This window comes from Aquisalimonas lutea (genome assembly GCF_030409225.1).
GTDB lineage: Bacteria > Pseudomonadota > Gammaproteobacteria > Nitrococcales > Aquisalimonadaceae > Aquisalimonas > Aquisalimonas lutea.
In genome coordinates this window covers 655,277-711,176 of record NZ_JAUFPK010000001.1, presented here as the reverse complement: position 1 = coordinate 711,176, position 55,900 = coordinate 655,277, and the positions used below count along the sequence as shown (strand labels likewise).

58 protein-coding genes (2 of these 58 cut by a window edge) are annotated in these 55,900 nt (G+C 68.6%); 37 read left to right on the top strand and 21 right to left on the bottom strand.

Going from position 1 to position 55,900, the window contains the following annotated elements; all coding sequences use genetic code 11:
• From QWY84_RS03445 to QWY84_RS03430, 4 genes are all read right to left on the bottom strand, one after another.
• Window positions 1-1,476, bottom strand: partial view of a TonB-dependent siderophore receptor gene (locus QWY84_RS03445; RefSeq protein ID WP_290201054.1) — the 5' portion only. The gene continues 945 nt to the left of window position 1, outside the view; only the first 1,476 of its 2,421 coding nucleotides appear in the window; it begins with the start codon at window positions 1,474-1,476; its stop codon lies off the left edge, out of view.
• Window positions 1,477-1,576: 100 nt separating this feature from the next.
• Entirely contained in the window at window positions 1,577-2,500 is a 924-nt protein-coding gene (locus tag QWY84_RS03440) for a FecR domain-containing protein (protein WP_290201053.1), read from the bottom strand.
• Between the two features lie 3 nt (window positions 2,501-2,503).
• Window positions 2,504-2,998 carry a sigma-70 family RNA polymerase sigma factor gene (locus QWY84_RS03435; protein ID WP_290201052.1) on the bottom strand — a complete coding sequence of 165 codons (495 nt, stop codon included), beginning with the start codon at window positions 2,996-2,998 and terminating at the stop codon, window positions 2,504-2,506.
• Between the two features lie 193 nt (window positions 2,999-3,191).
• The gene (locus QWY84_RS03430; RefSeq protein ID WP_290201051.1) at window positions 3,192-3,869 is read right to left on the bottom strand and encodes an alpha/beta hydrolase; all 678 of its coding nucleotides are present in this window, start codon (window positions 3,867-3,869) and stop codon (window positions 3,192-3,194) included.
• 115 nt (window positions 3,870-3,984) lie between these two features.
• On the opposite strand from QWY84_RS03430, the gene lptM reads away from it, so the two are divergent.
• The 12 genes from lptM to tesB all read left to right on the top strand — a co-directional run bounded on the left by lptM (window position 3,985) and on the right by tesB (window position 14,720).
• Window positions 3,985-4,134, top strand: a complete 150-nt coding sequence (gene lptM / locus QWY84_RS03425) for an LPS translocon maturation chaperone LptM (protein WP_290201050.1) — start codon at window positions 3,985-3,987, stop codon at window positions 4,132-4,134.
• Window positions 4,131-5,378 (top strand): diaminopimelate decarboxylase, encoded by a 1,248-nt coding sequence (gene lysA / locus QWY84_RS03420; protein WP_290201049.1) that lies wholly within the window; start codon window positions 4,131-4,133, stop codon window positions 5,376-5,378. Before lptM ends, lysA begins: the two co-directional genes overlap by 4 nt.
• Before the next feature lie 7 nt (window positions 5,379-5,385).
• Complete coding sequence (dapF, locus tag QWY84_RS03415) at window positions 5,386-6,249, top strand: diaminopimelate epimerase (protein ID WP_290201048.1); 864 nt, start codon at window positions 5,386-5,388, stop codon at window positions 6,247-6,249.
• 125 nt (window positions 6,250-6,374) lie between these two features.
• Window positions 6,375-7,073: a DUF484 family protein gene (locus QWY84_RS03410; RefSeq protein ID WP_290201047.1), complete on the top strand. Its 699-nt coding sequence runs from the start codon at window positions 6,375-6,377 to the stop codon at window positions 7,071-7,073.
• Window positions 7,073-7,987 (top strand): tyrosine recombinase XerC, encoded by a 915-nt coding sequence (xerC, locus tag QWY84_RS03405; protein ID WP_290201046.1) that lies wholly within the window; start codon window positions 7,073-7,075, stop codon window positions 7,985-7,987. The genes QWY84_RS03410 and xerC overlap by 1 nt, the downstream gene beginning before the upstream one ends.
• A 116-nt stretch (window positions 7,988-8,103) precedes the next feature.
• Entirely contained in the window at window positions 8,104-8,667 is a 564-nt protein-coding gene (gene hslV, locus QWY84_RS03400) for an ATP-dependent protease subunit HslV (RefSeq protein WP_290201045.1), read from the top strand.
• A 6-nt stretch (window positions 8,668-8,673) separates the two neighbouring features.
• A complete protein-coding gene (hslU, locus tag QWY84_RS03395; RefSeq protein ID WP_290201044.1) occupies window positions 8,674-10,002 on the top strand; it encodes an ATP-dependent protease ATPase subunit HslU in 1,329 nt (442 codons plus the stop codon).
• A 154-nt stretch (window positions 10,003-10,156) separates the two neighbouring features.
• Window positions 10,157-10,510, top strand: coding sequence for a gamma-butyrobetaine hydroxylase family protein (locus QWY84_RS03390; RefSeq protein ID WP_290201043.1), 354 nt, complete (start codon window positions 10,157-10,159; stop codon window positions 10,508-10,510).
• A 234-nt stretch (window positions 10,511-10,744) separates the two neighbouring features.
• A complete protein-coding gene (ubiE, locus tag QWY84_RS03385; RefSeq protein ID WP_290201042.1) occupies window positions 10,745-11,506 on the top strand; it encodes a bifunctional demethylmenaquinone methyltransferase/2-methoxy-6-polyprenyl-1,4-benzoquinol methylase UbiE in 762 nt (253 codons plus the stop codon).
• Window positions 11,507-11,510: 4 nt separating this feature from the next.
• Window positions 11,511-12,125, top strand: a complete 615-nt coding sequence (locus QWY84_RS03380; RefSeq protein ID WP_290201041.1) for a ubiquinone biosynthesis accessory factor UbiJ — start codon at window positions 11,511-11,513, stop codon at window positions 12,123-12,125.
• Entirely contained in the window at window positions 12,122-13,780 is a 1,659-nt protein-coding gene (ubiB, locus tag QWY84_RS03375) for a ubiquinone biosynthesis regulatory protein kinase UbiB (RefSeq protein ID WP_290201040.1), read from the top strand. The genes QWY84_RS03380 and ubiB overlap by 4 nt, the downstream gene beginning before the upstream one ends.
• 76 nt (window positions 13,781-13,856) lie before the next feature.
• On the top strand, window positions 13,857-14,720 hold the full coding sequence (tesB, locus tag QWY84_RS03370) for an acyl-CoA thioesterase II (RefSeq protein ID WP_290201039.1): 864 nt from the start codon (window positions 13,857-13,859) through the stop codon (window positions 14,718-14,720).
• Between the two features lie 24 nt (window positions 14,721-14,744).
• Here the strand turns inward: tesB and QWY84_RS03365 are convergent, their stop codons facing one another.
• The 6 genes from QWY84_RS03365 to QWY84_RS03340 all read right to left on the bottom strand — a co-directional run bounded on the left by QWY84_RS03365 (window position 14,745) and on the right by QWY84_RS03340 (window position 19,915).
• Complete coding sequence (locus QWY84_RS03365) at window positions 14,745-14,996, bottom strand: YcgL domain-containing protein (protein ID WP_290201038.1); 252 nt, start codon at window positions 14,994-14,996, stop codon at window positions 14,745-14,747.
• A gap of 112 nt (window positions 14,997-15,108) precedes the next feature.
• The gene (locus QWY84_RS03360) at window positions 15,109-15,840 is read right to left on the bottom strand and encodes an OmpA/MotB family protein (RefSeq protein WP_290201037.1); all 732 of its coding nucleotides are present in this window, start codon (window positions 15,838-15,840) and stop codon (window positions 15,109-15,111) included.
• The gene (locus QWY84_RS03355; RefSeq protein ID WP_290201036.1) at window positions 15,837-16,652 is read right to left on the bottom strand and encodes a motility protein A; all 816 of its coding nucleotides are present in this window, start codon (window positions 16,650-16,652) and stop codon (window positions 15,837-15,839) included. The genes QWY84_RS03360 and QWY84_RS03355 overlap by 4 nt, the downstream gene beginning before the upstream one ends.
• 63 nt (window positions 16,653-16,715) lie before the next feature.
• Window positions 16,716-17,462 (bottom strand): divergent polysaccharide deacetylase family protein, encoded by a 747-nt coding sequence (locus QWY84_RS03350; RefSeq protein ID WP_290201035.1) that lies wholly within the window; start codon window positions 17,460-17,462, stop codon window positions 16,716-16,718.
• A complete protein-coding gene (locus QWY84_RS03345) occupies window positions 17,462-18,736 on the bottom strand; it encodes a S41 family peptidase (RefSeq protein ID WP_290201034.1) in 1,275 nt (424 codons plus the stop codon). The genes QWY84_RS03350 and QWY84_RS03345 overlap by 1 nt, the downstream gene beginning before the upstream one ends.
• A gap of 33 nt (window positions 18,737-18,769) precedes the next feature.
• Window positions 18,770-19,915 carry a murein hydrolase activator EnvC family protein gene (locus QWY84_RS03340; protein WP_290201033.1) on the bottom strand — a complete coding sequence of 382 codons (1,146 nt, stop codon included), beginning with the start codon at window positions 19,913-19,915 and terminating at the stop codon, window positions 18,770-18,772.
• A 167-nt stretch (window positions 19,916-20,082) separates the two neighbouring features.
• Between QWY84_RS03340 and QWY84_RS03335 the strand changes: the two genes are divergently transcribed.
• From QWY84_RS03335 to QWY84_RS03325, 3 genes are read left to right on the top strand one after another with little or no spacing between them, the layout of a single operon-like run.
• Window positions 20,083-20,505 carry a rhodanese-like domain-containing protein gene (locus QWY84_RS03335; protein ID WP_290201032.1) on the top strand — a complete coding sequence of 141 codons (423 nt, stop codon included), beginning with the start codon at window positions 20,083-20,085 and terminating at the stop codon, window positions 20,503-20,505.
• A gap of 57 nt (window positions 20,506-20,562) precedes the next feature.
• Window positions 20,563-21,087 carry a protein-export chaperone SecB gene (secB, locus tag QWY84_RS03330; RefSeq protein WP_290201031.1) on the top strand — a complete coding sequence of 175 codons (525 nt, stop codon included), beginning with the start codon at window positions 20,563-20,565 and terminating at the stop codon, window positions 21,085-21,087.
• A 7-nt stretch (window positions 21,088-21,094) separates the two neighbouring features.
• Entirely contained in the window at window positions 21,095-22,096 is a 1,002-nt protein-coding gene (locus tag QWY84_RS03325; RefSeq protein WP_290201030.1) for an NAD(P)H-dependent glycerol-3-phosphate dehydrogenase, read from the top strand.
• 117 nt (window positions 22,097-22,213) lie between these two features.
• On the opposite strand, the gene QWY84_RS03320 is transcribed toward QWY84_RS03325, so the two are convergent.
• A complete protein-coding gene (locus QWY84_RS03320) occupies window positions 22,214-22,678 on the bottom strand; it encodes a tRNA (cytidine(34)-2'-O)-methyltransferase (protein WP_290201029.1) in 465 nt (154 codons plus the stop codon).
• A 197-nt stretch (window positions 22,679-22,875) separates the two neighbouring features.
• Here QWY84_RS03320 and fabG point away from each other — a divergent pair, with 197 nt between their 5' ends.
• Window positions 22,876-23,619 carry a 3-oxoacyl-[acyl-carrier-protein] reductase gene (gene fabG, locus QWY84_RS03315; RefSeq protein ID WP_290201028.1) on the top strand — a complete coding sequence of 248 codons (744 nt, stop codon included), beginning with the start codon at window positions 22,876-22,878 and terminating at the stop codon, window positions 23,617-23,619.
• A 30-nt stretch (window positions 23,620-23,649) separates the two neighbouring features.
• Here fabG and ntrC read toward each other — a convergent pair whose 3' ends face one another.
• From ntrC to QWY84_RS03285, 6 genes are all read right to left on the bottom strand, one after another.
• Window positions 23,650-25,050 (bottom strand): nitrogen regulation protein NR(I), encoded by a 1,401-nt coding sequence (gene ntrC / locus QWY84_RS03310; RefSeq protein WP_290201027.1) that lies wholly within the window; start codon window positions 25,048-25,050, stop codon window positions 23,650-23,652.
• Entirely contained in the window at window positions 25,034-26,113 is a 1,080-nt protein-coding gene (gene glnL / locus QWY84_RS03305; RefSeq protein WP_290201026.1) for a nitrogen regulation protein NR(II), read from the bottom strand. Before glnL ends, ntrC begins: the two co-directional genes overlap by 17 nt.
• 187 nt (window positions 26,114-26,300) lie before the next feature.
• Window positions 26,301-26,903, bottom strand: coding sequence for a DUF4124 domain-containing protein (locus QWY84_RS03300; RefSeq protein ID WP_290201025.1), 603 nt, complete (start codon window positions 26,901-26,903; stop codon window positions 26,301-26,303).
• Between the two features lie 89 nt (window positions 26,904-26,992).
• Window positions 26,993-28,408, bottom strand: a complete 1,416-nt coding sequence (gene glnA, locus QWY84_RS03295; protein WP_290201024.1) for a glutamate--ammonia ligase — start codon at window positions 28,406-28,408, stop codon at window positions 26,993-26,995.
• A gap of 206 nt (window positions 28,409-28,614) precedes the next feature.
• Complete coding sequence (locus QWY84_RS03290) at window positions 28,615-28,875, bottom strand: sulfurtransferase TusA family protein (RefSeq protein ID WP_290201023.1); 261 nt, start codon at window positions 28,873-28,875, stop codon at window positions 28,615-28,617.
• Window positions 28,865-29,911, bottom strand: a complete 1,047-nt coding sequence (locus QWY84_RS03285) for a tRNA (5-methylaminomethyl-2-thiouridylate)-methyltransferase (protein ID WP_290201022.1) — start codon at window positions 29,909-29,911, stop codon at window positions 28,865-28,867. Before QWY84_RS03285 ends, QWY84_RS03290 begins: the two co-directional genes overlap by 11 nt.
• Window positions 29,912-30,084: 173 nt before the next feature.
• Between QWY84_RS03285 and glyQ the strand changes: the two genes are divergently transcribed.
• The 4 genes from glyQ (at window position 30,085) to QWY84_RS03265 (ending at window position 34,778) form a co-directional block, all read left to right on the top strand.
• On the top strand, window positions 30,085-31,026 hold the full coding sequence (gene glyQ / locus QWY84_RS03280; protein WP_290201021.1) for a glycine--tRNA ligase subunit alpha: 942 nt from the start codon (window positions 30,085-30,087) through the stop codon (window positions 31,024-31,026).
• A complete protein-coding gene (glyS, locus tag QWY84_RS03275; RefSeq protein ID WP_290201020.1) occupies window positions 31,019-33,103 on the top strand; it encodes a glycine--tRNA ligase subunit beta in 2,085 nt (694 codons plus the stop codon). Before glyQ ends, glyS begins: the two co-directional genes overlap by 8 nt.
• On the top strand, window positions 33,100-33,648 hold the full coding sequence (gene gmhB, locus QWY84_RS03270) for a D-glycero-beta-D-manno-heptose 1,7-bisphosphate 7-phosphatase (RefSeq protein ID WP_290201019.1): 549 nt from the start codon (window positions 33,100-33,102) through the stop codon (window positions 33,646-33,648). The genes glyS and gmhB overlap by 4 nt, the downstream gene beginning before the upstream one ends.
• A 338-nt stretch (window positions 33,649-33,986) precedes the next feature.
• A complete protein-coding gene (locus QWY84_RS03265) occupies window positions 33,987-34,778 on the top strand; it encodes a lysophospholipid acyltransferase family protein (protein ID WP_290201018.1) in 792 nt (263 codons plus the stop codon).
• Between the two features lie 111 nt (window positions 34,779-34,889).
• Here the strand turns inward: QWY84_RS03265 and gyrB are convergent, their stop codons facing one another.
• The 4 genes from gyrB to dnaA form a co-directional block, all read right to left on the bottom strand.
• A complete protein-coding gene (gene gyrB, locus QWY84_RS03260) occupies window positions 34,890-37,307 on the bottom strand; it encodes a DNA topoisomerase (ATP-hydrolyzing) subunit B (protein WP_290201017.1) in 2,418 nt (805 codons plus the stop codon).
• A 28-nt stretch (window positions 37,308-37,335) separates the two neighbouring features.
• A complete protein-coding gene (recF, locus tag QWY84_RS03255; protein WP_290201016.1) occupies window positions 37,336-38,400 on the bottom strand; it encodes a DNA replication/repair protein RecF in 1,065 nt (354 codons plus the stop codon).
• A 56-nt stretch (window positions 38,401-38,456) separates the two neighbouring features.
• Window positions 38,457-39,557 carry a DNA polymerase III subunit beta gene (gene dnaN / locus QWY84_RS03250; protein WP_290201015.1) on the bottom strand — a complete coding sequence of 367 codons (1,101 nt, stop codon included), beginning with the start codon at window positions 39,555-39,557 and terminating at the stop codon, window positions 38,457-38,459.
• Between the two features lie 233 nt (window positions 39,558-39,790).
• Window positions 39,791-41,128: a chromosomal replication initiator protein DnaA gene (dnaA, locus tag QWY84_RS03245; RefSeq protein WP_290201014.1), complete on the bottom strand. Its 1,338-nt coding sequence runs from the start codon at window positions 41,126-41,128 to the stop codon at window positions 39,791-39,793.
• A gap of 354 nt (window positions 41,129-41,482) precedes the next feature.
• Between dnaA and rpmH the strand changes: the two genes are divergently transcribed.
• The 17 genes from rpmH to atpD form a co-directional block, all read left to right on the top strand.
• Window positions 41,483-41,617, top strand: coding sequence for a 50S ribosomal protein L34 (rpmH, locus tag QWY84_RS03240; protein WP_290201013.1), 135 nt, complete (start codon window positions 41,483-41,485; stop codon window positions 41,615-41,617).
• A 14-nt stretch (window positions 41,618-41,631) separates the two neighbouring features.
• The gene (gene rnpA / locus QWY84_RS03235) at window positions 41,632-42,009 is read left to right on the top strand and encodes a ribonuclease P protein component (protein ID WP_290201012.1); all 378 of its coding nucleotides are present in this window, start codon (window positions 41,632-41,634) and stop codon (window positions 42,007-42,009) included.
• The gene (yidD, locus tag QWY84_RS03230; protein ID WP_290201011.1) at window positions 41,982-42,209 is read left to right on the top strand and encodes a membrane protein insertion efficiency factor YidD; all 228 of its coding nucleotides are present in this window, start codon (window positions 41,982-41,984) and stop codon (window positions 42,207-42,209) included. Before rnpA ends, yidD begins: the two co-directional genes overlap by 28 nt.
• A gap of 6 nt (window positions 42,210-42,215) precedes the next feature.
• Window positions 42,216-43,904, top strand: a complete 1,689-nt coding sequence (gene yidC / locus QWY84_RS03225; protein ID WP_290201010.1) for a membrane protein insertase YidC — start codon at window positions 42,216-42,218, stop codon at window positions 43,902-43,904.
• A 19-nt stretch (window positions 43,905-43,923) separates the two neighbouring features.
• Complete coding sequence (gene mnmE / locus QWY84_RS03220; protein WP_290201009.1) at window positions 43,924-45,261, top strand: tRNA uridine-5-carboxymethylaminomethyl(34) synthesis GTPase MnmE; 1,338 nt, start codon at window positions 43,924-43,926, stop codon at window positions 45,259-45,261.
• A 117-nt stretch (window positions 45,262-45,378) separates the two neighbouring features.
• Window positions 45,379-47,274 (top strand): tRNA uridine-5-carboxymethylaminomethyl(34) synthesis enzyme MnmG, encoded by a 1,896-nt coding sequence (mnmG, locus tag QWY84_RS03215; protein ID WP_290201008.1) that lies wholly within the window; start codon window positions 45,379-45,381, stop codon window positions 47,272-47,274.
• Window positions 47,271-47,942 carry a 16S rRNA (guanine(527)-N(7))-methyltransferase RsmG gene (gene rsmG / locus QWY84_RS03210; RefSeq protein WP_290201007.1) on the top strand — a complete coding sequence of 224 codons (672 nt, stop codon included), beginning with the start codon at window positions 47,271-47,273 and terminating at the stop codon, window positions 47,940-47,942. The genes mnmG and rsmG overlap by 4 nt, the downstream gene beginning before the upstream one ends.
• Window positions 47,935-48,720, top strand: coding sequence for a ParA family protein (locus QWY84_RS03205; RefSeq protein ID WP_290201006.1), 786 nt, complete (start codon window positions 47,935-47,937; stop codon window positions 48,718-48,720). The genes rsmG and QWY84_RS03205 overlap by 8 nt, the downstream gene beginning before the upstream one ends.
• A gap of 14 nt (window positions 48,721-48,734) precedes the next feature.
• Window positions 48,735-49,592, top strand: a complete 858-nt coding sequence (locus QWY84_RS03200) for a ParB/RepB/Spo0J family partition protein (RefSeq protein WP_290201005.1) — start codon at window positions 48,735-48,737, stop codon at window positions 49,590-49,592.
• Between the two features lie 130 nt (window positions 49,593-49,722).
• Window positions 49,723-50,094, top strand: a complete 372-nt coding sequence (locus QWY84_RS03195; protein ID WP_290201004.1) for an ATP synthase subunit I — start codon at window positions 49,723-49,725, stop codon at window positions 50,092-50,094.
• Between the two features lie 7 nt (window positions 50,095-50,101).
• Window positions 50,102-50,923 carry a F0F1 ATP synthase subunit A gene (gene atpB, locus QWY84_RS03190; protein ID WP_290201003.1) on the top strand — a complete coding sequence of 274 codons (822 nt, stop codon included), beginning with the start codon at window positions 50,102-50,104 and terminating at the stop codon, window positions 50,921-50,923.
• Between the two features lie 43 nt (window positions 50,924-50,966).
• Complete coding sequence (gene atpE / locus QWY84_RS03185) at window positions 50,967-51,260, top strand: F0F1 ATP synthase subunit C (protein ID WP_290201002.1); 294 nt, start codon at window positions 50,967-50,969, stop codon at window positions 51,258-51,260.
• Between the two features lie 44 nt (window positions 51,261-51,304).
• A complete protein-coding gene (locus tag QWY84_RS03180) occupies window positions 51,305-51,775 on the top strand; it encodes a F0F1 ATP synthase subunit B (RefSeq protein ID WP_290201001.1) in 471 nt (156 codons plus the stop codon).
• Between the two features lie 7 nt (window positions 51,776-51,782).
• A complete protein-coding gene (locus QWY84_RS03175; protein ID WP_290201000.1) occupies window positions 51,783-52,322 on the top strand; it encodes a F0F1 ATP synthase subunit delta in 540 nt (179 codons plus the stop codon).
• A 13-nt stretch (window positions 52,323-52,335) separates the two neighbouring features.
• Window positions 52,336-53,877 (top strand): F0F1 ATP synthase subunit alpha, encoded by a 1,542-nt coding sequence (gene atpA / locus QWY84_RS03170; protein ID WP_290200999.1) that lies wholly within the window; start codon window positions 52,336-52,338, stop codon window positions 53,875-53,877.
• Window positions 53,878-53,898: 21 nt separating this feature from the next.
• Window positions 53,899-54,771, top strand: coding sequence for a F0F1 ATP synthase subunit gamma (gene atpG, locus QWY84_RS03165; protein WP_290200998.1), 873 nt, complete (start codon window positions 53,899-53,901; stop codon window positions 54,769-54,771).
• 74 nt (window positions 54,772-54,845) lie between these two features.
• Window positions 54,846-55,900, top strand: partial view of a F0F1 ATP synthase subunit beta gene (gene atpD / locus QWY84_RS03160; RefSeq protein WP_290200997.1) — the 5' portion only. It continues 322 nt past the right edge of the window; the window shows 1,055 of its 1,377 coding nt (coding positions 1-1,055); it begins with the start codon at window positions 54,846-54,848; the stop codon falls past the right edge of the window.

The window sequence follows — 55,900 nt, the reverse complement described above, 5'->3', positions numbered from 1 at the left end:
ATTGGGATCGTCACTGATGGCGACGGGGGAGAGGCTCTCCCGGAAGCGGTCGTTCTTCAACGACCGATCGAGGAACTCCGCGCCCACGAGCACCTCGTGATCCACCGCCCCCGTGTCGAAGCGGGCGATGAGATCCGTGACGAGCTGATACTCCTCGTCCTCGCGGTCCTGGTTCTGGTACCGCAGCGCGAGCTCCTCGGAACCGGGGGAGCCGGACACGCCGCGGTTCCGGATCCCTTCGCTGCGGGGCTCGGAGCGGTGGTACTGAAAGCGCGTGCGCGAGGTGAGCGCCGGGCTGAACTCGTGGGTCAGCTCGACGCCGGCGAACGTGTCCTCGAGCGTGCGGCCGTCCAGCGTCGGATCGCCGAAGAAGGTGTCGTCCTCGACCAGCGGCTCCCCGTCCGGATCGAGCGGGATGCCGCTGTCGTACGGCACCTCCTCGCGGCTGTAGGAGAAATCGAACAGGACATCCGTGTTCGCGCCCGGCGTCCACAGCACGGACGGGGCAACGGCGACGCGCTCGAGATCGACGTGGTCCCGGAACGAGCCGCTGTCCGTATAGGCCGCGTTGAAGCGGTAGGCCAGCTCGTCCCCGGCGATCGGCCCCGTGGTGTCGAGGGTGGTCCGGTAATGATCGTAGCTGCCCGCCTGCGCGGTGACCTCGTGGTGGCTGTCCATCAGGGGGCGCTTGGTCGTATAGCTGAGCACGCCGCCCGGGGCCAGTGCGCCGTGCAGGATCGAGGCCGGCCCCTTGAGTACTTCGATGCGCTCGACGTTGACCAGATCGGCGGAGCCCAGGGTCGTCGCCCGCATGCCGTTGCGAAGCGTCGTGGGCACCTCGAAGCCGCGGATGACCGGCAGCACCTCCGTCTGGGCGTTCAGCGTGTTGCCGGAGCCGTAGACGCCGCTGACGTTGCGGTAGACGTCCTCGAGTCGCCGCGCATCCTGGTCCTCGATGACATCGCGCGGGACCACCTGGACCGAGGCGGGCGTCTCGCTGACGGGCGTGTCGGTCCTGGTGGCGGTATAGGCGCGGCTCGCGGCATACCCCTCGGTGGGGCCGAACGCCGAGCCCGCCGCACCCGTGACGACCAGCGGCTGGAGCGCGGAGGTCGCGCCGTCGTCGGCCCGGGCGAGAATCACCGTGTCGCCCTCCAGCCGGTAGGTGGTGGACTCCGCATCGGCCAGCAGCCGGTCCAGTGCCTCCCGCACCGTGAACGTGCCCTGGAGGCCCGGGACCCGTTGCGTGCCGGCGAGCTCGGCCTCGCCGGAGAGAAGCAGCCCGGCCTCGCTGGCGAAGCGTGTGAGCACCTCGTCCAGGGGACCGGGCGGGATGTCGTACGCGCGTGCTTCGGCCTGCTGCGCGTGGGCGACCGACAGGCCGGCGCCCGCGCCGGTGACGGCGACGGGCGCGACGAGCGCCGTCGCCAGCGCAAGGGTACGGGCGGAACGGCGGTGGCTGTTGGGATCTCGCATGGCTTCCCCTCGTGTGAGTCATGTCGTGACGGCTTCACAGGGGAGGCCCGTCGAGCGAACGAAAGGGGAACCCCGAATCGAAAACCCGTCCACCGCGGTGTCAGTGCGGTTTCACCGTGACCCACCAACGGGTGCGCCGCTCCACCTCCACGGGCAGGGAACGCTCCAGCGCGTCCAGGACGCGCTCGGTCTCCGCCACCGGATAGGTACCGATGACGCGAATGTCGGCCACGGCGTCGGACCAGCCGAGATAGCCCGTGCGGTACCGCGCCAGCTCGGCGAGCACGTCACCGAGCGGGTCGCCATTGGCAATCAGCAGACCATCGGTCCACGCGCCCCGGCCGGACGGCAGCGGCTGCGCCGTACCCACGCCCCCGGAGTCGAGAGTGGCCATCCGCCCGGCGCCCAGCCTGGCTGCGCCGCCCCGCACCGGGTGCGCCTCGACGGCCCCGCGCTCCACGTAGGCAAGGGTGTGCCCGGATTGCAGGCGGGCGCCGAAGCGGGTACCCAGGGGACGCAGGTCACCATGGGTGGTGGCGAGGGTCAGGGGCCGCTCGTCGGGGGTGGTCTCCAGGACCACCTCGCCCCGATGCAGCTCCAGCCGTCGCGCCTCCCGGGTATACGTCACGTCCAGCGCGGTATCGGTGTTGAGCCACACCCGGGTACCGTCGGCGAGACGGACGTCCCGGATCTCGCCCACGGCGGTGCGATAGTCCGCCTGCCACGCGTCCCAGGGCAGGCGGCGGCCGGCGAGCCAGGCCACCGGGGCCGCCACCGCCAGCATGCCCAGTGTCTTGAGCGCCCGCCGGCGGCTGGCATCCGCCGCAGTGAAAGCGGCGCGGGCCGGCTTCCGGGGGAGTCCGCGAAGCTCACCCTCGACGGCCTCGACACGCGCCCATGCCTCGCGATGCGCGGCGTGGGCATCGAGCCACTCGCGCCACCGACGACGGTCCGCCTCGTCGGCGCTGTCGTCGCGCAACAGAGCGAACCACTCGGCGGCAACGCGCAGTGTGCGCCGATCCATGGCTCAGGCCGCCTGCAAAAGACACTCGTACATGGCGCGCGCCATGTACTTCTTCACCATGCGCTCGGAGACGCCGAGCTCCACCGCGATCTCGCGGTAGCGCAGGCCGTCGAGCTGGGCCAGCAGGAAGGCGCGGCGCGGCCGTTCGGGCAGGCACGCGAGGGTGGCATCGATGCGATGCAGGGCCTCGAGTGCGAGCTCGCGGTCCTCGGGCGAGGCCGCGCTGGGCTCGGGGAGACTCGCGAGGGCCTCAAGATAAGCCTGCTCCAGGGCCTGCCGGCGCCAGTGGTTGGCCAGCAGCCCGCGCGCGATGGTGCTCAGGTAGGCGCGCGGCTCGCGGACACGGTCAGCCTCATCGAAGCGCCGCACCACGCGCAGAAAGGTGTCGTGAACCAGGTCGGCGGCCGTGTCCGTACAGCCGAGCCGTCGACGTAGCCAGTTGTGCAGCCAGCCATGGTAGTCGACGTAGAGCCGCCCGGCGGCGGTTTCGTGGGACATGGCGACCTGCCGGGTTATGAACCTATTTGATAATCATTCGTATTCTATCACCCTGAATGGAGGTCGCAAGCAGCGCTCCTCTGAGACGGACTGCGTAGGGGCGACGACGGCTCGGGTCACCCGCTACCACGCCGATGTGCGCCGACGCCCAGTGCGGCAGCCGGACTGTGATGCCGACGAACCTGTTGGGAAGTCACGCCGGGGCCAGCACCTGCTGCAGCCAGGCGCCGATGGCCTGGATCTCCTCCAGGCACACGGCGTGCTGCATGGGGTAGTCGTGCCATTCCACGGCGTAGCCCAGCGCTTGCAGGTGCTCGTGGGAGCGCTGCCCGAGCTGGATGGGCAGCACGGGATCCTCGGTGCCGTGGGCCATGAACACGGGCGTCTGCGCGTTGGCGCCGCTGCGCTCCGCGGCCACCGAGTCCGCCAGGGGAAGATACGTGGACAGCCCCATGATCCCGGCCAGCTGCTCGGGGTAGCGAACCCCCGTGTGCAGTGCCACGGCGCCGCCCTGGGAGAAGCCGGCCAGCACGATCCGTCCGGTGGCGATGCCGCGCTCGTTCTCCCGGCGGATGAGCGCATGCACCTGGGCCTCGGACTGCCGGATGCCCTGCTCGTCCTGCTGTGCGTTGCCTCCCAGCGCGATGATGTCGTACCAGGCGCGCATGGCCATGCCGCCGTTGAGGGTCACCGGCCGCACCGGCGCATGCGGGAAAATGAAGCGCACGGGCAGCGACGCCGGCAGGCGCAGCTCCGGGACGATGGGCTCGAAATCGTGGCCGTCCGCGCCCAGGCCGTGCAGCCAGATGACGCTCGCCTTGGCTTCGCCGCCGGCGCCGGCTTCCACGCATTCCAGCAGTTCCTCGCTCATGCAGTCTCTCCCGTTGTTGCTCGATGATTGCCGTCTTCGCGCAGGCTACCCACGTATCCAGCGCTTTTCGATTATACTGGATGGTTTGGCTTACCGGTTCGAGGAGGCAGGGACCATGCGCCCGATCCACGCCGTTGTCGTCGTCGCCCTGCTGCTCGCGGCGTGCGGGCAGAAGGGCGAGCTCTACCTGCCCGACGAGGCGGACGGCGACCAGGCCGCGGTGACGCAGCCGCAGCCTCCGGCCGCGCGCACGGAGGCTGCATGACCCATTTCGCCTACCACGACGGGGTTCTCCACGCCGAAGGCGTCGCACTGCCGGAGATCGCCGCCGAGCACGGCACTCCCGCCTATGTCTATTCCCGGGCCGCGCTGGAGGAGGCCTGGCGCGCCTACGACGAGGCCTTCGCCGCCGTCGATCACCGCATCTGCTACGCCGTGAAGGCGAACGGCAACCTGGCCGTACTGGACACCCTGGCGCGGCTGGGCTCGGGCTTCGACATCGTCTCCGGCGGCGAGCTGGAGCGGGTGCTGCGCGCCGGCGCCGACCCGGCACGGGTGGTCTTCTCCGGCGTGGGCAAGAGCCGCTACGAGATGGCCCAGGCCCTGAACGCCGGGGTGGGCTGCTTCAACGTGGAATCCGAGGCGGAGCTGGCGCGGCTCAACCACGTGGCCGGCCGGCTGGGCGCGCAGGCACCGGTGTCGCTGCGCGTGAACCCGGATGTCGACGCCGAGACCCACCCGTACATCTCCACGGGGTTGCGGGAGAACAAGTTCGGCATCGCCATCGACGCCGCCGAGGCGCTCTACCGGGAGCACGCCGCCTGGCCGCACCTGCGCTTCGTCGGCGTGGACTTCCACATCGGCTCCCAGCTCACCGCGACGGCCCCGTTCGAGGCGGCGCTGGAACGAGTCCTGGCACTGGTGGACCGCCTCGACGACAGCGGCCTGGCCCTGGAGCACATCGACATCGGCGGCGGCCTGGGCGTGTGCTACGACGACGAGACGCCGCCCGCTCCGGCCGACTACGCCGGGGCGTTGCTGCCGCGGCTGCGGGAGCGCAACCTGACGGTGCTGGTGGAGCCCGGCCGCTCGGTGGCGGCCAACGCCGGCATCCTCGTCACCCGGGTGGAGTATCTCAAGCCCTCGCCGGCGCGCAACTTCGCGGTGGTCGACGCGGCCATGAACGATCTCCTGCGGCCCGCGCTGTACGGGGCCTGGCAGGCCATCGTGCCGGTACAGCTGCGGGACGACGCGCCGGTGCACACCTGGGACGTGGTGGGCCCGGTCTGCGAGACCGGCGATTTCCTGGGCAAGGACCGCGCCCTGGCCCTGGCGCCGGAGGATCTGCTGGTGGTGCAATCCGCCGGGGCCTACGGCTTCGTCATGAGCTCCAACTACAATACCCGCAACCGCCCGCCGGAACTCATGGTCGACGGCGACCGGGTCCACCTGGCACGGCGGCGGGAGACCCTGGACGACCAGCTCGCGCCGGAACGGCGCCTGCCCTGAGGCACGCATGGAACTCGAATTCACCAAGATGCACGGCCTGGGCAACGATTTCGTGGTCCTCGACGCCATTCGCCAGGCCGTGACCCTGGACCGCGACACCGTTCGGTTTCTCGCCGACCGCCGCTTCGGCGTGGGCTGCGACCAGGTGCTGCTGGCGGCCCCCGCCACCGAGCCCGGCATGGACTTCCGCTACCGCATCTACAACGCCGACGGCGACGAGGTGGAGCAATGCGGCAACGGCGTGCGCTGCCTCGCCCGTTTCCTCCTGGACCAGGGCCTCACCGGCAAGCGGCAGCTGCGCATCCAGACCCTTGCCGGCCCCACCGAGGTCTTCGTGGAAGACGACGGCCGGATCACCGTGGACATGGGCCCGCCCCGGCTGGAGCCGGCGGACATCCCGTTCCGCGCCGCGCAGCGGGCGACCGGCTATGCGCTGCAGGTCCAGGACCGTTCGCTGACCATCGACGCCATCTCCATGGGCAACCCCCACGCCGTGCTGCAGGTGGACGACGTCGACACCGCGCCGGTGGCGGAGCTCGGCCCGCTGATCGAGGGGCATCCGGACTTCCCGGCGCGGGCGAACGCCGGGTTCGTGCAGGTCCTCGGCCGCGACCACGTGCGCCTGCGCGTCTACGAGCGCGGTGCCGGCGAGACCCTGGCCTGCGGCACCGGCGCCTGCGCCGCTGTAGTGGCCGGCCGCATCCGGGGACTGCTGGACGAGCACGTTCGTGTCGACCTGCCCGGCGGCCGCCTGGCCGTCCACTGGGCCGGCGAGGGCAGCCCGGTGTGGATGACCGGCCCGGCGACCACAGTATTCCGGGGACGGGTGCGCGTGTCCCGAAACGATGACGCCCGCGCCCAGGTCCGCTAGACTGGTCTCGCTTCAGTGGGTCGTGGAGGCACACGACCCCCCATAACGACAAGCAATCCGTGGGACACGACACCAGCGTTGGCTCACTTCGGCCCGGGCACGGGCGCCTCACGGGAGGACGGCGAATGACCAGCCAGAACAGCGCGGGGATCGACGAGGGCCTCCCCGAGGAGGCCGTGGCGGCGTTCCTCGAACAACATCCCGACTTCTTCGTGCGCCACCCTTCCCTGACGACGCGGCTGCGGGTCCCGCACGAGTGCGGCGAGGCCACCTCGCTGATCACCTACCAGGTGGACCGGCTGCGCGAGGACAACCGCAAGCTCCGGCAGCGCCTGGAGGAGCTCCTGCAGGTGGCCCGGGACAATGATCGCCTGGCCGACCAGCTGCACCGGCTGACCCTGGAGCTCATGGACAGCCAGGACCTGGACAGCCTCCTGCAGACCCTCAAGGACGGCCTGCGCCACCAGTTCCAGTCGGACCTGGTGGCCATCGCCCTGCACCCCCTGGCCAGCGAGATCCCCGAGCAGGATGCCCTGACCCCGGGCGGGCGCGAGGCGTTCGCCGATCTGCTGGCCTCGGCGGAGCCGCGGCTGGGGCGGCTGACCCCGGAGCAGGCCGAATCCCTGTTCGGCGGTGCCGCGGAGCGGCTGGGCTCGGCGGCGGTGGTGCCCATCAGCGACAACCACCAGGTGGCCGGGCTCCTGGCCGTGGGCAGCTTCGAGGCCGAGCGCTTCCACCCGGGCCAGGGCACGATCTTCCTGCGACAGCTCGGGCAGCTGGCCGGGCGCGCCCTGCGGCCCTACCACGCGCTGCCGGCGCGCTGATGACCCCCGCGGCGCTGCAGTGGCTGGAGCGCTTCGACGGACACCTGGCCAGTGAGCGCCGCCTGGCGACACTGACCCGCCGCCACTACCGCCGCGACCTGGACGCCCTGGTCCAGTGGTGTGATCAGCAGGGGTTCGCGGCCTGGGACGAGCTCCACGGCAGCCATATCCGCCAGTTCGTCGCCGACGGCCACCGCCGGGGTCTGTCCGGCCGTTCCCTGCAGCGCCGCCTCGCCGCCCTGCGGACCTTTTTCGGCTACCTGGTCCGGGAGGGCGAGCTGCGCCAGGACCCGGCCGCCGCGATCCCGGCGCCGAAAGCCGGGCGCCGCCTGCCCCGCACCCTGGACGTGGACGCGGTGGCCCGCCTGCTGGACGGTCTGGATCCCGGCGACGACCCGTTGCTGCTGCGGGACCTGGCGCTGTTCGAGCTGCTGTACTCCTGCGGGCTGCGCCTGAGCGAGGCCGCCGCCCTGGACCGCGGCGGCCTGGACCTGGCCGAGGGCGTGGTGCGGGTCACCGGCAAGGGGGCCAAGACGCGCCTTCTGCCCGTGGGCCGCCGCGCCCGTGAACGGCTGGCGGAATGGCTCCGGGCCCGCGCCACTCTGGCAGGGGCGGAGGAGCCGGCGCTGTTTGTCAGCCGCCGCGGCGGCCGGCTGTCGGCGCGCAGCATCGAGGACCGCCTGGCCCGCCTGGCCGGCCAGCTGCTGGGCGAGCCCATCCACCCCCACATGCTGCGCCACTCCTTCGCCAGCCATCTACTGGAGTCCAGCGGCGACCTGCGGGCCGTGCAGGAGTTGCTGGGGCACGCCAACATCGGCACCACCCAGGTCTATACCCACCTGGACTTCCAGCACCTGGCCCGGGTCTACGACGCCGCGCACCCGCGGGCCAGAAAGCGCCGCGACCAGAGCTAGCGCCTGTTATCAGCCCCCTTTAAATCCGCCGGCGTGCCCCCCATACCGGACGGAGGCCGGGGGAGCTGTTAGACTCGTGCACCCCGGCACGCACCCACAGGCAGCGGAGTCACATCGTGGAACAGTTCCGAGGCACCACCATCCTCGCGGTGCGCCGCAACGGGCGTGTTGCGCTGGGCGGCGACGGCCAGGTCTCGCTGGGCAATACCGTCATGAAAGGCAACGCGCGCAAGGTCCGCCGTCTCTACCACGACGAGGTGCTTGCCGGGTTCGCCGGCGGTACCGCGGATGCATTCACGCTGTTCGAGCGCTTCGAGGGCCAGCTGGAGAAGCACCGGGGCAACCTCGCCCGGGCCGCGGTGGAGCTGGCCAAGGACTGGCGCTCGGACCGCGCCCTGCGGCGCCTGGAGGCGCTGCTGGTGGTCGCCGACCGGGAGCTCACGCTGATGATCTCCGGCAACGGCGACGTCATCGAGCCCGAGCGCGACCTCATCAGCATCGGCTCCGGCGGCCCCTATGCCCAGGCCGCCGCTACCGCCCTGCTGGACAACACCGAGCTGGACGCCCGGGCGATCACCGAGAACGCGCTCAACATCGCCGCCGACATCTGCGTGTTCACCAACCGCCACCTGACCATCGAGGAACTTCCCTCGGGCAGCAACGGCACCGTGGAGGCCTGAGCCATCATGTCCGCCGAGATGACACCCCGCGAGATCGTCCAGGAGCTCGACAGCCACATCATCGGCCAGGCCAACGCCAAGCGGGCGGTGGCCGTGGCCCTGCGCAACCGCTGGCGGCGCATGCAGCTGGACGAGACCCTGCGCGCCGAGGTCACGCCCAAGAACATCCTCATGATCGGCCCCACGGGCGTGGGCAAGACCGAGATCGCCCGCCGGCTGGCCAAGCTCGCCCGGGCGCCGTTCGTCAAGATCGAGGCCACCAAGTTCACCGAGGTGGGCTATGTCGGCCGGGATGTGGAGTCCATCATCCGGGATCTCGTGGACATCGCCATCAAGATGACCCGGGAAGAGGAGATGGAGAAGGTCCAGCACCGGGCCGAGGAGGCCGCCGAGGAGCGCCTGCTGGACATCCTCCTGCCCCGGGCCAGCACCTACGACGGCGATGACGGCCACGACGAGGCCACGCGCACGAAGATGCGCAACAAGCTGCGCTTCGGCGACCTGGACGAGCGCGAGGTGGAAGTCGAGGTCTCCGCCCAGTCCCAGGGCGTGGAGATCATGGCGCCGCCGGGCATGGAGGAGATGACCAGCCAGCTCCAGAGCATGTTCCAGAACCTGGGCGGGCAGCGTTCCCAGAAGCGCACCATGAAGATCCGCGACGCCCGCAAGGTGCTCCAGGAGGAAGAGGCGGCCAAGCTGGTCAACGAGGAGGAGATCAAGCTCAGTGCCGTGGATCGGGTCGAGCAGAACGGCATCGTCTTCCTCGACGAGCTGGACAAGGTCGCCAAGCGCGCCGAGAGCGGCCAGGGCGGCGACGTCTCCCGCGAGGGCGTGCAGCGCGACCTGCTGCCCCTGGTGGAGGGCAGCACCGTGTCCACCAAGCACGGCATGGTGCGCACGGACCACATCCTGTTCATCGCCTCCGGGGCGTTCCACCTCTCCAAGCCTTCGGACCTGATCCCCGAGCTGCAGGGACGGCTGCCCATCCGCGTGGAGCTGGACGCGCTCCAGGTGGAGGACTTCGTCCGCATCCTCACCGAGCCCAGCGCCTCGCTCACCGAGCAGTACTCCGCGCTCATGCAGACCGAGGGCTGCAACCTGGTCTTCACCGACGACGGCATCGACCGCATCGCCCGGGTCGCCTGGGAGGTCAACGAGCGCACCGAGAACATCGGCGCACGCCGGCTGCACACGGTGATGGAGCGCCTGCTGGAGGAGATCTCCTTCTATGCGCCGGACCGCAGCGATGCCACCATCACGGTGGACGCGGCCTACGTGGACGAGCACCTCCAGGAGCTGGCCAAGGACGAGGATCTGAGCCGGTATATCCTGTAGGCCCGGCAGGCGCTCGACGCCTGCCGGAGTTTGCGGTTTTCAGTTTGCAGTTGCCGGTGGAAGCGACGGCGGTGCAGGCGGAACGCGTCTCCGACGTGAACTCGGCACGCAATCGCAGTTGCCCGACAACACACGCAGTACCCGAGGTGCGTTCATGCCCAATCCCACTGAGCTCAACCTGCATCAGGCCTCCAGGGTGCTGGAGGTGACCTTCGACGACGGCAGCCGCTTCCGGCTGCCGTGCGAGTACCTGCGCGTCCATTCGCCGTCGGCCGAGGTCCAGGGTCACGGCCCCGGGCAGGGCGTTCTCCAGGTGAACAAGGAGGAGGTCAACATCACCCGCATCGAGCCGGTGGGCAACTACGCCGTGCGGCTGTACTTCGACGACGGCCACCACACGGGCCTGTATACCTGGGATTACCTCTACGAGCTGGGCGCCAACAAGGACGACTACTGGCAGAAGTACCTGGACCGGCTGGCGGCGGCGGGGTACCAGCGACGGGCTTAACAATTCGTGCGTGCGTCTGCGCGCCCGGGGTCGGGTGCACCGGTCACGGACCGTCTGCGGCCAGGGATGGCCGCAGTCGAGCCTACAGGGACGTACTTGCGGCGTGTCCGTGACCGGTGCACCCGACCCCGGCGCCCCCGATCACTGGGACAGCGCCTCACACAGTTCTCCGCACCTCGCCGTAGTGGTACCGTTGGCGACGATCGACACCAGCCAGCGAACAGGAACGCAGCCGTGACCACCGAGACCCCGGACGACGACACCACCGACTTCGGCTATCAGCGCGTGCCGCGGGACGAGAAGGCCCGGCGGGTGGGCCGGGTCTTCAGCTCCGTGGCCGGGCGCTACGACCTCATGAACGACCTCATGTCCGCGGGCCTGCACCGCCTGTGGAAGCGGCAGACCGTGGCCATGGCGCGGCTGCGGCCGGGGCAGCAGGTACTCGACCTGGCGGCGGGCACTGGCGATCTCGCCGAGCTCATGGCCCCGCGGGTCGGGACCTCGGGCCGGATCGTCATGACCGACATCAACGAGGCCATGCTCAGCGAGGGGCGGGCCCGGCTCATCGATGCCGGCTGGCTCCGGCCCATCGACTACGCCCTGGCCGACGCCGAGGCGCTGCCGTTCGCCAGCAGATCCTTCGACCGCGTGACCATGGCGTTCGGCCTGCGCAACGTCACCGACAAGTCGCGGGCGCTGACGGAGATGCACCGCGTCCTGCGGCCGGGCGGCTTTGCCCTGGTGCTGGAGTTCTCGCAGCTCTACATCCGGCCGCTGCAGCCGCTGTACGACGCCTACTCGTTCCAGGTGCTGCCGCGCATGGGCCGCCTGGTCGCCGGCGACGCCGAGAGCTACCGGTACCTGGCGGAATCCATCCGCATGCACCCGGACCAGGAAACCCTCCGGACCATGATGACCGACGCCGGCCTGGAGGACTGCGACTACACCAATCTCAGCGCCGGCGTGGTGGCCGTCCACCGCGGGTATCGGTACTAGCCCCATGAGCGCCCACTCGTTCATCGCCGGCCCCGTTGGCGGCACGCTCAATCGCCTGATCGCCCTGGACCCCGATGCCGGCCAGCGCCTGGCGCCGCTGAGCGGCTGCCGTCTGCGCGTACGCCTGACCGCCCCGGAGCTGACGGTGGATGCCCGCTTCACGCCGGAGCGCCTGGCCCTGTCGGCGCCGGACGACGACAACGGTGAACCCGATGTCACGGTCACCGGGCGGCTGGACGACCTGCTCGCCATGCTGCGGGACCCGGAGCACGCCGCCGGGCGGCTGCGCTTCGACGGCGACCCCGCCATCGCCCAGCGGATCCAGCGGTTCTTCCGCGAGCTGGACGTGGACTGGGAGGAGGGCCTGGCCCGCTTCCTGGGCGACATTCCCGCCCACCAGGTGGGCCGCGTCATCCGCGGTATCGGCGACTGGCTCCGCCACAGCGGCGACGCCGCGCGCAGCAGCCTGGTGGAGTATCTCACCGAGGAGCGCCGGGATCTGCCCACCCGCCCGGAGCTGGAGGCCTTTCTCGACGACGTCGACGGCCTGCGGGCCGATACCGACCGGCTGGCGGCCCGGGTGGCCCGCCTGGAGCAGCAGCGGGGCGGCGGGCGATGATCGGCCGCGGCCTGCGACTGATCCGCATCAACTGGGTCCTGGTCAAGTACGGGCTCGACGACGTCATCCTGGCCACCCGGCTGTTCCGCCCCCTGCGGTGGACCCGCTACTTCATGCCCTGGAACTGGGTGCGGCGCCAGCGCGGCACGCGGGGGGAGCGCATCCGCCAGGCCCTGGAGGAGCTCGGCCCGATCTTCGTCAAGTTCGGCCAGATCCTGTCCACGCGCAGCGACCTGCTGCCGCCGGACGTGGCCATGGAGCTGGCGCGCCTGCAGGACCGGGTGCCGCCGTTCCCGGCCACCGCCGCCCGGGCCATCATCGAGCAGTCCTATGAGCGCCCGCTGTCGGAGGCGTTCGCGCGCTTCGACGACACCCCCATCGCCTCGGCGTCCATCGCCCAGGTGCACGGGGCCCGGCTGTGGGACGGCGAGGAGGTGGTGGTCAAGGTCGTACGTCCCGACATCCAGCCCGTGATCCGGCGCGACCTGGACCTGCTCTACACCTTCGCCGCGCTCACCCAGCGCTACTGGCCGCCGGGCCGGCGCCTGCGCCCGCGGGAGGTGGTCGCCGAGTTCGAGAAGACCCTCATCGACGAGCTGGACCTGATGCGCGAGGCCGCCAATGCCTCCCAGCTGCGCCGTAACTTCGAGGACTCGCGTCTGCTCTACATTCCGGCGGTCCACTTCCACCTGACCACCGACCGCGTCATGGTCATGGAGCGCATCAGCGGCGTGCCCGTGAACCACATGGAGCGCCTGCGCGCCGAGGGCGTGGACATGCGCCGGCTGGCGGAGAAGGGCGTGGAGATCTTCTTCACCCAGGTGTTCCGGGACAGCTTCTTCCATGCCGACATGCACCCCGGCAATATCTTCGTGGACACCACCCAGCCCGAGGATCCGCAGTACGTGGCCGTGGATTTCGGCATCGTCGGCAGCCTCGGCCCGGTGGACCACCGCTATCTGGCGGAGAACTTCCTGGCGTTCTTCAACCGCGACTACCGCCGGGTCGCCGAGCTTCACGTGGAGTCCGGCTGGGTCCCGGCGGGGACCCGGGTGGAGGAGTTCGAGGCCGCCATGCGCACCGTGTGCGAGCCCATCTTCGAGCGCCCCCTGCGGGAGATCTCCTTCGGCGCGCTGCTCATGCGGCTGTTCCAGACAGGGCGGCGGTTCGACATGGAGATCCAGCCCCAGCTGGTACTGCTGCAGAAGACCCTGCTCAATATCGAGGGCCTGGGCCGGCAGCTCTACCCGGAGCTCGACCTGTGGCGCACCGCCAAGCCGTACATGGAGCGCTGGATGCGCAGCGAGCTAGGCGTCGGCGCCGTCATCCGCAACGTGCGCCGGGAGCTGCCGCACTGGGGCGAGGAGCTGCCGCGCATGCCCCAGCGGCTGCTGGAAGCCCTGGAGGCCCTGCACGACACGCGCCGCCAGATGGACGAGCAGCGCCGGGAGCTCCAGGCCCTGCGCCATGCCGTGCACCGCAACGGCCGGCGGCGCGAGGGCACCACCGTGGGCGTGCTGCTGGTGGCCGGCGGCGTGCTGCTGCACACGCTGGCCACGCCCCTGGGACCGGTGCTGGCCGGGATCGCCGCCGAGGCCTGGGCCGTCGGCACGGCCGGGCTCGTGGTCCTGGCCGTCGCCTGGCTGCGGCGCTGACGGCTCCGCAAATCTGCTATCCTGCCGCACTGCACAAGATCGACCCCCGGGACGGGGCGCACCAATGGGGACACACATGACACAACTGGACAAGCTGGTCCGGCTGCTGGACCTGGAGCAACTGGAAACCAACCTGTTCCGGGGCGAGAGCCGGAACATCGTCGGCGACCGGGTGTTCGGCGGCCAGGTCCTGGGCCAGGCGCTGGTGGCCGCCGGACGGACCGTGGAGGCGGAACGCACCGCCCACTCCCTGCATGCCTACTTCCTGCGGGCCGGCGACGCCGGCGCCCCCATCGTCTACGACGTGGAGCGGGCGCGGGACGGCGGCAGCTTCAGCACGCGCCGCATCGTTGCCATCCAGCACGGCCGCCCCATCTTCAACATGTCGGTCTCCTTCCAGATCCGCGAGGACGGCTACGACCACCAGCTGAACATGCCCGAGGACGTGCCGCCGCCGGAAGACGTGGACAGCGAGGTGGCCCTCATGGAGCGCCACAAGGACCGCCTCCCGGAGCGCTTCCACGACGCCTTCCTGCACCAGCGGCCCATGGAGATCCGGCCCATCGAGCCCGAGGACCCCATGGCCCCGGAAGCCGCCGCTCCGGTGCGCAACTCCTGGATCCGGGCCGTGGGCGAGCTACCCAGCGACGACGGCACCATCCACCGGGCGCTGCTGGCCTACGTCTCCGACTTCCGGCTGCTGGGCACCGCGCTGCTGCCCCATGGCCGCACCATCTTCCAGGAAACCACGCAGATGGCGAGCCTGGACCATGCCATGTGGTTCCACCGGCCGTTCCGCATGGACGACTGGCTGCTCTATCACATGGACAGCCCCAGCGCCTCGAACGCCCGCGGATTCACGCGCGGGCACATCTTCAGCCGCGATGGGGCGCTGGTGGCCTCGGTGGTGCAGGAAGGGCTGATCCGGCCGCTGGACTGATGCGCCCGCGGGCGCCGCGCTCTGTCAGAGCGGGGGCAGGTCATCGTCCTCCGGCGGCAGCTGGATGTAGCAGCCGTCCCGCAGCAGGCGCCGCATCAGTTCCACGGCCTCGATGCGCGCCAGCCGCCGCTGCGGCGTCAGCACCAGGTCCATGACATGCTCCAGCGGCCCGAAGCGCTCGCGCACGGCGACCGGCACGTCGTCCAGGGCCGCCTCGCCGGGCACGAACAGGTAGGTATCCGGGGCCTTCGGCCCCTTGAACACGGCACAGAACATCGCTCCCGGCCTCCCAGAATCTGGCAACACTTCCCGCGACACGTCCGGGCCGGGAGTATCCACATTCGCCCCGCCCCGGGCAAGGGCAACGCGGGACCATACGCGTGCGCCGTCAGGGATCGGACTCCCGGTGCAGGATCAGATCCACCCGGCGATTGGCCGCCCGACCCGGGGCGTTGGTGTTGGGCGCCACGGGATCGGTATCGGCGCGGCCCACGGCACGCATGCGTTCCGCCGGGACACCGGCAGCGTCCAGGTAGCGCACCACCTCCGTGGCCCGGGCCGTGGACAGCTCCCAGTTGGACGGAAAGGCATCGGTGGCGATGGGCCGGTTGTCGGTGTGGCCCTCCACGGAGATGGCGCCGTCGTGCGCCCTGAGTACCGGTACCAGCTCGTCCAGCAGCCCCAGCCCTTCGCCGGTGAGGGACGCTGCCCCGGACTCGAACAGGAGGCTGTCCTGGATCCGCAGGCTGACCCGGTCGCTCTCGCGGATCACGGTGACCCGGTCCGAGGCAATGTCGGGGGCTTCCATGGCGCGCCCGTCGTCGCTCGCCTCCGCCGCCCCGACCGACGGAGCCGTCGCGGACGGCTCCACGCCCGGAACGGCGAGCGGAGCCGGCAGGAGGACGCTGGGCAGGCGCTGGGGCGGGCGAGGATCCGGATCGGGATCGGCGAACGACAGCAGCACGATGAACAGCACCAGCAGCAGCGTCATAACGTCCAGGTAGACCAGCAACCACCCGGAATCGCCCTCGATATCGCTGCCCTGGGGCGCCAGGAGATCGGCCCGGAACTGCCCTCCCGCGCCCTCCTCGTGGCGCCGCTGGGCGAGCAGGTCGCTCACGACCGCCTGGCCTCCCGCCGCCGCTGGCTGCGCACGGCCGGCGACTCGCGGATCTCGTCGCGGTACTCCGCCATGAACGACCGCAGGGTCTCGCGCACGAACGCGGGGTTGCGCTTCTGGCAGATCAGCGCCACGCCCTCCAGCACCATGTTCATGGCGATGAGCCGCTCCTCGGTGCGCCGTTCCAGCTTGACGGCCACCGGCTTGAACACCAGGTTCGCCAGCAGGATGCCGTAGAACGTGGTCAGCAGGGCGACCCCCATGTGCTGGCCGATCACGGTGATGTCGCCGGTCTCCAGGACGAAGAGCATGTTGATCAGCCCCACCAGGGTGCCGATCATGCCGAACGCCGGGGCAAAGCTGGCCATGGAGCGGAACATCTGGGCCTCGGCGTGCTCCCGGGTACGCAGCCGGGCGATGCGCCAGCGCAGCAGGTCCAGAATGTCCTGCTCCGGGGTGCCGTCGATGACCAGCTGGACGCCGGTGCGCAGGAACGGGTTGCGGACCTGGTCCAGCGCCCGCTCCACGGCGCGCAGATCGTCCCGGAACCACAGGCGGGCGATATCCGCCAGCTCGTTCATGTCGTCGCGGGTATAGAGCTGCTCGTTGCGGAAGACGATGCCGAGCAGCCCGAGCACGCGCACCACCTCGCGCAGGGGGTAGCTGATGAACGTCGCCGCCAGCGTCCCGCCCACGACGATGCCGAGCCCCGGCAGGTTGAGGTAGTGCGCCGGATTCTCCGCCGCGAACAGCAGCACCGCCGCCAGCAGGAGCAGTCCCGCGACCATGCCGATGAGGGTGGACGGATTCATGCGTGCCCCGCGATCATTGCGCTGGAGCCCCGGCGACGGCGGGTATCCGGGTGCCGGCCATGGCTACCTCCCGTTGCGGCGACGATGGAGTTCGGCCAACCCTACCAGCTCGACGCGATACGCTTCTGCGAACTCGTGCAGATGTTGCTCCAGCACGTCCAGGGTCTCGGGATACGGATGCCCGATGCCGATGGCCGTGCCGTCGCGCCGGGCGGTCTCGAACAGCGTCCGCAGCTGGCGCTCGATGGCCGCGGGATCGCGCTCGTTGTCCAGGAACACGTCCCGCTCCAGCACCGGCACGCCGGCCTCGTCGGCCATCTGGGGCGCGACGGTCCGGGCGGACGTGCGGCTGTCCAGGAACAGCAGGTTACCGGCATCCGCCAGCACCTCCATGAGCCAGCGCATGTGCCCGGGATGCCGCGTCAGCATGCTGCCCATGTGGTTGTTCACGGCGCGCACGTGGGGAATGGCCGCGAGGTTGTCCCGCACCACCGCGCGGAACTCCTGCGGCGTCATGTCCAGGGTGACGCCGCCCGGGCCGAGCGGAGCATCACGCACCGGCTGCATGGGCAGGTGCAGCATGACGTCCTTGCCCGCGGCATGGCAGCGTTCGGCGGCCCGCTCCGCATGCGGCGTGTGCGGCAGCAGCGCGCAGACCAGCGGGGCCTGCATGGCGACGACACGGTCGCCTTCCACGGCGCGGTCGCCCATGTCGTCGATGACCACGGTCACCGCGGCGCCGTCGTCGGGGGACGCGCAGGCCACCGCGGGCAGGAGCAGCCCCAGCGCGAGCAGCACGCACAGGCGCATCAACCCGTATCGCCCTCGCGCCGGAGGATGGTCAGGCCCTTGAGCAGGTTCAGCGCCTCGCGCACGGCGTAGTCCTCCTCGTCGGCGGTCTCGCCCTGCTGGCGCGTCTCGCCGGGCGCCGGCCCGCCCGGCTCGCCGGCAGCGCCGTCGCGCCCGCCCCGGGGACGGCCTTCCAGCAGGACATCGGGCTCGATGCCCTCTTCCTGGATCGCCCGGCCCGAGGGCGTGAAGTACTTGGCGGTGGTCAGCTTGACGGCCGCCCCGCCTTCCAGCGGCAGGATGCTCTGCACCGACCCCTTGCCGAAGGTGTTGGTGCCCATGAGCACGGCGCGCCGGTGATCCTGCAGGGCGCCGGCGACGATCTCCGAGGCCGACGCCGAGCCGCCGTTGACCAGCACCACCACCGGGGCGCCGTTGATGGTATCGCCGGGCGTGGCATCGAACTCCATGCGGGTGCGGTCCCGGCGGCCCTCGGTGTAGACAATGCGGCCTTCCCGGAGGAAGGCGTCGGAGACGGCCACGGCGGCCTGCAGCACGCCCCCCGGGTTGTTGCGCAGATCCAGCACCAGGCCGCGCAGCGGGCCGTTCTCCGAGCCGTTCATCGCCTCCAGCGCATCCAGCAGCTGGGGGCCGGTACGGGACTGGAACTGGCTGATGCGGATGTAGCCGAAGCCGTCCTCGAGCACGCGGGAGCGCACGCTGGTCACGCGAATGATGTCCCGCTCGATGGTCACGGTGAACGGCGCGTCCTCGCCCTCGCGCACCACGGTGAGCTCGATCTCGGTGCCGGGCTCGCCGCGCATCCGCCGCACCGCCTCGCTGAGCCCCATGCCCTTGGTGGAGTCGCCGTCGATGCGGATGATCAGGTCGCCGGCCTCGATGCCGGCCTTCTGCGCCGGCGTGTCATCGATGGGCGCGATCACCTTGACGAAGCCGTCCTCGCGCCCGACCTCCAGGCCCAGGCCGCCGAACTCGCCACGGGTACCGGACTGGAGCTCCTGGTACTCCTGCGGGTCCAGGTACGTCGAATGCGGGTCGAGACCGCCCAGCATGCCGCGAATGGCATCCTCGACCAGCTGTCCCGAGTCGATGTCGTCGACGTAGTCGCTCTTGACGCGGTTGAACACCTCGCTGAAGGTGCGCAGCTGCTCCAGCGGCAGATCCACGCTCGCGCCGCTTCGATCCGCCAGCACGCCGGTGGTCACCGCCCCGCTGACGCCGAGGATGATGCCCACCAGCAGCGGCAGGAGATTGTTCCGCGTCCATCGTCTCATTAGCCCACCTTCCCGGGGCGCCGTCGCACCCGATCATTCCAGCCAGCGCAGGGGATCCCGCGGCTGGCCGTCCACTCGCAGCTCGAAGTAGAGACCGGCACGCTCCCGACCCCCGCTGTCGCCGACACGGGCGATCACGTCGCCGGCTTCCACCCAGTCGCCCACATCCCGGTACAGGCTCTGGTTGTAGCCGTAGAGCGTCATGTAGCCGTCGCCGTGGTCGATGATCAACAATAAGCCCAGTCCGCGCAACCAGTCGGCGAAGACCACCCGCCCGTGGGAAACGGCCTCCACCGGCGTACCCATCTCCGTTCGCAGCAGCACGCCGCGCCAGTCCGCGCCGCCGTCGCGGGTATCGCCGAAACGCGCATCGAGCTCACCGCGCACCGGCCAGGGCAGGGCGCCTCGCTGCTCGTCGATGGACGGCTGGTCCAGGTCCCGCTCGGGCACGTCCGCCAGTGCCTGGCGCAGCTCCTCGACGACATTCTCGAGCTCCTGCTCGTCCCGCTCCAGGCGGTCCAGGCGCTGCTCGCCCTCGCCGATGGCGGCTTCGACCCGCTCCAGGACCGCCTGCCGCTGCTGCCGCCGCTCGCTGAGCCGCTCCTGCTCGCGCTGCTGCTCCGCCCGCAGGCTCTCCAGGCGCTGCATCTCCCGATCCAGGGCATCCCTGGCGTCGCGGTAGCGCTGCAGCGCCTGCAGTGCCTGCTCGACGCGATGGCTGCGGGCCTCGCCGATGTACTCGTAGTACAGCAGCAGCCGGTCCAGGGCCGCCGGGTCTTCCTGGTTGAGAAGAAGCTTCAGGAAGGGCTCGCGAGCGCTCATGTACGCCTCCCGGACGGCCTCGCGCAGGACTTCGCGGTGCTCGGCGGCGGCCTCCTTCTCGGCCGCCACGGCCTCGCGCAGCTCCCCGGCACGCGCCTCGGCCTCGGCCAGCTGCTCGTCGAGGGCGCTCAACCGGCGGGTGGTCGCGCCGATGGCCTGCTCCAGCTCGCGCAGCTCGGCGACGACCTGATCCCGCCGGTCCTGGCGCTGCTCCAGGTCGCTTTCGATGGCGGCGATACGCTCCCGGAGCGCCTCCAGCTCCGCCGCCGACTGCTCGTAGTCGCGCTCCGCCGGGGCGGCGAGCGGCACGAGCAAGCAGACAACCAGCAGGATCCGGGCGGGGAGGGGAATCGGCAACGGGCCACCTGATGAGCTGTATTCCTGCGCCGGCCATGGCCAGGCTCGCTGGATGGTTAGTATACTACGTCGCTTTGCGGTCGGGCTGCCAGGGATCCTGCCCCCGGGCGGGATGGACAACCACCCGCAGCCGGTCCCGCCCGACGCCGTTGTAAGGAAAAGATTCTATGGACCGCCTGCTCGAGTTCGCCGTCAATAACTGGGTGCTGTTCCTGGCCCTGGCCATGGTCATCGTGTGGATCGCGATCAGCGAGTCCACGCGCTTCGCGCGGGGGGTGGCCGCGCTGGACACCAACGAGGCCACGCGGTTGTACAACCGCGAGAACGCCCTGTTCGTGGACATCCGCAGCGAGGCGGATTTCGCCCGCGGCCACCTGCCGGACGCGATCAACGTCCCCAACGGCAACTTCGACCAGCGTCACAAGAAGCTGGACAAGCGCAAGAACAAGCCCGTGATCGTGTACTGTTCCCAGGGGATGCAGGCCGGCCGGTTCGGCAAGCAGCTCAAGCAGGAAGGTTTCGAGCGCGTCCACCAGCTCAAGGGTGGTTTCAACGCCTGGCAGGAGGCGGGTCTGCCGGTCCATACCTGACGGCCGCCCGCCGGCGCGGGACGCAGTTCATCGACAGCTCATCAGGGAGTCGCCACCATGGCAGAAGAAGACGCCGCCTCCGGACAGGGGCAGCCCCAGGAGAACAAGCAGCAGTTCGCCATCCGCAAGATCTACCTGCGGGATCTGTCCTTCGAGGCACCCAACGCGCCGGCGGTGTTCTCCGGCGAGTGGAAGCCGGAGGTCAGCGTGGATCTGGACACGCGCACCTCGCGCATCGCCGAGAACACCTACGAGAATGTCGTACGGGTCACCGTCACCGCGAAGCAGCAGGACAAGACGGCGTACCTCTGCGAGGTCGAGCAGGCGGGCATCTTCGTTCTCTCGGGCTTCGACGATAAGACGCTGGATGCCCTGCTGGGCAGCTACTGCCCGGCCCAGCTGTTCCCGTACGCCCGCGAGGCCATCTCGGACGTGATCACCAAGGGCGGCTTCCCGCAGATGGTCCTCGCCCCGGTGAACTTCGAGGCGCTGTACATGCAGCGCCGGCGCAAGCAGCAGGAGCAGCAACAGGGCGGTGACGCTGCTTCCGGTGACGGCCAGGACGGCCCGGCGCAGCACTGAGGTCGCCATGGCCGCGCATCCGCCCATGGCGGTCCTCGGCGCCGGCTCCTGGGGAACGGCGCTGGCACTGGTGCTGGCCGGCAACGGCATCGCCGTGCGCCTGTGGGGTCACGATCCGGCGCACGTCGAGGCACTGCGCCGGGACGGCTGCAATGCCCGCTACCTGCCGGATGCCGCGTTCCCGGACAATCTCACGCCCACGGACTCCCTGGCCGGGGCGCTGGCCGGCGTCCGCGACGTGCTCATCTGCGTACCCAGCCATGCCTTCGCTGCACTGATCGAGGAGCTCGCCCCGGAGCTGGACGCCGGGGCGCGCATCGCCTGGGCGACCAAGGGCCTGGAGGCACGCTCCGGCGGCCTGCTGCACCAGGTGGTACAGAGCCGGCTGCCGGGCCGCGCCACCGCGGTGCTCTCCGGCCCCAGCTTCGCGCGGGAGGTGGCCGCCGGCCTGCCCACGGCGGTGACCATCGCCTCAGGGGACCGGGCATTCGCGGCGGACCTGGCCGCGGCGTTCCACGGCGGCGCCTTCCGGCCCTATACCAGTACCGACATCGTCGGCGTGGAGCTCGGTGGTGCGGTCAAGAACGTCCTGGCCGTGGCCACCGGCATTGCCGACGGCATGGGCCTGGGGGCCAATACCCGGGCGGGACTCATCACCCGGGGCCTGGCGGAGGTGGTGCGCCTCGGCCAGGCGCTGGGGGCCGATTCGAGGACGTTCATGGGCCTGTCCGGCGTGGGCGACCTGATCCTCACCTGTACCGACGACCAGTCGCGCAACCGGCGCCTGGGGCTGGCGCTGGGGGGCGGCCAGGAGCTGTCCGCGGCGGTGAGCGCCATCGGCCAGACCGTGGAAAGCATCCGCACGGCGGCGGAGGTGCATGCCCTGGCGGCGGAGCACAACGTCGAGATGCCCATCTGCGAGCAGGTCCACGCGGTGGTGAACCAGGGCCGCCCCGCGGCGGCGGCGCTGGAGTCGCTCATGGCGCGGGCGCCCAAGGACGAGTTCTAGTTGTCCTGAACCCCGAATTCGCTGGATCTCGCCCGACCTCCGGACCGCTTCCGCAGGGCCTGCGGAAGCGTCCGTGCGGCCATTCCGGCGCGACCGCGGCGCCACCCAGCCGCCGGCCTAGACCCCGCCCGGAAACCCCAGCTGACGCCAGGCCTCGTACACGGTCACCGCCACGGCATTGGACAGGTTGATGCTGCGGCTGTGGGGCCGCATGGGCAGCCGCAGGCGCTGCTCCGGCGGCAGGCGGTCGAGGACGGCCTGCGGCAGGCCCGCGGTCTCGCAGCCGAACAGCAGCGCGTCATCCGCGCGAAACGCTGTCCCGTATACACTGGCCTGACCGCGCGTGGTCAGCCCGAAGCAACGCGCCGGCCGCGCCGCATCGAGGCAGGCGTCCAGGTCGGCATGGAGCTGGATGCGCGCCCACTCGGCATAGTCCAGCCCGGCCCGGCGCATTCGCGCGTCATCCAGGGTAAAGCCCAGGGGCTCGACCAGGTGCAGCCGTGCGCCCGTGTTGGCGCAGAGGCGGATGACGTTGCCGGCGTTGGGCGGGATCTCCGGGTTGAGGAGAATGACATGCAGCATGTTGCGGATTCTCGCCGGCGGCCCGGGCACTGTCCACCTGCTCGCGGGTACTATGCTTGATGGTAGGCAGAGGGATTCTCGCAGCACGCCGCACGCGGCACTTGATTGTGACCCGCTCCCGGGAAGACCATGGCTGAAAGCGCTCAGATCCGGGTCACCACGGACAAACGCAGAAACGAGAGAGGAGAGAGTCGACCATGAACCGACTGGATAATCAGGTTGCCATCGTAACCGGGGGCTCCCGGGGCATCGGCCGGGCCATTGCCCTGGAGCTCGCGTCCCTGGGCGCCAAGGTCGCCATCAACTACCGCGGCGGGCAGGCCGAAGCGGAGGCAGTGGCCGAAGAGATCCGCGGCCACGGGACCGAGGCGCTGGTCCTGCAGGCGGACGTGAGCAACAAGGACCAGGCCCGCGGTCTGGTCAAGAAAACCATCGACCATTGGGGCAGGCTGGATATCCTGGTGAACAACGCCGGCATCACCCGGGACAAGACCATGAAGAAGCTCACGGACGAGGACTGGGAGGCGGTCATCAACACCAACCTCAACAGTGTCTACTACACGGTGAGCGCGGCGCTGCCCACCATGCAGGAGCAGCAGTACGGGCGCATCATCAATATCAGCTCGTTCGTGGGGCAGGCGGGCAACTTCGGGCAGACCAACTACTCCGCCAGCAAGGGCGGGATCATCGCGTTCACCAAGAGCGCCGCCCAGGAAGTCGCCAAGAACAACATCACGGTCAACGCCATCGCGCCCGGGTTCACGCTCACGGAGATGCTGGCGCAGGTCCCCGAGAACGTGCAGGAGAAGATCCTGTCGAAGATTCCCATGGGACGCTTCGGCAAGCCCGAGGAGATCGCCGAGACCGTTGTCTTCCTGGCCGCCCACGGTGACTACATCACCGGCCAGCAGATCAACGTCAACGGCGGCGTCTACATGTAGCCATCCCGGGGCCGGCACGGCGCCGGCCCCTCAGAAGTCCAGGTCGAGCTCCTTGATCTTGCGGGTCAGGGTGTTGCGTCCCCAGCCCAGCAGGCGCGCGGCTTCCTGCCGGCGGCCGCCGGTGGCGCGGATGGCGACCTGGATCATGATCCGCTCGAAACGCGGCGTGGCGTGGTCGAGGATGTGCTCCTCGCCCCGGGCCAGCGCGCGCTCCGCCCACACCGCCAGGGACTCCTCCCAGTCGTCGGCGCTGCTCTCGGCTACCTTGTCCTGGCGCAGCTCCGGGGGCAGGTCCTCCATGTGGACCTCGGTGCCGTTGGCCATGACCGTGAGCCAGCGGCAGGTGTTCTCCAGCTGGCGCACGTTGCCCGCCCAGGTCAGCCCCATCAGGAAGCGCTCCACCTCCGGGCGCAGCTGCTTGACCTCGACGTTGAGGTCTTCCGCGGCGCGGGCCAGGAAGTAGCGCGCCAGCTGCGGGATGTCCTCGCGGCGCTCGCGCAGGGCGGGGAGATGGACGCGGATGACGTTGAGGCGGTGGAACAGGTCCTCGCGAAAGCTGCCTTCGGCGACGCGGGTCTCCAGGTGCTGGTGGGTTGCGGCAATGATACGCACGTCCACGGTGCGCGAGGTGTGGCCGCCGACGCGATAGAACTCGCCGTCGGCCAGCACGCGCAGCAGCCGCGTCTGCAGCTCGGCGGGCATGTCGCCGATCTCGTCGAGGAACAGCGTGCCGCCGTCGGCCTGCTCGAAGCGGCCCTGGCGGGTCTGCTGCGCGCCGGTGAACGCCCCCTTCTCGTGGCCGAACAGCTCCGACTCCATGAGGTCGCGCGGGATGGCGGCCATGTTCAGGGCGATGAAGGGCTGGTCCCGGCGCGGGCTGTGGCGGTGCAGGGCCTGGGCCACCAGCTCCTTGCCGGTGCCCGATTCGCCGTTGATGAGAACGGTGATGTTCGACGACGACAGTCGGCCGATGGCGCGGAAGACCTCCTGCATGGCCGGGGCCTCGCCGATGATCTCCGGCGTCTGCTCGTCGTCGCCGCCGGCGGCGCCGGCGGTATCCCGGGCGCTCTGGATGGCGCGACGGACCAGGGCCACGGCCTCATCGACATCGAAGGGCTTGGGCAGGTACTCGAAGGCACCCCCCTGATAGGCCGAAACGGCGGCGTCCAGGTCGGAGTGGGCGGTGATCACGATCACCGGGAGATCCGGCCACCGCTCCTGGACCCGGCCCAGCAGGTCCAGGCCGTCGATGCCCGGCATGCGGATATCGGTCATCAGCACCCCCGGCCGTTCCTGCTGCAGGGCCTGGAGGGCAGTATCACCGCTGTCGAAACTGCGCGCCTGCATGCCCGCCTGGCGCAGGGCCTTGTCGAGGACCCAGCGTATGGAGCGGTCGTCGTCGACGAGCCAGACGTCATCCTTCGTTGTCATCGTCCGCCTCCAGCGGCAGCCACAGTGTGAATTGCGTATAGCCGGGCTCGCTCCAGCACTCGATCAGCCCGCCGTGCTGGTGCACCAGGGTCTGGGCGATGGACAGGCCGAGCCCGGTGCCGTCCGCCCGGCCGGTGATCATGGGGTAGAAGATGCGGTCCTGAAGCTCCCGGGGAATGCCCGGACCGTCGTCGATGATATCGACGCGGATCACCAGCCGGTGGGGCGTATCGGCGATGGTGAACTGGCGTTGCGTACGGGTGCGCAGGGTGATGTGTCCGCTGCCGTCCAGGGATTCCAGGGCGTTGCGCACGATGTTCAGGGTCGCCTGGATGAGCTGGTTCGGCTCGGCGTTGAGTGTCGGGATACTGGGGTCATAGTCCCGCGTGATGACCACCCCGTCCGGGGCCTCGGCGCTCACCAGCTGACGCACGCGCTCCAGGACCTCGTGGATGTTGGTCGCGCGCTTGCGCGGCCGGCCGTTGGGGCCCAGCAGCCCGTCCACCAGGGTGCGCAGGCGATCGGCCTCCTCGATGATGATCTGGGTGTACTCGCGCAGCTCGGAGGCATCCTTGCCGAGCTCGCGGTCCAGGAGCTGGGCTGCGCCGCGGAGCCCCCCGAGGGGATTCTTGACCTCGTGGGCGAGACCCCGCAGGAGGTGCCGGGTGGCCTGGTTCTGGTTGATCAGGTTCTGCTCCCGCGCGATGCGCAGGCGACGGTCCAGGTCGCTGATCTCGAGCAGCACTTCGTGGTCGCTCAGGGGCGTGACGGTGAGATCCACGGTATGGCGGCGCTCCAGGGACACTTCCAGCTGCGTCTCGCGGCTGGTGAACGGCTCCCCGGAGCGGAGTGCATGGGACGCGGCGTCCTCGAGGATCGACGCGCACGGTGTGGTGTTGGCCGGGAGGCGCTGCCCCGTGACCTGGCGTGCGCTCACCGCCAACATGACCTGGGCCGCGCCGTTGATGTAGCGCACGCGGAGGCCGTCATCCAGGAGCAGCACCGCGTTGCTCATGTGCTCCAGGGCGCGCTCGGCGGGGGTGGACCGCTGTTCAGTGCTCATACGTGAGCCCAAGCAAGAAGCAAACCACAATGGCCACGCGCGACGGGGGTCACCGTGGAATTCCGCTCATGCGCCCGCTGCCGGGAGCTCGCGAGGCACAAAGGGAAGCAGCTGGGGAGAAGGCTGGTCCAGACTGGAGCGCATGCACCGACAATACGCCCCATTTTGGTGCATTGCCGGATCCGGTTCAATTGCCGGGGAATGCCACCCCGCCCGGGTCGTTGCCACCGGAGCCGCTGCCTTGCCCGCCGCCGTGGAGACGGGAGGCCTGATGCATGTAGAAGGTCACCGACTCCGACTCGGCAATGGTCTCGCCGTTACCGTCGACGATGCGTGCCCGGATCTGGTGCTCGCCCCGGTGCACCTCGGTAAGGCGGCGCGTGAGCTCGGGCCCGGCATCACCACGGACCTCGCCGTCGAGAATGTACTCGACCGCATGGCCCTGGCGCAGCTGCGGCTCCGTCCCCACCCGGACCTCGACGATGCCGCGATTGTCGCGGACGGTCCCCTCGGGGCGGGGCTGCAGGATGCGCACGGACTGATACGGCGCCTCCGGCTCCTGGGGCTCCGCCGGGCCGGATGCATCGAGCCGCTCCGGGGTACGGAACCGGTACACCGACTCCGGCTCGGGGCTCTCCAGGCGCTCGGCGCCCTCGATGGGTTCGTCCGTGTAGGTGACGTTGCCGTCCTCGTCCACGTGCTTGTAGATCTCGCCGGCGGCCGCCAGCGGCACGAGGAGAACGGCAAAGAAGAAAAGGCACATCCAGCGCATGTCATGAATGTAGCACATGCGGCGCCGGCAACGGAGGAGAGCAGAGACGGACGAGCCCCGGACCGACGGGCGGTCCGGGGCTCGCGCAGGCATCCGGGTGAACCGGATCAGACGCTGTAGTACATGTCGAATTCCACCGGATGGGTGGTCATCCGCAGGCGCTGGACCTCTTCTTCCTTGAGCTCGATGTAGGCATCGATCAGGTCGTCGGAGAACACGCCGCCTTCCTTGAGGAACTCGCGGTCACGGTCCAGGGCGGCAAGGGCCTGGTCGAGGCCGAAGGCCACCTTGGCGATGTCCTTCTCCTCCTCCGGCGGCAGGTCGTAGAGATCCTTGTCCATGGCCTCGCCCGGATCGATCTTGTTGCGGATGCCGTCCAGGCCGGCCATCAGCATCGCCGCGAACGACAGATACGGGTTGCCGGTGCAGTCCGGGAAGCGGATCTCGATGCGGCGCGCCTTGGGGCTGGAGACGTAGGGCACGCGCACGGCGGCGGAGCGGTTGCGCGCGGAATACGCCAGCAGCACGGGGGCCTCGAAGCCCGGGACCAGCCGCTTGTAGCTGTTGGTCGAGGCGTTGGCGAAGGCGTTGATGGCCTGCGCGTGCTTGATGATGCCGCCGATGTAGTACAGCGCCTCCTGGGACAGGCCGCCGTACTTGTCGCCGCTGAAGACGTTGTTGCCGCCCTTGGACACGGACTGGTGGACGTGCATGCCGTTGCCGTTGTCGCCGACCAGCGGCTTGGGCATGAAGGTGGCGGTCTTGCCGTAGGCGTGGGCGACGTTGTGCACGCAGTACTTGAGCGTCTGCAGCTCGTCGGCCTTCTTCACCAGGGTCCGGGCGGCGGTGCCGATCTCGCCCTGCCCGGCGGTGGCCACCTCGTGGTGGTGCACTTCCGGATCCAGGCCCATGGCGGCCATCGCCTCGACCATGGCGCCGCGGATGTCGTGGTGGGAGTCCACCGGCGGCACCGGGAAGTAGCCGCCCTTCACGCCGGGCCGGTGGCCCATGTTGCCGTCGGGATAGACGCGCTCGGAGTTCCAGCCCGCCTCCTCGGAGTCGATCTTGCAGAAGGAGCCGCTCATGTCGGCGCCCCAGCGGACGTCGTCAAAGATGAAGAATTCCGGCTCCGGGCCGAACAGGGCGCTGTCGCCGATGCCCGTGGACGCCAGGTAGGCCTCCGCGCGCTTGGCGCAGGAGCGCGGGTCGCGATCATAGCCCGACAGGGTGCTCGGCTCGAGGATGTCGCAGGTCACGTTGAGCGTGGGCTCGTCGGTGAACGGATCCAGGACCGCGGTCTCCGGAACCGGCAGCATGATCATGTCGGAGTCCTGGATGCCCTTCCAGCCGTCGATGGACGAGCCGTCGAACATCTTGCCGTCTTCGAACAGCTCCTCGTCCACCTTGCTGGCGGGCAGGGTGACATGCATCTCCTTGCCGCGCGTGTCCGTGAACCGGAGGTCCACGAATTTCACGTTCTCGTCTTTCATGAGCTTGAGTACATCGGCTCCGGTGCTTGACATTCCATAACCTCCAGTTCGGTCGTATTGCGAAGCGAAAACAGCAACTCGCAGCTTCAGGAAGCACGGACTGTGCCAGCACCACAAGACAGCGAGTTACGTGCGTTTCTGGTGCAGACTCCGTGGATAAACGGCGTGTGCGCACCAAATTGGTGCTTCATGTGCCGGCAAACGCACCATAACGGTGCGCACGCCTGGGCGCCGCGTTGTCATTGTTCGGCGATACCGCTGCCGCCGACGCGGATACGGAGGCGGATGATCCCGTCCGGGTCGTGATCGTCCGTTACGGCCTCCACCTGATGGCCGTGCACCCGGCACCAGGCCGGGATGTCCGCATGAACCCCCGGATCGGTGGCCAGGAGCTGCACGCACGCCCCCTCGGCAAGACCGGCGACGGCGTCCTGGAGCCGGATCACGGGCATGGGGCACAACAGCCCCCGGGCATCCACCTGGAGGGGTTCAGCCGACATACCATTCCTGCGGAACATCGGCCGCCGCCATGGGCGTGACCTCCATCTCGCGCGGCGTACCTTCCCTCTCGGTCACGGCAACCCGGACCCGGTCGGCATCCCGCCCCTGGCTGAACCGCGCCACGAGCCGGGCCGCCAGCTCCAGGTCGTCCTCCGCGGCCTCGCCATCCAGGAGGGCCAGGGGGCCGCCGTGGCTGGTGGGCACCAGGTGGGTGAAGCGCTTGCGGTAGCCGTGCATGAACCGGTTCTCGCCGTCCTCCCGGGAGACGATGAGCTTGAAGTGCGGCCGCGGGCGCAGGTGGCGGCCCATTTTCAGCAGCATGATGTCGTCCAGCTCGTAGCGGCGTTCACCGCGGGCCTGCCAGAGGTCCTGCAGCTTGCGCGAGTAGCTGGGATCGGTGAGAAAGCAGCAGCCGCCGGCGGGCTGGGCGTAGTCCTCCAGCCCGAACTGCTCGGCCAGATGCATCTGGGGCTTGCGCGAGCGGCCGCTCCAGTCGTAGAGCTGCTCGCGATCCACCCAGCCCTCGCGTTCCGGCAGGGTCGGCTCCAGCAGGCGGGCGCACAGGGGACGCAGCAGACGGTCATGGGCCCCGGATTCACTGGCCACCACGGGCATGTTGCGCTTGAGCTGCGACTTCGGGCGTTGACCGATGACCTCGCCGGTGATGATGAAGTCGAAATCGTTGGCCGCCATCCATTCGCGCGCCTTGCCCACCATGAAGCCCTTGCAGTCGAGGCAGGGGTTCATGAACTGGCCGTAGCCGTGGCGGGGGTTGATCACCACGTCCTTGTACTCTTCCACCACGTCGATGATGTGCAGCTTGATACCCAGCTGCTCGGCTACCCAGAGGGCGTTGTTGCGCTTGGGGCGTTCCCGGTCCTGCCGGCGGACGGCATGGGTGTGGCCTTCCACGCAGAAGCCGGTGTAGAAGTTCAGTCCCTCCACGTGCACGCCCTGCTCGCGGACCACGCGGGCGGCGAGCATGGAGTCGAGGCCACCGGAGATGAGCGCGACAGCGCGGGGCTCGGTGCGCATGGGTCCATCCCACGATCTGCTGCATACGGGGCGTCGAGGATAACATGCCACGGACACGTGGGCGCGACCGCGGCTGCCGCCTTCTCCCGCCGAAGACCGACGGGGTATACTCCCTGCGCCGGCGGCCGCGGGGCGGGCCGCCCGGAATCAGTCATTGCGCAGCAGGGGGTATTGTGGCCGAAGACGTGGAGATACCGGCACGGGCCGTGGATACGTTCCAGGGGCTCATCCAGACACTGCAGGATTACTGGGCCAGCCAGGGGTGCGTGGTCATGCAGCCCCTGGACATGGAAGTGGGGGCGGGCACGTTCCACCCGGCGACCTGCCTGCGCGCCATCGGGCCCGAGCCGTGGAATGCCGCCTACGTGCAGCCGTCGCGCCGGCCCACCGACGGCCGCTACGGCGACAACCCCAATCGCCTGCAGCATTACTACCAGTTCCAGGTGGTGATGAAGCCGTCGCCGCTTGCATTCCAGGACCTGTACCTGGGCTCGCTGAAGCATCTCGGTCTCGACCCCCTGGTGCACGACATCCGCTTCGTCGAGGACAACTGGGAATCACCGACCCTCGGCGCCTGGGGCCTGGGCTGGGAGGTCTGGCTCAACGGCATGGAAATCAGCCAGTTCACCTATTTCCAGCAGGTGGGCGGCCTGGACTGTCATCCGGTCATGGGCGAGATCACCTACGGCCTGGAACGCATCGCCATGTACCTCCAGGACAAGGAGAGCGTATTCGACCTGGTATGGGCGCGCGGTCCCCAGGGCGTTGTCACCTACGGCGACGTCTACCACCAGAACGAGGTGGAGCAGTCCGCGTACAACTTCGAGCACGCCGACGTGGATGCACACTTCCGGTGGTTCGAGCAGTGTGAGCGGGAAAGCCTGCGCCTGGTGGAGCTGGGCCTGCCCCTGCCCGCCTACGAGCAGTGCCTGAAGGCGTCGCATACGTTCAATCTCCTGGACGCCCGCCACGCCATATCGGTCACGGAGCGACAGCGCTACATCCTGCGCGTGCGCACCCTGGCCCGTGCCGTCGCCAAGCTCTACCACGAGCGCAGGGAGGCCCTCGGCTTCCCGCTGCTGGCCGACAACAACCGGGAGGTGGCCCATGGCTGAGGACCGCGAGCTGCTGATCGAGGTGGGCACCGAGGAGCTGCCTCCCACCGCGCTGCGACGGCTCATGGACGCCTTTCACGACGGCATTGTCGCCGGGCTGCAGGGCGCGGAAATCGGCCACCGGAGCAGCCGCCGTTATGCAACGCCCCGTCGCCTGGCGGTGCTGGTGGAAGGGGTACCGGCGCAGCAGCCGGAGCAGGACATCGAGCGGCGCGGGCCGGCGCTGAGTGCCGCCTACGACGACCAGGGCCAGCCCACCCGTGCCGCCGAGGGGTTCGCGCGCTCCTGCGGGGTAGCGGTGGCGGAGCTGGATACACTGCGCACGGACAAGGGCGAATGGCTGGCGTACCGCGCGCGGCGCGCCGGGGCCCGCACCGTCGACCTCCTGCCCGGGATCGTCGACTCCACCCTCGCCGCCCTGCCGGTTCCCAAGCGCATGCGCTGGGGGTCCAGCGAGGCGACCTTCGTACGGCCCGTTCACTGGGTGGTGGCGCTGTTCGGTACCGAGGTCGTGGACATGACCGTGCTGGACAACCGGACCGGCCGGGAGACCCGTGGGCATCGCTTCCATGCACCGCAGCCCCTGGGGCTCGCCCATGCCGGTGAGTACGAGCGCAGGCTCCGGGAAGAGGGCTACGTGATCGCGGACTTCGACCGGCGCCGGGCCATCCTGCTGGAGGACGCGCGCGCGCAGGCGGCCGAGCTGGGCGGCGAGCTGGTGACGGACGCGGCCCTGGTCGACGAGGTGGCGGCCCTGGTGGAATGGCCCGTGGCCCTGACGGGCCGGTTCGACGAGCGCTTCCTCGAGGTACCGGCGGAAGCCCTGATCTCCAGCATGCAGGGACACCAGAAGGTCTTCCCGGTGGCGCGGCCGGACGGGACGCTCATGCCCCGGTTCGTCGCCATCGCCAACCTGGAGAGCCGTGATCCGGAGGAAGTCGTGCGCGGCAACGAGCGCGTCATCCGGCCGCGGCTCGCGGACGCGGAGTTCTTCTGGAACCAGGATCGCAGAACCCCCCTGGGGCAGCGGATCGACGAGCTGCGCCAGATCGTCTTCCAGCAGCGGCTCGGTTCGCTCTACGACAAGCAGCTGCGGGTGGCGACGCTGGCCCGCGGCCTGGCGGAAGAGTTCCGCGCCGACCCCGACCAGGCGGAGCGGGCGGCCATGATCGCCAGGTGCGACCTGCTCACCGAGATGGTGGCCGAGTTCCCGGAGCTGCAGGGCACCATGGGGCGGTATTACGCACGGCACGACGGCGAAGGGGAAGACATCGCCGCGGCCATGGAAGAGCAGTACCGGCCGCGTTTCGCCGGCGACGACACGCCGGCGACGCCGCTCGGCCAGGCGCTGGCTGTCGCGGACCGGGCGGATACGCTGGTCGGCATCTTCGCCATCGGCCAGCCCCCGACCGGCGACAAGGACCCCTTCGCGTTGCGGCGCGCGGCGCTGGGCCTGGCGCGGACGCTGATCGAGGGCGAGCGCCACATCGACCTGCGCCGGCTGTTTACCCGGGCGGCGGCCTGCCTGCCCGAGGACCTGGCCGCCGATGATCAGGTCGGTGCCGTCCGGGATTTCTGCATGGAACGGCTCAAGGGCTACTACCAGGAACAGGGCATCGGCGCCGAGGTATTCGATGCGGTGGACGCCGTCGGCGTGGACGATCCCCTGGATTTCCACCAGCGGGTGCATGCCTGCGCCGGCTTTCTGGAGCTGGACGCGGCGGCCAGCCTGGCGGCGGCGAACAAGCGGGTGCGCAACATCCTGCGCAAGAGCTCCGAGCCCGTTCCCGCGATGCCGGAAGCCGGGCGGTTCACCACCGACGAGGAGCGCAACCTGGCGGCCTGCCTGGATCCGCTAGTGGCCGAGGTCGAGGAGCTGGCCGCGGCCGGCCGCTACGAGCAGGCGCTCACGCGACTGGCCGGGCTGCGGGAACCGGTGGATGCCTTTTTCGATCAGGTCATGGTGATGGCGGAGGATCCCGCGGTACGAGCGAACCGGCTGGCGCTGCTGAACCGCCTCGCGGAGCTGCTCGGCCGCGTGGCGGATATCTCGCGCCTGCCCTCGGGCGCTGCATGAGTGCCCCGGTCGTCATTCTGGACCGTGACGGCGTCATCAACCAGGACGCCGACGCGCACGTGCGCTCACTGGCGGAGTGGCACCCCATCCCCGGCAGCCTGGAGGCGATTGCAACGGCCAGTCGCGCGGGCTGGCGGGTGGTTGTATGCACCAACCAGTCGGGCGTGGGCCGCGGCCTGTTCCCGGCCCGGGCGGTCGATGACATCCACCGGGAGTTGCAGCGGCGTGTCGAGGCCCTCGGGGGTCGCATCGACGGGATCTTCTACTGCCCGCATGCCCCGGATGCCGGCTGCAGCTGCCGCAAGCCGCTGCCCGGGTTGCTGCAGCAGGCGGCAGCCGGGCTCGGGTTCGCGCTCGCGAATGTCCCCGTCATCGGTGACAGTGGCAGGGACCTAGAGGCGGCCCGGGCGGTTCGCGCCACGCCCATCCTGGTGCGTACCGGCAAGGGAGAGGGCACCCTGGACAGGGGAGAAGCCGGCGAGGCAGCCGTCTATGCGGATCTCGCCGAGGCGATCGACGCGCTTGTGCGGGGGAATCCGGCCTAGGGAAACGCTGAACCATTCGCGCGTGCTTCTGGCCGAGCGGCGCAGCCGCAGCGGTGCTCTGGGCTGCGTTGGCGTTCTTGTAAAGGGCGACGGCCATTCACGGCGAACGCCGCCTTGCCAGAGCACCGCTGCGGCGCGCAGAAGCACGCGGGAATGGTTCAGTGTTTCCCTAGGGCCTGCAGGCATGTCTCCCGGGGTGTTGCGCTCCGCTGATATAACGGTGCTACGCTGCCGTTACCGCGTCCGTCCGTGCGGGACAACGCCGGCGGGCGCGGCGACGGCGGGACGTGGTAACAGACCCCAGGTTCCGTTGTATCGCGACCGAGAGGAGGACGCCCGTGGGCAACCGCCGTCAGCCGCCTCTTCTCCAGCGTTCCCCGACGGAGAAGCTCCGCGCCGTACCGCGCTCGCTGCTCTGGGCGACGGGTGCCGCGGCGTTCACCGCGGTCTTCGGCGCCGTCGCCATTCCCGCCGCCCTGATCCTCCCCTATTCGCTGCGCTACGGCGTCTTCCTGCGCTGGAGCTACGCCATTCTCTGGTGGACGCGCATGACTTGCGGCATTCGCTGCCATGTCGAGGGGGCGGAGAACATCCCGGGCCAGCCCTGTATCGTGCTCTGCAAGCATCAGTCCGCCTGGGAGACCATGGCGCTGCAATACTGGTTCAATCCGCAGACCTGGGTGCTCAAGCGCGAGCTCCTGCGCGTCCCCGTCGTCGGCTGGGCGCTCGCGCTGCTGGCCCCCATCGCCATCGATCGCGGCGCCCGCAAGGAGGCGATGCAGCAGATGCTGGAGCAGGGGCGGGAGCGCCTGCGGCAGGGCCGGTGGATCGTGGTCTTCCCGGAGGGGACGCGGATCCCGGCCGGGCGCAGTGGACACTACCGGCGTGGTGGTGCGGTCCTGGCATGCGCCACGGGGTCCCCGGTAATTCCGGTGGCCCACAATGCCGGGGAGGTATGGCCGCGGCACTCGTTCCTGAAGTACCCGGGAACGGTTCACGTTCGGATCGGCCCGCCCATGGTAGCGGGCGACGAGAGTTCGGATGCGTTCCTGGCGCGGATCCGGGAATGGATCGAGACCAATAGCCGCGCCATCAGCCGGGTCTACGAGGCGCCGGAGAAGGAGGCGTAGCCACGACCTCCGGTGGTGGAGCTGTTTTACCGGGGCCGGCCGAGGAAATGCTCGGCCGCTTCCCTCCGGGGCAAGACGCTGTTCCACGTGGAACAGCGCCCGGCAGCGGTATCAGATATCGATATTGGTCGCGGCCAGGGCATTGCGCTCGATGAAGTCGCGCCGCGGCTCGACATGATCCCCCATGAGCGTTGTGAACACCTCGTCGGCGGCCACGGCGTCCTCGATGCGCACCTGGAGCAGCCGGCGGGTTTCCGGGTTCATGGTCGTCTCCCATAGCTGCTCCGGATTCATCTCCCCCAGCCCCTTGTAGCGCTGGATGTTCTGGCCGCGCTTGGCCTCTTCCAGGAGCCATTCCACGACCTCGCCCAGTGTCGTCACGGGCTGGGAACGCTCGCCGCGCTCGACCCGTGCGCCCTCGCCGAGCAGATCGGCGAGCGTGGCAGCAAGCTTGCCGATGGCCTTGTACTCGGGTGTCAGGAAGAACTCCGGCGTGAACCGGTAGTCGTGCCGGATCCCGTGCCGACGCTTGGACACCACGGCTTCCTGGAAGCCGCCGTCACTGCCGGTAGTAACAGCGACCTGGTACCGCGTGCCCTGGGGCTGGTGGATATTGAGCCCGTCCACGATGCCCTGGAACCACTGCTGCATGCGCTCGGCATCGCCAAAGTCGCTCTCGCCGATCACCTCGGCGCCGAGCAGGGCCTCCATGAACTCGCGGTCCTGCGTCCGGGCCATGTGCTCGATCACGTCCATGACGTGGAGGTAGCGCCGGGCGAGATCCTCCAGCCCCTGCTCGCGGATGGGCACCTGGTCGGCCCCCGGGTAGAGGACGGCGTTGTTCAACGCCAGCTGCAACAGGTACTCCGTCAGCTCCCGCTCGTCCTTGACGTAGTGCTCCTGCTTGCCGCGCTTGATCTTGTACAGCGGCGGCTGCGCGATATACACGTGGCCCCGCTCCACCAGCGTCAGCATCTGGCGGTAGAAGAAGGTCAGCAGCAGCGTCCGGATGTGGGAGCCGTCGACGTCCGCGTCCGTCATAATGATGATGCGGTGGTAGCGCAGCTTCTCCGGGTCGAAGTCGTCCCGGCCGATGCCGCACCCGAGGGCGGTGATCAATGTGCCTACCTCGGCCGATGACAGCATCTTGTCAAAGCGCGCCTTCTCGACGTTGAGGATCTTGCCCTTCAGCGGCAGGATCGCCTGGGTGCGCCGATCCCGGCCCTGCTTGGCGGAACCTCCCGCCGAATCGCCCTCCACCAGATACAGTTCCGCCAGCGACGGGTCACGCTCCTGGCAGTCGGCGAGCTTGCCCGGAAGCCCGGCCACGTCCAGTGCCCCCTTGCGGCGGGTCATCTCCCGCGCCTTGCGGGCCGCTTCCCGTGCCCGGGACGCATCGACTACTTTCTCGGCGATGGCGCGGGCGTCGCCCGGGTGCTCGTAGAGGTAGTCGTGCAGCGCCTCCGCCATGACGGACTCGACCGCCGTCTTGACCTCGGAGGACACGAGCTTGTCCTTGGTCTGGGAGGAGAACTTGGGATCCGGCACCTTGACCGACAGCACCGCGGTCAGCCCCTCCCGGGCATCATCACCGGTGGGGCTGGCCTTGAGTTTCTTGAGGTAGCCTTCGGATTCCAGGTACTGGTTCAGCGTCCGGGTCAGGGCGGCGCGAAAGCCCGCCATGTGGGTGCCGCCGTCCCGCTGGGGAATGTTGTTGGTGAAGCAGAAGATGTTCTCCTGGTAGGAGTCATTCCACTGCAGCGCCACGTCCACGCCGATCTCGCCCCGCCAGGCGGTGATGTGGATGACCTCGCGATTCAGGGGGTTCTTGTTCTTGTTCAGGTGCTCGACGAAGGCACGAATGCCGCCGTCGTACTGGAAGACATCTTCCTTCTCCGTGCGCTCGTCGCGCAGGAGGATCCGTACACCCGGGTTGAGGAACGACAGCTCGCGGAAGCGCTTGGCCAGGAGATCATAATGGAAATCGATGTTCGTGAAGATCTGCTCGCTGGGGCGGAAGGTGATCTGCGTCCCCGTGGTATCCGTTTCGCCGATCACCCGTAACGGCTCCACCGGCTCCCCCAGCTGGAACTCCTGGAGATGGATCTGGCCGTTTTTCTTGATGGTGAGCTGGAGCCGCTCGGAGAGGGCATTGACCACGGATACGCCGACGCCGTGGAGGCCGCCCGCCACCTTGTAGCTATTGTTGTCGAACTTCCCGCCAGCATGGAGAACGGTCATGATCACTTCCGCGGCCGAGCGTCCTTCCTCGGTGTGCGTATCCACCGGAATCCCGCGGCCATCGTCGGTTACCGTGATGGACTCGTCGGCATGGATCTGCACCGTGATCTCGGTGCAGTAGCCGCCCAGGGCTTCGTCGATGGAATTGTCGACGACCTCGAAAACCATGTGATGGAGACCCGTCCCATCATCCGTGTCACCGATGTACATGCCGGGACGTTTACGGACAGCGTCGAGGCCGCGGAGAACCTTGATATTCTCGGAATCGTACGTGGGGTTCGAACTCATGGTGTTTCCTTTCGTCTGCGTGCCGGCATTATATCACCTTCCGGAGCGTTCCCTGTTCCACGTGGAACGACGAACACGACGTCACCGGCAACGCGTCCGACTCGATCGCCGTGAGAAAGCATTGCCCGCCGGTGGCCCGGATCGCGGTCACCACCGCCGACCGATGATCGGGATCGAGCTCCGCCGGCAGGTCATCCACCAGCAGGACCGGCCTCGGTCCCGCCTGGCCTGCGATCAACTCCGCCTGGGCCAGCAGCAGAGCGATCACGACGACCTTCTGCTGTCCCCGGGACAACCGGTACCGCGCCTCCATGCCGCCACAGCGAACCTGCAGATCCGCCCGATGGGGCCCCGACAGCGTGTAGCCCATGCTGAGGTCGGTCTCACGCTGGCGTTTCAACACGGATTCCAGCGCCTCGTCCTGCGCCCAGCCGCTACGGAAACGTAACTCCGGCAATGGGCAGTCCAGCCACGACCGCATATAGGCCAGCGCCGGGGGTTCCAGTGCCTCGACGATGCGCCGGCGCAGCCGGTCCAGCTTCTCCCCCGCAGCAACGAGCTCCGGTTCCAACGCGACCGCCAGTCGCGCCTGCTCGCTCCGCAGCGCGGCATTCCGTTGCTTCAGGGCCCGCTGATAGCGTTGCCACGCTTCGTGGTATTCCGGTTCCACGTGGAACACGGTCCAGTTGATGAAGCTCCGGCGGACGTCCGGTCCATCCAGGAGAAGGCGCTGGCTCTCGGTATTGATCACCTGAACCGGAAGCAGCCGCGCCAGTGCCGACAGGTTGCCGGCATCCTCGCCATCGATCCGCACCCGCGTCCTGTCACCGTCGCGCCCGACCCCCAGCCGATGGATCCGGACACCATCCTCCGCTTCGCCCGTAACCATCAACGGCGCAGTACCGTCGCGGCGCACCCGGTCGAGCCGGCTGGAGCGAAAGCTGCGCGCCCGCGCCAGGATATGGATGGCTTCGAGAACGCTCGTCTTGCCAGCGCCGTTGGCGCCGGTAATCACGTTGCAGTCGTCGTCGAACTCCGCCGCCGCGTCCCGGAGATTCCGCACGCCCGACAGGCTCATCCGTGCGATCGCCACCGCGACTCCCGACGATTCGTCCGCATCCCGCTCCGGCCGGCCATCCGGATCGGCCCCTAGAGCCGCATGGGCATGACGACATACCGGTACCGGCGGTCGTTGACGTCTTCGATGATGGTGCTGCTGCTGGAATCCACAAGGCCCATGCGAACCTGATCGCCGTCGACGGCGTGAAGCGCGTCCAGGAGGTAGCTGGCGTTGAACCCGATCTCCATCGCCTCGGCGCCGTACGTGACCGTCAGCTCCTCATCCGCCTGCTCGTGCTCCGGATTGTTCGACTGGATGCGCAGCTCGTTCTCCCCGAGGTTGAACCGCACGCCGCGGTACTTCTCGTTCGACAGAATGGATGCCCGCACCAGCGCCTGCCGCAACGGCTCCCGCTCCGCCTCCATGACGCGATCATCCACGGTCGGGATCACCCGCTGATAGTCCGGGAATCGCCCATCGATGAGCTTCGACGTGAACCGCAACCCGGCGAGGCTCACGCGGATATGATTGCCTCCCAGCTCCACGCGGACCTGATCGTCCGCGTCATCCAGCAGGCGCAGCAGTTCCTGCACTCCCTTGCGCGGCACGATGACCTGCTGCAGCTGCTCGGCCGTCACCTCGCCTTCCAGCTCACCCAGCGCCAGACGGTGCCCGTCCGTCGCCACGGCACGCAGCTTGCCGGGCTCGAGCTCCAGCAGAAGCCCGTTGAGGTAGTAGCGCACATCCTGCAGCGCCATGGCGAAGTGCGTCTTCTCGATCAGCTCCCGGAAATCCCGTTGCGGGAGCACCAGGGGGCGTGTCTCGCCGATATCCTCCACCGTGGGAAACTCCGTCGCCGGCAGCGTCGCCAGGGTGAACCGGCTGCGCTCGGCGCGGATGACCGCCTGGTCGCCGTCAACGCTGACGGCGACTTCCGCCCCTTCGGGGAGATTGCGGACGATGTCCATGAGCTTCCGGGCCGGCACCGTGATCTGGCCGGGCTCGGTGATCTCGGGCGTTGTCTGCGCCACCAGCTCCACTTCGAGATCCGTTGCCGTCAGCGTCATCCCGTTGTCGTCGGCGACGATCAGGATGTTGCCGAGGACCGGCAGCGTCTGCCGCCGCTCGACGACGCCGATCACCGACTGGAGAGGCCGGAGCAGGGCTTCGCGTTGCAGCTTGATCTTCATGACATCGTCCACCTGGTCAATAATTACTAGTTTATCTTCTTAAAAGAACCTGTAGTTGTTATTAGTCCACGGCCTGTCTGTGGAGGAAACCGCTTTTTCCCTTTGCTTCCGGGAACTTGTCATCGATTTACCCTGGGTGCATGTGCTGTGGCCGGGACCGTACAAGCTGGTAACAACCTGTGGACAGAATCCGGCCTGCAGACGAGGCTCGTTTTGTGCACGGGTTATCCACATCATGTGGTCAGGGTTCTCAACAGGTTTGCGTAGTCCTCGTTCACACGGCTGTCCGTGTCCCGCAGCTCCTGTACCTTGCGACAAGCGTGCAGCACCGTGGTGTGATCCCGCCCGCCGAATGAATCCCCGATCTCCGGCAGGCTGTGGCTGGTCAGTTCCTTGGCAAGTGACATCGCCACCTGTCGCGGCCGCGTGATGGAGCGACTCCGCCGTTTGGAAAGCAGATCCGTGACCCGGATCTTGTAGTACTCGGAGACCGTCTTCTGGATGTTCTCGACGGTGACCAGCTTGTCCTGGAGAGCCAGCAGGTCCTTGAGTGCTTCCTTGGTGAAATCCAGCGTGATCGGTTGCCCGGTGAACTGGGCATTGGCGACGACGCGCCGCAGCGCACCCTCGAGCTCGCGGATGTTGGACCAGATGCGCTTGGCGATGAAGAAGGCGACCTCGTTGGGCAGCTCGACACCGTCCTGGCTCGCCTTGCTCATGAGGATTGCGACCCGTGTCTCCAGCTCCGGGGGCTCGATCGCGACCGTCAGCCCCCATCCGAAGCGGGACTTGAGCCGCTCCTCAAGGCCTTCGACTTCCTTGGGATAGCGGTCGCAGGTGAGCACGACCTGCTGCTGGCCTTCCAGCAAGGCGTTGAATGTATGGAAGAACTCCTCCTGGGATCGCTCCTTGCGGGCGAAGAACTGGATATCGTCGATCAGCAGGGCGTCGGCCCCGCGATAGTGCCGCTTGAACTCGTTGATGGCGTTGTGCTGCAGCGCGCGGACCATGTCGCCGACGAACCGTTCGGAGTGCAGGTACAGCACCCGTGCTCCGGGCCGATTACGCAGGATCAGGTTGCCCACCGCGTGGATCAGGTGCGTCTTGCCGAGCCCGACGCCGCCGTAGAGGAACAGCGGGTTGTAGGCCGCGCCCGGATTCTCGCCCACCTGGCTACAGGCGGCCCGCGCGAGCTGGTTCGATTTACCTTCCACGAAGGTGTCGAAGGTGAACTTGGGGTTGATGTTGCTGGTGGCCGGGGCGTGCGCGGCACCATTGCTCTTTGCCGGACCGCGGGTGCGGCTGCCGCCCCGGGCCGGAGGCGGCGCACTCGCCTGGCTGCCGATCTCCAGGACCACCTCGCGGTGACCCTGCGCATCTTCCAGCAGTGACTGGATGCGTTCCAGGAAATGGTCCCGGACCCAGTCCATGACGAACCGGTTCGGCGCCAGCAGGCGCAGGCGCTCATCCTCCTCGACGGCCTGCAGGGGACGAATCCAGGTATTGAGCTGCTGTTCCGGTATCTCGCCTTCCAGGCGCGAGAGACAATGATTCCACACCGAGTTGCCCACGAGTGGACCCCCAAATAAGCAAGCGGTTCATCCAGTTCTGTCGGAGTCTCGCCGGTTCGACCGGAAATCGGGAGGCCACGGCGACTCCCGGTGTACGGGCTACCCGAGGGGTACCAGCGGGGGTACCGTTGGCTCCAGGGGCCATGGCCCCCGTATGCCTGCCGAGTCTATACCCCGTCGGGGAATCGATCCACCGGCGCGAACGGTCCAATGCCGATGCGGGCACGGCTCCCGGGAAGATTGCCTGCGGGCGGCGCGAGCGTTGACACCGTCTGTCGGCCCGGAGTACATTCGCCGGCTCGATTGGCCCGAGCCGATCCATCGTATTACAGCGACCAACAAACGGACATCACCATGAAGCGGACCTATCAGCCCAGCGTGATCAAGCGCAAGCGCACGCACGGTTTCCGTGCCCGCATGGCAACCAAGAACGGTCGTCAGGTCCTCAAGGCCCGTCGCGCCAAAGGGCGTGCCCGGCTGACACCCTGACGTCAACGGACCCGATGGCCGCGCGACCGCTCAGCTACCCTCGCGAGGCCCGTCTGTTGACTCCCGGCGCGTTCAAGCGCGTCTTTGCAGGGGCGGAGCGGGTGGCCGATCGGTACTTCACGATCCTGGCGTCGTCCAACGGGCGTGACCATGCCCGACTGGGCCTGGCGATCGGCCGACGCGTATCACCCCGTGCGGTGGACCGCAACCGGATCAAACGGATTGCTCGTGAATCCTTTCGCCACCATCAGCACCAGCTGCCGCCGGTGGACATCGTACTGATGGCGCGGCCGCCGGCGCGTCATGGTTCCCGGGAGATCCTGCATGCATCCCTGGCGGGGCTCTGGCAACGAGTGATGAAACGATGCGACCGCTCGTCACCGCAGTCCTGAAGCTGTACCAGGTACTGGTCAGCCCTTTCTTCGGCGCCTGCTGCCGGTTCCATCCCTCCTGCTCGGAGTACATGATCCAGGCGGTAACGAGCCATGGTGTCATCCGGGGCTTGTGGCTGGGCTGCAGGCGTGTCCTCAAATGCCATCCCTGGCATCCCGGGGGAATCGACCCCGTCCCCGAATCCAATCCGGAAGATTGAGTCTCGATGGAAACGCAACGACTACTCCAGTTCTTCGCCCTCGGGCTCATTCTGCTGCTCCTGTGGACCTCCTGGGAGGAGCAGTACGGCAACCCGTTCACGCAGCCGCAGGCAACGGAGGAACGCACGGAGCAGGAGGGCGCCGCCGAGGCGCCGGGGCCGGCCGAGCCCGCCCCCTCCGGGGAAACCGGCGAGCAACGGCCGGCCGCGTCACCGGAGGAAGGCGATCAGGCACCCACCACGGCAGCGGACGAACGGCTCCCGCGCGGCGAGACCATCCGTGTGCGCACGGACATGCTCGACGTCGAGATCAGTACCCGGGGCGGCGATATCCGCCAGGCGGACCTGCTGAAGCACTACCAGTCGCTGGAACAGGAGCAACCCTTCCGGCTGATGAGCGACGAGCTGGAGCACCTGTTCATCGCCCAGTCCGGCCTGGTCCCGCGGGAAGGCGACGGCCCCGGCCCCCGGAGCACCTTCGAGCTCGCCACCGATCGCCAGTCCTTCGAGCTGGCCGAGGGCGAGGACACGCTGGAAGTGCCCCTGGTCTGGGAAGGCGACAACGGCATCCGCGTCACCAAGCGCTACACCTTCCATCGCGACAGCTACGTCGTGGATCTGGTCCACGAGGTCGAGAATACCTCCGGGGCCGACTGGAACGCGTACCAGTTCGCCCAGCTGCGCTCCACCGATATCGACGACAGCAGCTCCTGGTTCATCTACACGTATACCGGCGGCGTGATTCACGGCGAAGAGGAGAGCTATACCAAGTTCTCGTTCTCGGACATGCACGACGAGGATATCGCGCGGGATCTCACCAATGGCTGGGCCGCCATCGTCCAGCACTACTTCGTGGGCGCGTGGATTCCGCCCCGCGGGCAGACCCACCGGTACTATTCCCGGGCGCTGGACAACAACCAGTACCTGCTGGGCATGTCGTCGCCGCGCAAGACCATTGCCGCCGGTGACAGCGGGCGCTTCGAGCACAAGCTCTGGGTCGGGCCCAAGGACCAGGAGCGCCTGGCGGCGGCCGCCGATGGGCTGGAGCTCACGGTCGACTACGGCTGGCTGACGATTCTCTCCAAGCCGTTGTTCATCGCGCTGTCGTGGATCCACAGCGTGATCGGCAACTGGGGCTGGTCCATTGTCATCCTGACCCTCGGCATCAAGCTCGCCTTCTACAAGCTCTCGGAGACGAGCTACCGTTCCATGGCCCGGATGCGCAAGCTCCAGCCGCGCATGCAGCAGCTCAAGGAGCGCTACGGCGATGACCGCCAGGCGCTCAACCAGGCCATGATGAAGATGTACAAGGAGGAGAAGGTCAACCCGCTGGGCGGCTGCCTTCCCATACTCGTGCAGATTCCGGTATTCATCGCCCTCTACTGGGTCCTGCTGGAGAGCGTCGAGCTCCGGCACGCGCCGTTCATGCTGTGGATCAACGATCTGTCGAGCCCGGATCCGTACTACGTGCTGCCGCTGCTCATGGGGCTGAGCATGTTCCTGCAGCAGAAGCTCAATCCGGCGCCCATGGACCCGATCCAGCAGCGCATCATGATGGCGCTGCCGTTCGCGTTTACGGTGTTCTTCATGTTCTTCCCTGCCGGGCTGGTGCTGTACTGGGTGGTCAACAACACGTTGTCCATCGCCCAGCAGTGGTTCATCACCCGGCGCATGGAGAAGACGGCGACGGAGTAGAACACGGGGCGAAGCGCGGGTGAGCGATACCATCTGTGCCGTGGCAACGCCGCCCGGGCAGGGCGGCATTGGCGTGATCCGGATCTCGGGTCCCGGGACCGCCCGCATGGTCGAGGCGGTTGCCGGCTCGCTGCCCGAGCCGCGCCGGGCGGCGTTCCGGGGCTTTCGCGATGACGCGGGCGAGCTCCTGGACGAGGGCCTCCTCCTGTGGTTTCCGGGGCCGGGCTCGTACACCGGCGAGGATGTCGCCGAGTTCCAGGGCCACGGCGGCCCGGTGGTCATGGACCGGCTCCTGCGCCGCTTCACCGGTCTCGGCGCACGGCTCGCCCGGCCGGGCGAGTTCTCCGAGCGTGCTTTCGTCAACGGCCGCCTGGATCTGTCCCAGGCCGAGGCCATTGCCGACCTCATCGCCGCCGGCTCCGATGCCGGCGCCCGCGCCGCCATGGCCTCCCTCCAGGGCGCGTTCTCCCGCGAAGTCCATGCCCTGGTGGATGCCCTGGTGGAGCTGCGCGTGTACGTGGAGTCGGCCATCGACTTTCCCGATGAGGAGATCGACTTTCTCAGCGACGGCGAGGTGGTCGGCCGCCTGCGCGACGTGCGCGAGCGCCTGCGGGCCGTCCAGCGGACGGCGGGCCAGGGGCGCGTACTGCGCGACGGCATGACCGTCGTGATCGCCGGACGGCCCAATGCCGGCAAGTCGAGCCTTCTGAACGCGCTGGCCGGCGAGGATACCGCCATCGTGACCGCCGTGGCCGGAACCACCCGGGACCTTCTCCGCGAGCACGTGCAGATCGACGGCATGCCGCTGCACGTGGTGGATACCGCCGGCCTGCGCGACAGTGACGAGGAAGTGGAGCAGGAAGGCATCCGCCGCGCCTGGACGGCTATCGCCGGGGCCGACCGCGTCCTGGTGGTCGCCGACGACCGCCAGGGGCCCACCGAGGAGGACGTCCGCATCCTCGCGCAGCTCCCGGCGAAGCTTCCGGTGACGGTGATCCGCAACAAGGCCGATCTCTCCGGTACGGCCACGGGGTTCATCGACGACCCCGAGCGACCGACCGTGATCCTGAGCGCCCTAACCGGCGCCGGCGTCGATGCCCTGTGCGACCACCTCAAGGCCTGCATGGGGTTTACCGCCGGCGAGGGGACGTTCACGGCCCGCCGGCGCCACCTGGACGCCCTGGAACGCGCCGCGGCCATGCTGGACCGCGCGGTGCAGCAGCTCGACCAGGGGGCGGGCGAGCTGGTGGCCGAGGACCTGCGGGGCGCGCAGGAGGCCCTGGGGGAGATCACCGGCGCGTTCACCACGGAGGACCTCCTGGGCGCGATCTTCTCCACCTTCTGCATCGGCAAATAGGCCGGCGTTCCACGTGAAACGCCGCCGGTGCCGCAATGACCTCCGGCATCTGTCCTGCTAGACTGTGCGGTTCCGTAACACCCTGATTCGGGCCGGCACGGCCTGGAGGACGTTGTCTTGGACTACCCGGAACGCTTCGACGTGATCGTCGTCGGCGGTGGCCACGCCGGCACCGAGGCGGCGCTGGCCGCTGCACGGACGGGGGCCGCGACACTGCTGCTCACCCACAGCATCGAGACCATCGGCCAGATGAGCTGCAATCCGGCCATCGGCGGCATCGGCAAGGGCCATCTCATGCGCGAGATCGACGCCCTGGGCGGTGCCATGGCCCGCGCCACCGATCGCGGCGGCATCCAGTTCCGGACCCTGAACGCGCGCAAGGGACCGGCGGTCCGCGCCACCCGGGCGCAGGCGGACCGGACGCTGTACAAGGCCGCCATCCGCTCGCTGGTGGAGAACCAGCCCGGGCTCACCGTCTTCCAGCAGGGCGTGGATGATCTGCTCCTGGACGGCGAGCAGGTCCGCGGCGTGATCACCCAGATGGGCCTGCGCTTCCATGCGCCCAGCGTCGTGATGACCGTGGGCACGTTCCTGGGTGGCCGGATTCACATCGGCGACAATCAGCACCAGGGCGGCCGCGCCGGCGACCCGCCGGCCAATGCCCTGGCGGAGAAGCTACGCGCCCGGCCGTTCCGCGTCGGCCGCCTGAAGACGGGCACACCCCCGCGGCTGGACGGCCGGACGGTGGATTTCACCCGGCTCGCCGAGCAGCCCGGGGATGATCCGGCCCCCGTGGCCTCGTTCATGGGCAGCCGGGCCGAGCACCCCGCCCAGGTGAGCTGCTGGATCACCCACACCAATGAGCGCACCCACGAGATCATCCGCGGTGCGCTGGATCGCTCGCCCATGTTCTCCGGCGACATCGACGGCGTGGGGCCGCGCTACTGCCCGTCGGTGGAGGACAAGGTGGTGCGGTTCGCGGACAAGTCCGCCCACCAGATCTTCCTGGAGCCCGAGGGCCTGGATACCCACGAGGTCTACCCCAACGGCATCTCCACCAGCCTGCCGTTCGACGTGCAGCTGGAGCTGGTGCGCTCCTGCGCGGGATTGGAGAAGGCGCATATCACCCGGCCGGGCTACGCAATCGAATACGACTTCTTCGACCCCCGGGACCTGCGCCCGAGCCTGGAGACCCGGTACATCGCCGGGCTGTACTTCGCCGGCCAGATCAACGGCACCACCGGCTACGAGGAAGCGGCTGCCCAGGGCCTGATCGCCGGGCTCAATGCCGCTCGCGGCGTCCGCGGCGAGGCACCCTGGACACCGGGCCGGGACCAGGCGTACATCGGCGTGCTCATCGACGACCTCACCACCCGCGGTGCGCTGGAGCCGTACCGCATGTTCACCAGCCGCGCGGAATACCGGCTGCTGCTGCGCGAGGACAATGCTGACCTGCGGCTCACGCCGGTGGGCCGCGAGCTCGGCCTGATCGACGACGCCCGCTGGACGGCCTTCGAGCGCAAGCGCGACGCCATCGAGCGCGAGCAGCGCCGGCTGGCGGCCACGCTGGTGCGCCCCGGCGACGTCGACGACGCCGTCGGCCAGCGCATCCTGGGCGGGCCGTTGCGCCGCGAGCAGTACATGGATGCCCTGCTGCGGCGCCCGGAGCTCGGCTACCGCGACGTCATGGCGCTCGCCGCGGATGCCGGCGGCGTCGACGACCCGGCGGTGGCGGAGCAGCTGGAGATCCAGGCGAAGTACGCCGGCTACCTGGATCGTCAGCGCGAGGAGGTCGAGCGCACGCGGCGGTACGAAGAGACGGCGATTCCGGACGACGTCGACTATGATGCCGTCGCCGGCCTGTCCACGGAGGTCCGGCAGAAGCTCGCGAGCCACCGCCCGGCGACGCTGGGCCAGGCGTCACGGATCGAGGGCGTCACGCCGGCCGCCGTCTCCCTGCTGCTGGTGCACCTGCGGCGCGGCGATCAGCCCGCGCACCGGCGCAGCGCATGAGCGACGCCTTCCCGCGTGCCGCCGTGCACCGGGCCCTGGCGGACGGCCTGCGGTCGCTGGACGCGGCCGGCGCTGCCCCGGTGGATGCGCTGGTGGACTACCTGGCGCTTCTCCACCGATGGAACCGGGCGTTCAATCTCTCGGCGGTGCGGGAGCCCCTGGCCATGGTGCCGCGGCACGTGCTGGACAGCCTGAGCGCCCTTCCCTATGTTGAAGGCGCACACCTGCTGGATGTCGGCACGGGGGCAGGCCTTCCGGGGATCCCGCTGGCGCTGGGCCGGCCCGATCTGCACGTCGTGCTGCTGGACAGCAACGGCAAGAAGACCCGGTTCCTGCGCCAGGCGGCGGCGGACCTGCCCCTGGCCAACGTGGAGGTGGTCCACGATCGCCTGGAACGCTGGCCAACGGACCGGCGGTTCGATACCGTCATTGCCCGTGCATTGACGCGGCTGGACGGGCTGGTCCGGGACAGCGGCCGGCTGCTGGCGAGCGGCGGGCAGATCCTGGCCATGAAGGGCCGCTTCGATCCGGGGGCGGAAACCGGCGAACTGGAGACCGGCTGGACGTACCGCGTGCATCCGCTGCGGGTGCACGGGCTGGATGCCGAGCGTTGCCTGGTGCGCGTCCGTCGTACCGGGGAGATCAGCACCGGAGAGACTCATGGGTAGAACCATCGCCATTGCCAACCAGAAGGGCGGCGTCGGCAAGACCACCACCTGCGTCAATCTGGCCGCCGCCCTGGCCATGAACCGCAAGCGTGTGCTGCTCGTGGATCTCGACCCTCAGGGCAACGCCACGGTGGGCTCCGGGGTGGACCGCAACCGGGTGCGCCTCAACGGCTACCACGTGCTCCTGGACGAGGTCTCGGTGCGCGAGGCGGTGATGGACGCGCCCTCCGGCGGCTTCCAGATCGTCCCGGGAAACAGCGATCTCACCGCCGCCGAAGTGGCCCTGATGGAGGCCGAGAGCCGGGAGCAGCATCTGCGCCGGCAGCTCGCCCGGGTCCGCGACAGCTACGACTACATCCTGGTGGACTGCCCGCCGTCGCTGAACATCCTCACGGTGAACGCGCTGGTGGCCGCCCACGGGGTGCTCATTCCCATCCAGTGCGAGTACTACGCCCTGGAGGGTTTGACGGCGCTGCTGGACACCATTCACCGCGTCCAGGAGCAGGCCAACACCGAGCTGGTCATCCAGGGCCTGCTGCGGACCATGTACGATCCGCGCAACAACCTGGCCACCCAGGTGGGCGCGCAGCTGCTGCAGCACTTCCCGCGCCAGGTCTACAGCACGCTGATCCCGCGCAACGTGCGTCTCGCCGAGGCGCCCAGCCACGGCCTGTCGGCGATCCAGTACGACCGCTACTCGCGCGGGGCCCTTGCCTACATGGCCCTGGCCAGCGAGATCATCCGCAAGGACATGACCGCGGCGGCGACCACCGCCTGAACGGACGGAGACCCATGAGCCCGAAGAAGCGAGGACTCGGACGCGGACTCGACGCCCTGCTGGGCGCCAACGAGGAAGCCGATACCGACGATCAAGGCATCCTGCGGCAGCTGCCCGTGGAATGGCTCCAGCGGGGGCGCTACCAGCCCCGGCGCGAGATGGATCCCACCGCGCTGCAGGAGCTGGCGGATTCCATCAGCGCCCAGGGCGTGGTCCAGCCGCTGGTGGTCCGCCCACTGGACGACGAGACCTTCGAGATCATCGCCGGCGAGCGGCGCTGGCGGGCGGCGCAGCTGGCGGGCCTGGACCAGGTGCCGGCCATCGTCCGCGACATCCCGGACGAAGTGGCCCTGGCGGTGGCGCTCATCGAGAACATCCAGCGGGAGGACCTCAATCCCCTGGAGGAGGCCACCACACTGCGCCGGCTCATCGACGAGTTCGGCATGACCCACCAGGCCGTTTCCGAGGCGGTGGGCCGCTCGCGCGCGTCCGTGAGCAACCTGCTGCGCCTGCTGGACCTCAGCCCGGAAGTGCGCGAGCGGGTGCACAACGGCGAGCTGGAGATGGGCCACGCGCGCGCCCTGGCGGCGCTGCCCGCCGAGCAGCAGAACGCCGTGGCCGCCCGCGTGGTCGCCCGCGGGCTGTCCGTGCGCGCCACGGAGTCGCTGGTGCGCAAGGCCCTGCAGGGGGAGAAGACCTCGCCGCAGGCGCGGCCCGCCCCGGATCCGGACATCCGGCGGCTGCAGGACGATCTCGCCGACCGCCTGGGCGCCAGCGTGACCATTCAGCAGGGGCGCCAGGGCAAGGGCAAGCTGGTCATCCAGTACAGCAGCCTGGACGAGCTCGACGGCATCATCGAGCGCATTCGGTGACCGCAACGGCGCCGGTGGCGCAGCGTTGACCCCCCTACCGGGAGTCATTATACTGCGCCGCTCAAGTGATGCCGCGCCCGCCGGCAGCGGCGACGTGCGAGCCGGTGATCGGCAGCGACAGCGAGGCATCATGCGGGGAAACGCGATCGTCCGGTCCGTGCTCGGCGCCCAGGTCCTGGTGACCATCGCCAGCGCGGCGGCCTGGGCAACCGGCGCGGATACACGCGCCGGGCTGGCGGCGATCGCGGGTGGCGCAATCGCCATCATTCCGGGACTCTACATGGCGGTGCGGGTGTTCTCCGTGCCGGCGGATGCCGAGCCCAAGCGGATTCTCGGTGCGTTCTATCGGGGGGAATCGGTCAAGTTCGCGCTTACGGCAGCCCTTTTCATCATAGCGCTGCAGTGGTTCGCTTCGACCTTCCTTCCCTTGATCGTGACCTACATTCTGGCCCTACTCGTTTACTGGCTGGCGCTCTACCGCAGCGCTGTCACACAACGGTGAGACAACCATGAGTCAAGACGCAGGCGTCACGGGTTACATCCAGCACCACCTCACCAACTGGCGGGTCGGCGAGGGGTTCTGGGCTCTCCACATGGACAGCCTGGCGGTTTCCGTTCTCCTGGGGGCGCTGTTCTGCCTCGTGATGTGGGTCGCCGCACGGCGGGCGACGTCGGGCACGCCGGGGCCGCTGCAGAACACCGTGGAGATGATGGTCGAGTTCGTCGAAGGACTCGTCGCCGACACCTACCACGGCAAGAATCCCATTGTCGCGCCCATGGCGCTGACCATCTTCGTCTGGGTCTTTCTCATGAATCTCATGGACCTGGTGCCGGTGGACCTGGCACCGGAGACCATGACGGCGCTGGGCTGGGAGTACTTCAAGATCCTGCCCACGGCGAACCTGAATATCACCTTCGGGCTGTCGCTGTCGGTGCTGGCGCTGGTGATCGGGTTCAGCTTCTACTACAAGGGCGCCGGCGGCTTCGCCAAGGAGATGCTGTTCCATCCCTTCGGCCCGTGGCTGCTGCCGTTCAACCTGATCCTGAACATCGTCGAGCTGCTGGCCAAGCCGATCTCGCTGTCGCTGCGGCTGTTCGGCAACCTCTACGCGGCGGAGCTCATCTTCCTGATGATCGCCTCGCTGACGCTCGGCTTCGGCACGCACTGGGTCGAGATGCTCACCAGCGTGGGCGGCCTGACGCTTCTCGTCGGCCAGGTCATCCTCGCCACCATCTGGGCGATCTTCCACATCCTGGTGATCCCGCTGCAGGCGTTCATCTTCATGATGCTCAGCATCGTCTATCTCAGTATGGCGGCCGAGCACCACTGATCCCGATTCAACGTTATTCGTCACTACCACTCGGAGGTACGTAATGGAAGCTGAACTCGCTAGCCTGATTGCCAACGTGCAGGGCTTCACGGTCATCGCGGTCGCGATCATCCTGGGCGCCGGCGCCGTGGGCACCGCCCTTGGCTTCGGCATCATGGGCGGCAAGTTCCTCGAGAGCATTGCCCGGCAGCCCGAGCTGGCTCCCATGCTCCAGGGCCGCATGTTCCTGCTCGCCGGTCTGCTCGACGCGGTCTCCATGATCGGTGTGGGTCTGGCCCTGTTCTTCACCTTCGCCAATCCGTTCGTGGGTGCCGTCCAGGCCGCTGCCGGCGCCTGATCGCGTGATCCGAACCCCCCGTTCCGGATACTGGAGGTGATGGCATGGAGATCAATGCCACGCTGTTAGGCCAGATGATTGCCTTCGGCATTTTCGTCTGGTTCACGATGAAGTTCGTCTGGCCGAGCCTGAGCACGGCCATGAAGAGCCGCCAGGAGCGGATCAGCGACGGGCTTTCCGCTGCCGAACGCGGCCGCCAGGAGCTCGAGGAAGCCGAGGCCAAGAAGGACGAGATCCTCAAGGAGGCCCGGCAGCAGGCCAGCGACATCCTGGAGCAGGCCAACAAGCGTTCCAGCGAGATCATCGAGGAGGCGCGCGACAGTGCGCGCCAGGAAGGCGAGCGTCAGCTCGCCCAGGCCCAGGCCCAGATCGACCAGGAGCTGACCAAGGCGCGGACCGAGCTCCGCGACCAGGTGGTGACCCTGGCGGTGACCGGGGCCAGCCGCGTCCTGGAGCGCGAGGTGGATGCCAAGGCCCACAACGACCTCCTTGAGGACCTGGCGAAACAGCTCTGAGGCAACCATGTCTGCTGACTACAATCCCATCGCGAGGCCATACGCCCGCGCCGTGTTCCAGCTGGCCCGAGAGCGCGGGGAGCTGGCGGCGTGGTCCGAGACCGTCGAGCTGCTCGGGGCGGTCGCCGCCGACGACGATGTTCATGCGCTTCTCGCCAGCCCGGGCCTTTCCCCGGACCAGGCCGAGCGGCTCATCCTGGACATCGCCGGCGAGTACCTCGGTGACGAAGGGCGTAATCTCGTGCGGCAGCTGGCCGCCAACCGGCGCCTCATCGCTCTGCCGGCCATTGCGGAACAGTACCGGGACCTGCGCGCCGCCGAAGAGGGAACGCTCGACGCGCGGCTGATCGCCGCGGGCCCTGTGGACGACAAGCTCCGCGAACGCCTGGAGAAGGCGCTCGGCAAGCGGCTGCAGCGGGACGTCCGGCTGAGCAGCGAAGTCGACGAAACCCTCCTGGGGGGTGCGGTGATCCGCGCAGGGGATTTGGTAATCGATGGTTCGGTGCGGGGTCGGCTCAACCGCCTTGCGTCCGCGCTGAACCGTTAAGGGGATGACTCCAATGCAACTCAAAGCTTCGGAAATCAGCGATCTCATCAAGCAGCGCATCCAGAACTTCGATGCCGTTGCCGAGGCCCGGAACGAGGGCACGACCGTGTCGGTGCAGGACGGGATCGTGCGCGTGGCCGGCCTTGCCGAGGTCATGCAGGGCGAAATGCTCGAGTTCCCGAACGAGACCTACGGCATGGCGCTCAACCTCGAGCGCGACTCCGTGGGCGTCGTGATCCTCGGCGACTACCGGCATATTTCGGAAGGCGATCCGGTCAAGTGCACCGGGCGCATCCTGGAAGTGCCGGTGGGCGAGGCCCTGCGCGGCCGGGTGGTCGATCCGCTGGGCAATCCCCTGGACGGCAAGGGACCCATCGAGACCGAGCACTCCTCCCCGGTGGAGAAGGTGGCGCCGGGCGTCATCGCGCGCCAGGGCGTCGACCAGCCGGTACAGACGGGCCTCAAGGCCATCGATTCCATGGTGCCCATCGGCCGCGGCCAGCGCGAGCTGATCATCGGCGACCGGCAGACCGGCAAGAGCGCGGTGGCCATCGACACCATCATCAACCAGAAGGGCACGGGCGTTACCTGTATCTACGTGGCCATCGGGCAGAAGAACTCGACCATCGCCACGGTGGTGCGCAAGCTGGAAGAACACGGCGCCATGGACCACACCATCGTGGTCGCGGCCGGTGCCTCCGAGACGGCCGCCCTGCAGTTCATCGCGCCCTATGCCGGCTGCGCCATGGGCGAGTACTTCCGCGATACGGGCGAGGATGCGCTGATCGTCTACGACGACCTCACCAAGCAGGCCTGGGCCTACCGGCAGGTCTCCCTGCTGCTGCGCCGCCCGCCGGGCCGCGAGGCCTACCCGGGTGACGTCTTCTACCTGCACTCGCGCCTGCTGGAGCGCGCCGCACGCGTCAACGAGCAGTTCGTCGAGGAGAAGACCGAGGGGCGGGTCAAGGGCCGCACGGGCTCGCTGACGGCCCTGCCGATCATCGAGACCCAGGCCGGCGACGTCTCGGCCTTCGTGCCCACCAACGTGATCTCGATCACCGACGGCCAGATCTTCCTGGAGAGCGACCTGTTCAACTCCGGGATCCGGCCGGCCATCAACGCCGGGATCTCGGTCTCGCGCGTGGGCGGTTCGGCGCAGACGAAGATCATCAAGAAGTTCGGCGGCGGTATCCGCCTGGCGCTGGCCCAGTACCGCGAGCTTGCGGCGTTCGCCCAGTTCGCCTCGGACCTGGATGCGGTCACGCGGCAGCAGCTCGAGCGCGGCGAGCGCGTCATGGAGCTGATGAAGCAGAACCAGTACAGCCCGATGCCCATCTCGGACATCGCGCTGTCGCTGTTTGCGGCCAACGAGGGCTACCTGGATGATCTGCAGCTCAAGGAGGTTCGTCCCTTCGAGGCGGGTGCCCACGCGCACATGAAGGCGAACTATCCCGAGCTGCGGGATCACATCAACGAAACGGGCGACTTCAACGACGAGATCGAGTCCCAGCTGCGCAAGCTGCTCGACGAGTTCAAGTCGCAGGGCACCTGGTAGTCACGCTGGAGAGGTCCGCCGATGTCGGGCGCCAAAGAGATACGTACCAAGATCAAGAGCGTGCAGAGCACGCAGAAGATCACGGGTGCCATGGAGATGGTCGCGGCGAGCAAGATGCGGACCGCGCAGAGCCGCATGGAGGCGACCCGCCCGTACGCCGAGAAGATCCGTGCGGTGATCGGCCATCTTGCGCACGCGCAGCCGGAATACCGGCACTCGTTCCTGGTCGAGCGGGAGGTCAAGCGTGTCGGCTATATCGTGGTGACGTCGGACCGGGGGCTCTGCGGCGGGCTCAACGCCAACCTGTTCCGCAAGCTGCTCCCGGAGCTGCAGCACTGCGACCAGCAGGGCGTCGGCGTCGATGTCTGCCCGATCGGCAACAAGGGCGCGCAGTTCCTCAACCGCCTGTCGAACATCCGCATCGCGGCCCAGGCCACGCACCTGGGGGACTCGCCGCACATCGCCGATCTCATCGGCACGATCAAGGTCATGCTGGATGCCTACCGGGAAGGCGAGCTGGATCAGATCGTTCTCGTCTACAACCGGTTCGTGAACACCATGACCCAGCAGCCGACGCTGGAGAAGGTACTGCCGCTGCCCGCCTTCGAGGACCCCGTGCTGGACGAGCAGCGCTACGGCTGGGACTACATCTACGAGCCGGACCCCGCTTCGGTGCTCGATGACCTGCTGCAGCGCTACGTCGAGTCCCTGGTCTACCAGGCGGTGGTGGAGAACATCGCCAGCGAGCAGGCGGCCCGGATGGTGGCGATGAAGGCCGCTTCCGACAACGCCGAGTCGCTCATCGACGAGCTGCAGCTGGTCTACAACAAGGCCCGGCAGGCCGCCATTACGACGGAGCTCACGGAAATCGTGTCCGGCGCGGCCGCGGTCTGAACGACCGCCGGCGACGCGCCGCGCGGCAGGGTGTCCGTACCGTTTTCTAGAATTGCATTGAGAGGAACTGGGGTATGAGCTCAGGAAAGATTGTCCAGATCATCGGTCCGGTGGTCGATGTGGAATTTCCCCGCGACGCCGTCCCGAACGTCTTCGACGCCCTGAACGTGGACGAAGAGGGACTGGTCCTCGAGGTCCAGCAGCAGACCGGCGACGGCGTGGTCCGCTGCATCGCCATGGGGACCACCGACGGCCTGAAGCGCGGGCTGGGCGTGTCCAACACCGGCAAGGCGATCTCCGTGCCGGTGGGCACCAAGACGCTCGGCCGCATCATGGACGTCCTGGGGCGCCCCATCGACCAGGAAGGCGACATCGGCCACGATCAAGAGTGGGCGATCCACCGCAATGCCCCGGCGTTCAACGACCAGTCCGCCAGCACCGAGCTGCTGGAGACGGGCATCAAGGTCATCGACCTCATGTGCCCCTTCGCCAAGGGCGGCAAGGTGGGCCTGTTCGGCGGCGCCGGCGTGGGCAAGACCGTCAACATGATGGAGCTCATCCGCAACATCGCCATCGAGCACTCCGGCTACTCCGTGTTCGCCGGCGTCGGCGAGCGCACCCGCGAGGGCAACGACTTCTACCACGAGATGAAGGAGTCGAACGTCCTCGACAAGGTCGCCCTCGTCTACGGCCAGATGAACGAGCCGCCGGGTAACCGCCTGCGCGTCGCGCTGACCGGCCTGACCCTGGCCGAGTACTTCCGCGACGAAGGCCGCGACGTCCTGCTGTTCATCGACAATATCTACCGCTATACCCTGGCCGGGGTGGAGGTCTCCGCGCTGCTCGGGCGCATGCCCTCCGCCGTGGGCTACCAGCCCACCCTGGCCGAGGAGATGGGCATGCTCCAGGAGCGCATCACCTCCACCAAGACCGGCTCGATCACGTCCATCCAGGCGGTGTACGTGCCGGCCGACGACCTCACGGACCCGTCGCCGGCGACGACGTTCGCCCACCTGGACGCCACCGTGGTGCTGTCCCGCGACATCGCGTCCCTGGGCATCTACCCGGCGGTGGATCCGCTGGACTCCACCAGCCGCCAGCTGGACCCGCAGGTCATCGGCAACGAGCA

Coding starts and splice junctions, on each gene's coding strand:
- QWY84_RS03390 (WP_290201043.1), top strand. CDS start 10,157: ATGCCCAATCCCACTGAGCTCAACCTGCATCAGGCCTCCAGGGTGCTG.
- QWY84_RS03350 (WP_290201035.1), bottom strand. CDS start 17,462: ATGCGCCTGTGCGTGCTGCTCGCGCTGGGGCTGCTCCTGCCCGCGGTG.
- QWY84_RS03345 (WP_290201034.1), bottom strand. CDS start 18,736: ATGAGACGATGGACGCGGAACAATCTCCTGCCGCTGCTGGTGGGCATC.
- atpE (WP_290201002.1), top strand. CDS start 50,967: ATGGAAGCTGAACTCGCTAGCCTGATTGCCAACGTGCAGGGCTTCACG.
- QWY84_RS03435 (WP_290201052.1), bottom strand. CDS start 2,998: ATGTCCCACGAAACCGCCGCCGGGCGGCTCTACGTCGACTACCATGGC.
- QWY84_RS03365 (WP_290201038.1), bottom strand. CDS start 14,996: ATGTTCTGTGCCGTGTTCAAGGGGCCGAAGGCCCCGGATACCTACCTG.
- gyrB (WP_290201017.1), bottom strand. CDS start 37,307: ATGAGTTCGAACCCCACGTACGATTCCGAGAATATCAAGGTTCTCCGC.
- ubiB (WP_290201040.1), top strand. CDS start 12,122: ATGATCGGCCGCGGCCTGCGACTGATCCGCATCAACTGGGTCCTGGTC.
- QWY84_RS03440 (WP_290201053.1), bottom strand. CDS start 2,500: ATGGATCGGCGCACACTGCGCGTTGCCGCCGAGTGGTTCGCTCTGTTG.
- QWY84_RS03355 (WP_290201036.1), bottom strand. CDS start 16,652: ATGAATCCGTCCACCCTCATCGGCATGGTCGCGGGACTGCTCCTGCTG.
- xerC (WP_290201046.1), top strand. CDS start 7,073: ATGACCCCCGCGGCGCTGCAGTGGCTGGAGCGCTTCGACGGACACCTG.
- QWY84_RS03335 (WP_290201032.1), top strand. CDS start 20,083: ATGGACCGCCTGCTCGAGTTCGCCGTCAATAACTGGGTGCTGTTCCTG.
- QWY84_RS03430 (WP_290201051.1), bottom strand. CDS start 3,869: ATGAGCGAGGAACTGCTGGAATGCGTGGAAGCCGGCGCCGGCGGCGAA.
- QWY84_RS03180 (WP_290201001.1), top strand. CDS start 51,305: ATGGAGATCAATGCCACGCTGTTAGGCCAGATGATTGCCTTCGGCATT.
- hslU (WP_290201044.1), top strand. CDS start 8,674: ATGTCCGCCGAGATGACACCCCGCGAGATCGTCCAGGAGCTCGACAGC.
- ntrC (WP_290201027.1), bottom strand. CDS start 25,050: ATGACAACGAAGGATGACGTCTGGCTCGTCGACGACGACCGCTCCATA.
- dnaN (WP_290201015.1), bottom strand. CDS start 39,557: ATGAAGATCAAGCTGCAACGCGAAGCCCTGCTCCGGCCTCTCCAGTCG.
- rnpA (WP_290201012.1), top strand. CDS start 41,632: ATGGCCGCGCGACCGCTCAGCTACCCTCGCGAGGCCCGTCTGTTGACT.
- tesB (WP_290201039.1), top strand. CDS start 13,857: ATGACACAACTGGACAAGCTGGTCCGGCTGCTGGACCTGGAGCAACTG.
- rpmH (WP_290201013.1), top strand. CDS start 41,483: ATGAAGCGGACCTATCAGCCCAGCGTGATCAAGCGCAAGCGCACGCAC.
- QWY84_RS03175 (WP_290201000.1), top strand. CDS start 51,783: ATGTCTGCTGACTACAATCCCATCGCGAGGCCATACGCCCGCGCCGTG.
- QWY84_RS03205 (WP_290201006.1), top strand. CDS start 47,935: ATGGGTAGAACCATCGCCATTGCCAACCAGAAGGGCGGCGTCGGCAAG.
- lysA (WP_290201049.1), top strand. CDS start 4,131: ATGACCCATTTCGCCTACCACGACGGGGTTCTCCACGCCGAAGGCGTC.
- rsmG (WP_290201007.1), top strand. CDS start 47,271: ATGAGCGACGCCTTCCCGCGTGCCGCCGTGCACCGGGCCCTGGCGGAC.
- atpA (WP_290200999.1), top strand. CDS start 52,336: ATGCAACTCAAAGCTTCGGAAATCAGCGATCTCATCAAGCAGCGCATC.
- fabG (WP_290201028.1), top strand. CDS start 22,876: ATGAACCGACTGGATAATCAGGTTGCCATCGTAACCGGGGGCTCCCGG.
- QWY84_RS03290 (WP_290201023.1), bottom strand. CDS start 28,875: ATGTCGGCTGAACCCCTCCAGGTGGATGCCCGGGGGCTGTTGTGCCCC.
- glnL (WP_290201026.1), bottom strand. CDS start 26,113: ATGAGCACTGAACAGCGGTCCACCCCCGCCGAGCGCGCCCTGGAGCAC.
- gmhB (WP_290201019.1), top strand. CDS start 33,100: ATGAGTGCCCCGGTCGTCATTCTGGACCGTGACGGCGTCATCAACCAG.
- QWY84_RS03200 (WP_290201005.1), top strand. CDS start 48,735: ATGAGCCCGAAGAAGCGAGGACTCGGACGCGGACTCGACGCCCTGCTG.
- yidC (WP_290201010.1), top strand. CDS start 42,216: ATGGAAACGCAACGACTACTCCAGTTCTTCGCCCTCGGGCTCATTCTG.
- QWY84_RS03320 (WP_290201029.1), bottom strand. CDS start 22,678: ATGCTGCATGTCATTCTCCTCAACCCGGAGATCCCGCCCAACGCCGGC.
- yidD (WP_290201011.1), top strand. CDS start 41,982: ATGCGACCGCTCGTCACCGCAGTCCTGAAGCTGTACCAGGTACTGGTC.
- atpG (WP_290200998.1), top strand. CDS start 53,899: ATGTCGGGCGCCAAAGAGATACGTACCAAGATCAAGAGCGTGCAGAGC.
- dapF (WP_290201048.1), top strand. CDS start 5,386: ATGGAACTCGAATTCACCAAGATGCACGGCCTGGGCAACGATTTCGTG.
- glnA (WP_290201024.1), bottom strand. CDS start 28,408: ATGTCAAGCACCGGAGCCGATGTACTCAAGCTCATGAAAGACGAGAAC.
- QWY84_RS03285 (WP_290201022.1), bottom strand. CDS start 29,911: ATGCGCACCGAGCCCCGCGCTGTCGCGCTCATCTCCGGTGGCCTCGAC.
- QWY84_RS03380 (WP_290201041.1), top strand. CDS start 11,511: ATGAGCGCCCACTCGTTCATCGCCGGCCCCGTTGGCGGCACGCTCAAT.
- QWY84_RS03300 (WP_290201025.1), bottom strand. CDS start 26,903: ATGTGCTACATTCATGACATGCGCTGGATGTGCCTTTTCTTCTTTGCC.
- QWY84_RS03325 (WP_290201030.1), top strand. CDS start 21,095: ATGGCCGCGCATCCGCCCATGGCGGTCCTCGGCGCCGGCTCCTGGGGA.
- lptM (WP_290201050.1), top strand. CDS start 3,985: ATGCGCCCGATCCACGCCGTTGTCGTCGTCGCCCTGCTGCTCGCGGCG.
- glyS (WP_290201020.1), top strand. CDS start 31,019: ATGGCTGAGGACCGCGAGCTGCTGATCGAGGTGGGCACCGAGGAGCTG.
- atpB (WP_290201003.1), top strand. CDS start 50,102: ATGAGTCAAGACGCAGGCGTCACGGGTTACATCCAGCACCACCTCACC.
- QWY84_RS03410 (WP_290201047.1), top strand. CDS start 6,375: ATGACCAGCCAGAACAGCGCGGGGATCGACGAGGGCCTCCCCGAGGAG.
- secB (WP_290201031.1), top strand. CDS start 20,563: ATGGCAGAAGAAGACGCCGCCTCCGGACAGGGGCAGCCCCAGGAGAAC.
- QWY84_RS03195 (WP_290201004.1), top strand. CDS start 49,723: ATGCGGGGAAACGCGATCGTCCGGTCCGTGCTCGGCGCCCAGGTCCTG.